47 protein-coding genes and 1 tRNA gene (2 of these 48 running past the window's edge) are annotated in these 56984 nt (G+C 60.2%); 23 read left to right on the plus strand and 25 right to left on the minus strand.

What is annotated here, in order from left to right; translation table 11 throughout:
• Window positions 1-1022, plus strand: the end of a protein-coding gene (locus FGZ14_RS19555; protein ID WP_139925834.1) for a S8 family serine peptidase. 1606 nt of this gene lie to the left of the window's left edge; the window shows 1022 of its 2628 coding nt (coding positions 1607-2628); the start codon falls outside the window, past its left edge; it ends in the stop codon at window positions 1020-1022.
• Window positions 1023-1419: 397 nt separating this feature from the next.
• On the opposite strand, the gene FGZ14_RS19560 is transcribed toward FGZ14_RS19555, so the two are convergent.
• Complete coding sequence (locus tag FGZ14_RS19560) at window positions 1420-2226, minus strand: M57 family metalloprotease (RefSeq protein ID WP_139925835.1); 807 nt, start codon at window positions 2224-2226, stop codon at window positions 1420-1422.
• A 528-nt stretch (window positions 2227-2754) separates the two neighbouring features.
• On the opposite strand from FGZ14_RS19560, the gene ricT reads away from it, so the two are divergent.
• Together ricT and FGZ14_RS19570 are read left to right on the plus strand one after the other, a co-directional pair.
• Window positions 2755-4191 carry a regulatory iron-sulfur-containing complex subunit RicT gene (gene ricT, locus FGZ14_RS19565; RefSeq protein WP_139925836.1) on the plus strand — a complete coding sequence of 479 codons (1437 nt, stop codon included), beginning with the start codon at window positions 2755-2757 and terminating at the stop codon, window positions 4189-4191.
• An 11-nt stretch (window positions 4192-4202) separates the two neighbouring features.
• Entirely contained in the window at window positions 4203-4706 is a 504-nt protein-coding gene (locus FGZ14_RS19570; RefSeq protein ID WP_139925837.1) for a gliding motility lipoprotein GldH, read from the plus strand.
• Window positions 4707-4782: 76 nt separating this feature from the next.
• On the opposite strand, the gene FGZ14_RS19575 is transcribed toward FGZ14_RS19570, so the two are convergent.
• Complete coding sequence (locus FGZ14_RS19575; protein WP_139925838.1) at window positions 4783-4974, minus strand: cold-shock protein; 192 nt, start codon at window positions 4972-4974, stop codon at window positions 4783-4785.
• Between the two features lie 141 nt (window positions 4975-5115).
• Between FGZ14_RS19575 and FGZ14_RS19580 the strand changes: the two genes are divergently transcribed.
• Window positions 5116-6060 (plus strand): hypothetical protein, encoded by a 945-nt coding sequence (locus FGZ14_RS19580; RefSeq protein WP_139925839.1) that lies wholly within the window; start codon window positions 5116-5118, stop codon window positions 6058-6060.
• Window positions 6061-6370: 310 nt separating this feature from the next.
• Here the strand turns inward: FGZ14_RS19580 and FGZ14_RS19585 are convergent, their stop codons facing one another.
• From FGZ14_RS19585 to FGZ14_RS19590, 3 genes are all read right to left on the minus strand, one after another.
• On the minus strand, window positions 6371-6853 hold the full coding sequence (locus tag FGZ14_RS19585) for a hypothetical protein (protein WP_139925840.1): 483 nt from the start codon (window positions 6851-6853) through the stop codon (window positions 6371-6373).
• A gap of 90 nt (window positions 6854-6943) precedes the next feature.
• Window positions 6944-7069, minus strand: a complete 126-nt coding sequence (locus FGZ14_RS22145) for a hypothetical protein (RefSeq protein ID WP_257883287.1) — start codon at window positions 7067-7069, stop codon at window positions 6944-6946.
• Window positions 7070-7180: 111 nt separating this feature from the next.
• Entirely contained in the window at window positions 7181-8002 is an 822-nt protein-coding gene (locus FGZ14_RS19590; RefSeq protein WP_139925841.1) for a hypothetical protein, read from the minus strand.
• 235 nt (window positions 8003-8237) lie between these two features.
• On the opposite strand from FGZ14_RS19590, the gene FGZ14_RS19595 reads away from it, so the two are divergent.
• A complete protein-coding gene (locus FGZ14_RS19595; protein ID WP_139925842.1) occupies window positions 8238-9020 on the plus strand; it encodes a phosphatase PAP2 family protein in 783 nt (260 codons plus the stop codon).
• Between the two features lie 18 nt (window positions 9021-9038).
• Here FGZ14_RS19595 and FGZ14_RS19600 read toward each other — a convergent pair whose 3' ends face one another.
• Together FGZ14_RS19600 and FGZ14_RS19605 are read right to left on the minus strand one after the other, a co-directional pair.
• A complete protein-coding gene (locus FGZ14_RS19600; RefSeq protein ID WP_139925843.1) occupies window positions 9039-10079 on the minus strand; it encodes a helix-hairpin-helix domain-containing protein in 1041 nt (346 codons plus the stop codon).
• A gap of 98 nt (window positions 10080-10177) precedes the next feature.
• Window positions 10178-11152, minus strand: coding sequence for a hypothetical protein (locus FGZ14_RS19605; protein WP_257883288.1), 975 nt, complete (start codon window positions 11150-11152; stop codon window positions 10178-10180).
• Window positions 11153-11275: 123 nt separating this feature from the next.
• Here FGZ14_RS19605 and FGZ14_RS19610 point away from each other — a divergent pair, with 123 nt between their 5' ends.
• A complete protein-coding gene (locus FGZ14_RS19610; RefSeq protein WP_139925844.1) occupies window positions 11276-11848 on the plus strand; it encodes a DinB family protein in 573 nt (190 codons plus the stop codon).
• Window positions 11849-11924: 76 nt separating this feature from the next.
• Here the strand turns inward: FGZ14_RS19610 and FGZ14_RS19615 are convergent, their stop codons facing one another.
• Window positions 11925-12671: a porin family protein gene (locus FGZ14_RS19615; RefSeq protein WP_139925845.1), complete on the minus strand. Its 747-nt coding sequence runs from the start codon at window positions 12669-12671 to the stop codon at window positions 11925-11927.
• Window positions 12672-12801: 130 nt separating this feature from the next.
• Complete coding sequence (locus FGZ14_RS19620; protein WP_139925846.1) at window positions 12802-13575, minus strand: outer membrane beta-barrel protein; 774 nt, start codon at window positions 13573-13575, stop codon at window positions 12802-12804.
• 268 nt (window positions 13576-13843) lie between these two features.
• Between FGZ14_RS19620 and FGZ14_RS19625 the strand changes: the two genes are divergently transcribed.
• Together FGZ14_RS19625 and FGZ14_RS19630 are read left to right on the plus strand one after the other, a co-directional pair.
• The gene (locus FGZ14_RS19625) at window positions 13844-20134 is read left to right on the plus strand and encodes an alpha-2-macroglobulin (RefSeq protein WP_139925847.1); all 6291 of its coding nucleotides are present in this window, start codon (window positions 13844-13846) and stop codon (window positions 20132-20134) included.
• A 135-nt stretch (window positions 20135-20269) separates the two neighbouring features.
• Window positions 20270-20731, plus strand: a complete 462-nt coding sequence (locus tag FGZ14_RS19630) for a hypothetical protein (RefSeq protein ID WP_139925848.1) — start codon at window positions 20270-20272, stop codon at window positions 20729-20731.
• Window positions 20732-20834: 103 nt separating this feature from the next.
• Here the strand turns inward: FGZ14_RS19630 and FGZ14_RS19635 are convergent, their stop codons facing one another.
• The 5 genes from FGZ14_RS19635 to FGZ14_RS19655 all read right to left on the minus strand — a co-directional run bounded on the left by FGZ14_RS19635 (window position 20835) and on the right by FGZ14_RS19655 (window position 23999).
• Window positions 20835-21161: a 2Fe-2S iron-sulfur cluster-binding protein gene (locus tag FGZ14_RS19635; RefSeq protein ID WP_139925849.1), complete on the minus strand. Its 327-nt coding sequence runs from the start codon at window positions 21159-21161 to the stop codon at window positions 20835-20837.
• Window positions 21162-21264: 103 nt separating this feature from the next.
• On the minus strand, window positions 21265-22278 hold the full coding sequence (locus FGZ14_RS19640) for an NAD(P)/FAD-dependent oxidoreductase (protein WP_139925850.1): 1014 nt from the start codon (window positions 22276-22278) through the stop codon (window positions 21265-21267).
• Window positions 22279-22426: 148 nt separating this feature from the next.
• Complete coding sequence (locus tag FGZ14_RS19645; protein ID WP_139925851.1) at window positions 22427-22834, minus strand: hypothetical protein; 408 nt, start codon at window positions 22832-22834, stop codon at window positions 22427-22429.
• 231 nt (window positions 22835-23065) lie between these two features.
• Window positions 23066-23142 (minus strand) — tRNA-Arg (locus tag FGZ14_RS19650).
• A gap of 131 nt (window positions 23143-23273) precedes the next feature.
• The gene (locus FGZ14_RS19655) at window positions 23274-23999 is read right to left on the minus strand and encodes a TVP38/TMEM64 family protein (protein WP_180754426.1); all 726 of its coding nucleotides are present in this window, start codon (window positions 23997-23999) and stop codon (window positions 23274-23276) included.
• 251 nt (window positions 24000-24250) lie between these two features.
• Between FGZ14_RS19655 and FGZ14_RS19660 the strand changes: the two genes are divergently transcribed.
• The 4 genes from FGZ14_RS19660 (at window position 24251) to FGZ14_RS19675 (ending at window position 30093) form a co-directional block, all read left to right on the plus strand.
• Window positions 24251-25390, plus strand: coding sequence for a cystathionine gamma-synthase (locus FGZ14_RS19660; RefSeq protein WP_139925853.1), 1140 nt, complete (start codon window positions 24251-24253; stop codon window positions 25388-25390).
• Window positions 25353-25907: a hypothetical protein gene (locus FGZ14_RS19665; RefSeq protein ID WP_139925854.1), complete on the plus strand. Its 555-nt coding sequence runs from the start codon at window positions 25353-25355 to the stop codon at window positions 25905-25907. Before FGZ14_RS19660 ends, FGZ14_RS19665 begins: the two co-directional genes overlap by 38 nt.
• A gap of 181 nt (window positions 25908-26088) precedes the next feature.
• Window positions 26089-26793 (plus strand): SGNH/GDSL hydrolase family protein, encoded by a 705-nt coding sequence (locus tag FGZ14_RS19670; protein WP_139925855.1) that lies wholly within the window; start codon window positions 26089-26091, stop codon window positions 26791-26793.
• Window positions 26794-27348: 555 nt separating this feature from the next.
• Window positions 27349-30093 (plus strand): TonB-dependent receptor, encoded by a 2745-nt coding sequence (locus FGZ14_RS19675; protein ID WP_139925856.1) that lies wholly within the window; start codon window positions 27349-27351, stop codon window positions 30091-30093.
• A gap of 90 nt (window positions 30094-30183) precedes the next feature.
• Here FGZ14_RS19675 and FGZ14_RS19680 read toward each other — a convergent pair whose 3' ends face one another.
• Window positions 30184-31098 carry a hypothetical protein gene (locus FGZ14_RS19680; protein WP_139925857.1) on the minus strand — a complete coding sequence of 305 codons (915 nt, stop codon included), beginning with the start codon at window positions 31096-31098 and terminating at the stop codon, window positions 30184-30186.
• Window positions 31099-31632: 534 nt separating this feature from the next.
• Window positions 31633-32643 carry an OmpA family protein gene (locus FGZ14_RS19685; protein ID WP_257883289.1) on the minus strand — a complete coding sequence of 337 codons (1011 nt, stop codon included), beginning with the start codon at window positions 32641-32643 and terminating at the stop codon, window positions 31633-31635.
• 423 nt (window positions 32644-33066) lie between these two features.
• Here FGZ14_RS19685 and accD point away from each other — a divergent pair, with 423 nt between their 5' ends.
• The 5 genes from accD (at window position 33067) to FGZ14_RS19710 (ending at window position 38006) form a co-directional block, all read left to right on the plus strand.
• Entirely contained in the window at window positions 33067-33954 is an 888-nt protein-coding gene (gene accD / locus FGZ14_RS19690; protein ID WP_139925858.1) for an acetyl-CoA carboxylase, carboxyltransferase subunit beta, read from the plus strand.
• 228 nt (window positions 33955-34182) lie between these two features.
• On the plus strand, window positions 34183-34926 hold the full coding sequence (locus FGZ14_RS19695) for an OmpA family protein (RefSeq protein ID WP_257883290.1): 744 nt from the start codon (window positions 34183-34185) through the stop codon (window positions 34924-34926).
• Between the two features lie 360 nt (window positions 34927-35286).
• The gene (locus FGZ14_RS19700) at window positions 35287-35991 is read left to right on the plus strand and encodes an OmpA family protein (protein WP_139925859.1); all 705 of its coding nucleotides are present in this window, start codon (window positions 35287-35289) and stop codon (window positions 35989-35991) included.
• 156 nt (window positions 35992-36147) lie between these two features.
• On the plus strand, window positions 36148-36909 hold the full coding sequence (gene nth / locus FGZ14_RS19705) for an endonuclease III (protein WP_139925860.1): 762 nt from the start codon (window positions 36148-36150) through the stop codon (window positions 36907-36909).
• 113 nt (window positions 36910-37022) lie between these two features.
• The gene (locus tag FGZ14_RS19710; RefSeq protein ID WP_139925861.1) at window positions 37023-38006 is read left to right on the plus strand and encodes a radical SAM protein; all 984 of its coding nucleotides are present in this window, start codon (window positions 37023-37025) and stop codon (window positions 38004-38006) included.
• Here the strand turns inward: FGZ14_RS19710 and FGZ14_RS19715 are convergent.
• Window positions 38003-38518 carry a hypothetical protein gene (locus FGZ14_RS19715; RefSeq protein WP_139925862.1) on the minus strand — a complete coding sequence of 172 codons (516 nt, stop codon included), beginning with the start codon at window positions 38516-38518 and terminating at the stop codon, window positions 38003-38005. The two genes, FGZ14_RS19710 and FGZ14_RS19715, sit on opposite strands and share 4 nt — an antisense overlap.
• A gap of 78 nt (window positions 38519-38596) precedes the next feature.
• Between FGZ14_RS19715 and FGZ14_RS19720 the strand changes: the two genes are divergently transcribed.
• Together FGZ14_RS19720 and FGZ14_RS19725 are read left to right on the plus strand one after the other, a co-directional pair.
• Window positions 38597-39115, plus strand: a complete 519-nt coding sequence (locus tag FGZ14_RS19720; protein ID WP_139925863.1) for a gamma carbonic anhydrase family protein — start codon at window positions 38597-38599, stop codon at window positions 39113-39115.
• 124 nt (window positions 39116-39239) lie between these two features.
• Window positions 39240-39515 carry a hypothetical protein gene (locus FGZ14_RS19725; protein WP_139925864.1) on the plus strand — a complete coding sequence of 92 codons (276 nt, stop codon included), beginning with the start codon at window positions 39240-39242 and terminating at the stop codon, window positions 39513-39515.
• Between the two features lie 92 nt (window positions 39516-39607).
• Here FGZ14_RS19725 and FGZ14_RS19730 read toward each other — a convergent pair whose 3' ends face one another.
• Window positions 39608-40963: a hemolysin family protein gene (locus FGZ14_RS19730; RefSeq protein WP_139925865.1), complete on the minus strand. Its 1356-nt coding sequence runs from the start codon at window positions 40961-40963 to the stop codon at window positions 39608-39610.
• A gap of 227 nt (window positions 40964-41190) precedes the next feature.
• Between FGZ14_RS19730 and FGZ14_RS19735 the strand changes: the two genes are divergently transcribed.
• The 3 genes from FGZ14_RS19735 (at window position 41191) to FGZ14_RS19745 (ending at window position 45724) form a co-directional block, all read left to right on the plus strand.
• A complete protein-coding gene (locus tag FGZ14_RS19735) occupies window positions 41191-43419 on the plus strand; it encodes a cytochrome c biogenesis protein CcdA (RefSeq protein WP_139925866.1) in 2229 nt (742 codons plus the stop codon).
• A gap of 648 nt (window positions 43420-44067) precedes the next feature.
• On the plus strand, window positions 44068-44553 hold the full coding sequence (locus tag FGZ14_RS19740; RefSeq protein WP_139925867.1) for an AsnC family transcriptional regulator: 486 nt from the start codon (window positions 44068-44070) through the stop codon (window positions 44551-44553).
• A gap of 211 nt (window positions 44554-44764) precedes the next feature.
• Window positions 44765-45724, plus strand: coding sequence for an energy transducer TonB (locus FGZ14_RS19745; RefSeq protein WP_139925868.1), 960 nt, complete (start codon window positions 44765-44767; stop codon window positions 45722-45724).
• Window positions 45725-45809: 85 nt separating this feature from the next.
• Here FGZ14_RS19745 and trxA read toward each other — a convergent pair whose 3' ends face one another.
• The 5 genes from trxA to dnaE form a co-directional block, all read right to left on the minus strand.
• A complete protein-coding gene (gene trxA, locus FGZ14_RS19750; RefSeq protein WP_044003005.1) occupies window positions 45810-46139 on the minus strand; it encodes a thioredoxin in 330 nt (109 codons plus the stop codon).
• 207 nt (window positions 46140-46346) lie between these two features.
• On the minus strand, window positions 46347-46715 hold the full coding sequence (locus FGZ14_RS19755) for a hypothetical protein (protein WP_139925869.1): 369 nt from the start codon (window positions 46713-46715) through the stop codon (window positions 46347-46349).
• Window positions 46716-46776: 61 nt separating this feature from the next.
• Complete coding sequence (locus FGZ14_RS19760) at window positions 46777-47700, minus strand: TIGR01777 family oxidoreductase (RefSeq protein ID WP_139925870.1); 924 nt, start codon at window positions 47698-47700, stop codon at window positions 46777-46779.
• Window positions 47701-47805: 105 nt separating this feature from the next.
• Complete coding sequence (locus FGZ14_RS19765; RefSeq protein ID WP_139925871.1) at window positions 47806-48330, minus strand: GbsR/MarR family transcriptional regulator; 525 nt, start codon at window positions 48328-48330, stop codon at window positions 47806-47808.
• A 571-nt stretch (window positions 48331-48901) separates the two neighbouring features.
• On the minus strand, window positions 48902-52618 hold the full coding sequence (dnaE, locus tag FGZ14_RS19770) for a DNA polymerase III subunit alpha (protein WP_139925872.1): 3717 nt from the start codon (window positions 52616-52618) through the stop codon (window positions 48902-48904).
• A gap of 273 nt (window positions 52619-52891) precedes the next feature.
• Between dnaE and FGZ14_RS19775 the strand changes: the two genes are divergently transcribed.
• Complete coding sequence (locus tag FGZ14_RS19775; protein WP_180754427.1) at window positions 52892-54058, plus strand: DUF4249 domain-containing protein; 1167 nt, start codon at window positions 52892-52894, stop codon at window positions 54056-54058.
• Window positions 54059-54190: 132 nt separating this feature from the next.
• Here FGZ14_RS19775 and FGZ14_RS19780 read toward each other — a convergent pair whose 3' ends face one another.
• Together FGZ14_RS19780 and FGZ14_RS19785 are read right to left on the minus strand one after the other, a co-directional pair.
• Window positions 54191-54934, minus strand: coding sequence for a LysM peptidoglycan-binding domain-containing protein (locus tag FGZ14_RS19780; RefSeq protein ID WP_139925874.1), 744 nt, complete (start codon window positions 54932-54934; stop codon window positions 54191-54193).
• A gap of 48 nt (window positions 54935-54982) precedes the next feature.
• On the minus strand, window positions 54983-56984 hold the 3' portion of the coding sequence (locus FGZ14_RS19785; protein ID WP_139925875.1) for a LysM peptidoglycan-binding domain-containing protein. 221 nt of this gene lie beyond the right edge of the window; only the last 2002 of its 2223 coding nucleotides appear in the window; the start codon falls outside the window, past its right edge; the stop codon is at window positions 54983-54985.

Genomic DNA, 56984 nt, shown 5'->3' on the forward strand with positions numbered 1-56984 from the left:
CCCGCACCCTGCGCACAGCCGAGGCGGCCGTGTTGCGCTGGCAATGGGCGGGTCCGGCCAGCACGGCGCAGCTGCAGTACCGCCCGGTAGGCCAAACTGCCTGGAGCACGCTTTCCGCTTCCGTTGATCTGCAGCAGCAGGCTTTCCGCTGGACGGCTCCTGCAACCTCCACGCTGGCCCAGGTGCGCCTGCTAACGGGGGGCGTTGCCGTGGAGTCAGACACGTTTCTGGTGGCCTCGCCGCTGGCAGTGCAGGTGCTGTATAGCTGCCCCGAAGAAACGCTGCTGGCCTGGAAACGGGTGCCGGAAGCCACGCAGTATCAGCTTTACCGGCTGGGTGCCACGCACCTGGAGCCCTACCGCCTGCTCACGGATACGGTGGTAACCTTGCCCCCGACCGATGCGGCGGCCCGCTATTATGCCGTAGCACCCTGGGTGGGCGGGCAAGTGCGGGAACAGGGTTTCACGGCCAATGTCGGCCCGGAGAATAATGGGTGTTATGTGCAGTCGTTTTTGCCTGCTCAGCCCGTGGCCGACAACATGCGCTTTAACCTGCTGCTGGGCACTACCTATCGGCTGCAGACCCTGACGCTGGAGCGCCGCAACGCCGATGGCAGCTTCGGGGCCGTGCAGCGCCTGGCTTCGGTGCCCGGTACCACAGTGGAGCTGGCCGATCCAGACCCCGTACCCGGCCGGGGCGAATACCGGGTCCGCCTCGACCTGAATAATGGCCGCACGTACTATAGCGCCGTAGAAGCGGCGTTTTTCGTGCGCAGCACCGCCGATGTACTTGTGTACCCGGTGCCCGCGGTGGCCGGCGAGCCACTGACCGTAGTAGGCCCCCAGGATCAGGCCTTGCACCTCCGGGTTTTTGACCTGACCGGCCGGTTGCGCCTAGAGGTTACCACCAGCAGCAGCACCCTCCAGACCCTCGATACGCGTGCACTGGGGCGGGGTACTTTTCTGCTGAGAATCAGCATTCTTGGCGGCCGGGAAGTAACGCGCCGCATCCTGATGCTATAGCTGGCTTACAGGGCGTAGCCGTCTATTTTAGAAATCAGCTGGCGGCCCTCCTGTTGCTGATCTAACGCCTGCGCCGCTCCACCGCTCTCGGTGCGGGCGGCGCGGCACAGGCAGCAGTCTAGAGTCTGCCGGAAAGGTTAAGCCAACTTTGGGGGTAGGGCGGCTGAGACGGTGCGGGTGCCAACTGCCCGCAAGCTATTAGTCTAGGTCCGGGGCTTTCGGACGGTAGCTGGGGGTAGGAGGTGAAGCAAGGCTTCCAACCCCGACCCGGTAGTGACAACGCCGCCGCCAATCACTTGGTAATCTATATGAGCCCTTGACCTTACCGCAGGCCCGCAAAAGCAAAAGCCCCGACTCGGATGAGTCGGGGCTTTTATAATAAGTGCTAAGCAGAAGCTTAGTACACGTAGTTGAGGGCAGTGCGGTCGTTGGTGTTGAATGGGCGGCTTACACCGTTGCCCACGCAAGCCAGCATCCAGGAGTTCGGGTCAGCGCCGGAAGGAGTGCCGGGGATGAGGATAGCACCCACCGTGCTGGCGCCTTCGTTCGCAGCCGAGCCACCGCAGCTATACGCGCGGTTGAAGTAGTCGGTGTGACGGAAGCCAATGCAGTGGCCTATCTCGTGCGCCATAATGGTGGCAATGTAGCCTACGTTGGAGCTGTTGATAGCCGTCGGGGACAGTTTGAAGCCGGGCGCGGGATTGCCACCCGAGGGGAAGCCGCCCGACTGACCCAGTACGCCGGAGCCCAGGTTGGCAGACGTGATGGGCAGGTTTGCCGTGCCCGAGGTGATGCGGCGGAATGTAATGCGCAGGCCTTCGGCGTTGTAGCGGCGGATAGCTTCATCAACAGCCGACACGTAAGCGGAGGGGAACGAGCCTTCCAGCTTCACGGTCAGTACGCGGGGCAGACCCGTTACCAGGTTGGTGGTGCGATACTGCTCATCTTCGCCTACGCGCAGCAACTGGCCAGCCGGAGCGTCCGCCAGCATTTCGTTGGTCAGCAGAATGTCGCCTTCTACCCGTACGCCACCCTCCACTTGCTGAGCGCCAGCGGCCGTGAAGCCCAGAGCGCGGATCTGATTGATGGTCGTCTCTGATACTTGGCCTTTTACTTCAACGTTGGCTTTTTCTTGGCAAGAGGAAAGGGACAGGCTGGTAACTGCGAACAGCGCCAGGGGGGCGAGTACTTTAAACTTCTTCATAGGGTTTGGTTGTGGTTGGATGAAAGAACGCTGTAAACATAGGTTTTCATTAGTGATATTTCAAAATAAGGCAGTGTTAATTATCAAAATTATATACAAACCATCTTTGTATTGACGAGTTGTTAATTAGGGTGAAATGTCCTAGGAATTGCATTATTTCCTTTTAGAACTATTCAAGGATAATTGATTATTTGGGGTAGAAGCTAAATTTTCTGGTTCGTGACCTATCTGAGGAATAGGACTGTTGTAGCTACATTAAATTCGGTAGTTTACCGGCTAACTATTTCCGCCGTGAAAGGAGGCGCAAGGCCCTCCGCCTCTAAATCTGTATCTTTGTCTAGAACCGATTTTCAGCGGGCCCCTCCTTTCCGCTTTACCATATAGATCTTTCAGGCCGTGGCTTGCTCATCCTGCTCCTCCTCCGGCGGGGGCTGCTCCACTACATCTGCCAAGGGCTGCGGCTCTAAAGGCAGCTGCAGTAGCGGCTGTACCCGCCTCAATGTATTCGACTGGCTCCAGGACTTGGATATGCCCAGCGACTTTAAAGAATTCGACCTTGTAGAAGTCCGGTTTAAGGGCGGACGCAAGGATTTTTACCGCAACAAAAGCCGTATTCCCCTTATCACCGGCGACGCCGTAGTGGTGGAGTCGGCGGGTAGCGGCTGGCATCTGGGCCACGTTTCGCTGAAGGGCGAACTGGTGCGTCTGCAGATGAAGAAGAAGAAAGTGCCCCAGGACTCAAAAGACATCCGCACGATTCTGCGGGTGGCGGCTGAGCAGGACGTGGAACGCTGGCAGGCCGTGCGCGACCTGGAAACCGGCACCATGTTCAAGGCCCGGGCTGTGGTAGATGAGCTGCGCCTGAAAATGAAGCTCTCCGACGTAGAGTACCAGGCCGACCGCACCCGCGCTACCTTCTTCTATTCCGCCGATGACCGGGTTGATTTCCGCGACCTGATTAAGCGCCTGGCCGATGAATTTCGGGTGCGGGTAGAAATGCGCCAGATTTCCCTGCGCCACGAAGCCGGCCGCCTCGGCGGCATCGGCTCGTGCGGCAGGGAGTTGTGCTGCTCTACCTGGCTGACGGATTTCAAGAGCGTAAGCACCACTGCCGCCCGCTACCAGAACCTGAGCCTCAACCCGGCCAAGCTCTCGGGCCAGTGCGGGCGCCTGAAGTGCTGCCTCAACTACGAGCTGGACACTTACCTCGATGCTCTCAAGGACATTCCGCAGGTGCAGCGCCCCCTCCAGACTGAGAAAGGCGACTATACCCTTCAGAAAACCGACATCTTCAAAAGAAAGATGTGGTTTGCTGTGCGCGGCGACAACAACTGGGTGGTAGTACCCACGGAGCGCGTGCGCGAAGTGCTGGAGCTGAATAAGCGCGGCGAAAAGCCCGAAAGCCTCCTGGCGCCCGCGCTGGAGGAAGAAAAGGCACCCGAAGTAACGGCCATCGTGGAAGGCTCTCTGGAGCGCCTCGACGACAAGATTAAGGCCTCCAAGCGCAGCAAACGCGGGAAAAAGAAGCGGGAAAAAGGTCCCGAGGATGCTGCCGTGGCAACCGCGCCTACCCCCCGGGTCGGCCGCAATGTCCCTAGCCGCCCGGCCGTACAGTCGGAGCCGGACCCTGAGACGGCCGCACCAGAAGCCGCACCATCAGCTGAAGAGCGGAGCCGCCCGCGGGGAGCCGCCGCGCGCCCGCTAAACCGCCGTGGCCGTGGCCGTGGTGAAGGCAAGCGCGCCGCCGACGGTACCCGCCCGGCAGATGCCACCCCAGAGGCGCCCCGCGCCCCGCGTGAAGGCCGTGCACCCCGGGCAGCTACCCCCGGCGAGACCCCCGAAGCTGGCACCGGCCGGACAGAAGGCGGCGAAGGTCGCCGGGGTGGGCGCTCGGGCCGGCGCGGTGGCCGCTCGGGTCGTCCTGGTGGCTCCGCCGAGGCTGGTTCAACTCCATCTGCTTCCTGATGTACTTCTCTATGCGCTTTCTCTCCCGGGTACTGCCCGCTTGGGTTATCGGAATGCTCCTGTTAACAGCCTGCGACTCCGATCAGGTGTTCGAGAAAAACATCGATTTGAAGTCGCCGGCCGGGGACCCTTACGTATGGGCCGTGCAGGACAAACCCACCTTTGAGTTTGATATTGCCGATACCACCCAGCGCTACAATGTGTACTTCAACATCCGCAACGCGGCCGACTACGAGTACTACAACCTGTACGTGAAGCAAACCCTGTGGGGCCCCGATGGGAAGGTGATTTCGCGGCGCCTGCACCAGATGCTGCTGCTGGACCCCAAAACCGGCGAGCCTCGGGGCAATGGTACCGGCGACATCTACGACCACCAGATTCTGGCCCTGCCTGACCAGCAGTTCCGGCAGGCGGGCCGCTACCGCATCATGCTGGAGCAGTACATGCGCCAGGATCAGCTCCGTGGTATTATGGCCGTGGGCGTGCGGGTAGCCAAACGGACGGCAGACCAGTAGCCCAACCACCCAACTAGCAAAGAAAACCCCCGATTGGCCGGCCAATCGGGGGTTTTCTTTGACGTATAGCCTGAAGTTAAATGCGCTCTACCTTCACGGCGTTCTGGCCCTTCTTGCCGTCAATGATGTCGAAGGTTACCCGGTCATTCTCCCGGATTTCGTGCACGAGGCCCGTCTGATGAACGAAAATCTCCTGACCATTTTCGTCTTGAACAATGAATCCGTAGCCTTTGGATTCATTAAAAAACTTCACTTTGCCGGTTTTCATAGCGGGGCGTAAGCGGTTGTGGGGTGAAAGAATGGCGGTAAATCTACATGGTTTTCCAACTTGGCAAAACCCGCCTGGGCGGAACGCGGGCCGAATGACTGCGTATGCAAGTGGATTCCAGCTCATCTATATTTTTTTGTCATGACTGATTCCACCTCCCCCAGTCCCGATACTTCCGCTTCCGCCGGCCAGGGCCAGCAGCCAGTAGCCGCTGCCTCCAACGCCGGCGGGGCCGCACAGCCCCACTCCGAGGCCGAACCCCACGAGTTGCAGGCCCCGGCCAACACCACCGGCCAGCAGCCCTTCGCCCACGATGCTAACCACGAGCAGAACGAAGTAGCCGGCGCCAGCCGGGGCGAGTTCGGGCGGCAGTCAGACCAGGGCATTACGCATGCCGGCTACGGGGCCGAGCTCAGCCGCGGCAACCAAACCTATGCCGGCACCTTGGATACTCCCGCCGCTACCACCGGCTACATTGGCGAGCGGGAGCAGCGCCAGTCGGGCTTTGCTGACACCAGCAACGGCAGCCACGGCACCCAACCCGTGGGAGGCACCGCGCCCGCCGGTTCTGCCGTCGGGACGCAGTTTGCCAACGATAACGCGGCTCCGCAGGGCCCCGACTCGGGCTTCGCGGAAAACTACGGCACATCGTCGGTGGGCGGCACCTGGGCCGGCAGCGGCCAGCCCGATGCTACCCAGCGCAACCAGCGGGAAGACTACCGCCCCAGCCACCCCGATGGTGGGCCGGAGGGCCAGCGCACGGGGGTAGCACCTAACAACACCAGCCAGGGTAGCGGCGAGGCCGATGCCACTCCCACCAGCGGTTCGCGCAGCGGCTACGACGCGGCCGACTCGCCCGATGCCCAGGGCAGCGAAAAAACCGGCTTTGGCTCCAAAGGCGGCTCGTACAATGATGAGTACGATGCGGCTAACAATGGCAACCAGCCTGATAGCTCGCCCTCGCGCGGCGACTATACCCGCCAGGACGCGGCCCCCAACTACGGCGGTGCCTCCGATGACCGCACTAACTCGGACCGCAACCCTGACTACGGTCCCATGCCCGGCCGCCCCGGCTCGCCGAATTAAGCTGCTTGGGCGGTAAAGAAAGAAGAATAGTCATTCTGAGCGGGTCGAAGCATCTCGCGTGCTGATGTTGTGGTAGTAATTCACACATCAGCACGCGAGATGCTTCGACCCGCTCAGAATGACCGTTTTAATCAGGTGGGTACAGGCAGAACGGCGTCTAGGTTGACTGACAGCTGCGGCGTTTTCCGTGGTTTCAGCAGGTATCGAGGAGGGCTTCGGCTACGCAAAGCCTGGCGCAGGTCATAAAGAACTTCCGTAGCCACTGAGTCTTCTGGGGCGAGGCCAGTGGGGAGCGAAGCGGGCGCCTTGGCTACGCTGTTGGAGCTAGGCGGCTTTTGAACAGAATGGCCCCGTAGTCGTGGGAGCCGCAGTAGGGCTCGTGGGTGACCAGGTCGGGCAGGATGCCGTGCATAACTACCCGCTCGTCGATGAAGGTATAATTGGCCGTCATGCGGCGGCGGTAAAGGCGCATACGCACGGGGTCATGGGCGTCGGTTTTGGCGAAGTAGCTATAAAACAACACCCACCGCTCGGGGTAGCGCTGCAGAAAAACGTCGATGGCCGCAATAACCGTGTCGATGATGCGGGCAGCGTCGCCGTTGTTGCTGCGGGCGGCGCGCGGCGACGTTTCCCGCTGGGGCTCGGAGCCGTTGTGTAGCGCCAACAGGTACACCTGCGGCACTTCGGTAGGGGTAAAGCTGATCAGCTTGTGCAGCGCGCCCTTCGGCCCTTCGCTCTCGAAGGCAAAGGCGGTGTGCTGCTCATTGGGCCGAAACGCATACGGATTGAGCATCGGGCAGGCAAAGAAAAACGGTGATGGACCAACGTAAAAGCGACCCCGCTTCCGGGGAGGCGGGGTCGCTACAGAAAACGCTGGGGCAGCTTACTTGCCCGCCACGATGGTCATTACGGTGCCGGCGAGGGTGCCGAGGGTGCCAACGGTCATGTTGGTGCCATCGGGGCGACGAATGCCCTCGAAAGAGCGCTGGGTATTGTGGCTGTTGATCATGTGGTAAGGCTGTAGATGTGAAAAATGATTGAGCTCCAAAGTACGCGCCTACACAGGGGGTGCCCAAACGGAGCTTGTACCGCATTTGGGGGTAGTGCTGGCGCAGATGTGCTAGCGGGCCGGGGCTTCTTGTTTGCGGGTGGCTGAGAACAGTTTGCCCTTCTCATTGCTGAAAATAAAGTCCTGATCGGCTGTAAAGACCAGGGCCTCGGTCTGGCCCGACCCCGGAATATCCAGGGTGCTTTTCAGGCCGTCGAAGAGGCGGCGGCCGGGCAGGCGCTCAAACAGGTACACTTTCTCGGCGCCCAGCAGGGCCACGCGCTTGCCATCGGGACTGATGTCGGCGCTGGTAACCCAGGTAGGCAGCTGCAGGCTGTCGGCGAGGCGGGCCGTGTGCCGGCCGGGGCGGGCGGGCAGCACGTACTGTTTCAGCCACCGGCCTTCCCCCCGGTTTTTGGTGAACAGGTACAGGCTGTCCTGGTAGTAGTAAAACGCCTCGCAGTCGAAATTGCGCCGGGGCTTACGGGGTGGAAACTGGCGCTGATCGGCGTACTGGAACCGGATGGTATCGGCCTGCTGCAGGGTAGGGCCGCTGAGCCGATAGATGCACAGGTTGCGCCGCTTGTTCTGGTTGTTGCCAAAGTCGCCGAGGTACAGGCGGTGCTCATCGTCCTGAGCCAGGTCTTCCCAGTCGATGTTCTGGAGCGGCTCCAGGTTCAGGGTCTGGAGCAGGTCGCCCTGCCGGGTTATTTTATACAGGCGGGCCGTGTTGCCGCCGTCGGCATGGGTCCATAGGTCGCCCTCGGGGCTGGCTATGGCCAAGCCAGAGCTTTCGGCTACCTGCTGGCGGTTGAGCCGGCCTATTTCGTTTACCTCATACAAGTCATTCACGCTGGCGAAGTCGCCCCGGCCCTGGTCAGAGGAGCAGCCCATCAGCAGAGGTGGCAGCAGGCAGAAAGCAAAGGGGGAAAGGCGCGGCAGACACATCATAAGGGCGGGCACAAAAGCGAGGCCCCGGCCAACACTGGCTGGGGAATAAAGCACAACGGCAGTGCCGGAGCCCCCGCCGGCCGAAAATTACCACTTCCGGCCGGAAGCGGCTGGCATCCCGGTCCCGGAGCCCCTATCTTGTAGGTTTCCTACCCCCTTAATCCGGTCTGGGCGTTGCGTGCGTAAACTATTGCTGTTCTTACTGCTGGGCTACGGTGCCAGCCCAATAGCCCGGGCTCAGGCACCGGTGGTTTCTCCCGATTCACTACACCCGGCCGGACCGGCTGCCAGGCAGCGGTCGGGCTGGCGGCCTCAGGTGTGGCGCGTTGGTGTTCCGCTGGCCCTGGTGGGGCTGGGGTACGTGAGCACCAATGAAAACGTGCTGGATGAGATGAAAGAGGAAGTGCACGAGGAAACCCGCGAGCATTTTCCGCACTTCGCCACGTCGCTGGACAACTACAGCCGGCATCTGCCGGCGGCGGCTGCCTACGGGCTGTTTGCCGTGGGTTTGCGGGGCGAGCGGGGGGTAGGGGCCTTCACGGTTTGCTACGGCCTTTCGCACGCGCTGAGCACGGGCGCGGTTACCCAGCTCAAGCATCTCAGCCACGCCCGCCGGCCCGATAACCCGGCTGATTTCAGCTCGTTTCCGTCGGCGCATACTGCCGAGGCCTTCCTGACGGCCACGCTGCTGTACGAGCAGTTCGGGCGGGAGTATCCGTGGCTTTCCGTAGGAGGCTACAGCGTGGCCGCGGCTACCGGGGCCATGCGCATGCTCAATAACCGGCACTGGGTAACCGATGTCCTGGCCGGGGCGGGGGTAGGCTTTCTGTCGGCCGAAGCGGTATGGCGCCTGTACCCGGCGGCCGCGCACCTGCTGCCGGGGCGACTGGGCCAGAAGCTGCTGCTACTGCCAGCCTACGCGCCCGGCGGGGCCATAGGGCTGTGCGTGGTAGTGCGGTAGCCCCCGCGTCCGGGCCTGCTATTTCAGCACCAGGTAAGGCATCAGCTTCTCGTAGGTGGCCTGGTCCAGAATGCGGATCTGACGCAGGTCGGCGGGCTGACGGAAGGGGCCGTGCTGCTGCCGGAACGCGACCAGCACGCGGGCCAGGCGCTTGCCCACGTAGGGGTGGGCCTGCAGCACCTCAAAAGAGGCATTGTTTACATCGAGGGGGGTAGGGCTGAAGCCCGGGGCCACGAAGGTGTATTTGCGCAGGCTGTCCACCAGGTCGGGCGCGTCGCGCAGCACGTAGATTTCGGCGGTCTGGTCGGCCCGCTGGAACCCCCCGAGCCGCTGCCGGTACTCCACGATACGCCGGGCGTAGCCCCGCCCGATGCCCCGGATTTGCATGAGCTGGGTGGTATCGGCCGCATTAAGGTCGAAGGCCGCCAGGCGGGCAGGCTTGCGCGGGAAGCGGCTTTTATCAGCAGTGGCCCCAAAGGGTTTGCGCTCCGGATAAGCTCCGAAGCGGCTGCCAGCATAGGTGCGCGCCTCGCGGGGCGGCAGCTGGTCGGGTAGCAGAATGTAGGGCGCCAAGCGGCTATACACAGAATCGGGTAGGCCATACGTGCGCCGGATCTGCTCTTTGGCTTTGAAGCCGCCCAGCACCGTGCGGTAGTTTACCAGGCGACGCGCCACGTAGCGGGGCAGGCCCCGGGCCTCCCAGTCGGTTTCCGTCAGCTGGTTGGGGTCGAAGGGGGCCAGAGCTACCTGGGGTACGGCCGCCCGGCGGGGGTAGCGGCTGGCGTAGGCGGGCCGGGTGGTGCGGCGTGCAGCCAGCTCGGCCGCCCAAGTATTCAGGCGCTGCTGATCGGGAGCGGGGTTGTAGGCTGGCAGGGCCGGTCGCAGCAGATAGGGCAGCCCCAGCCAAAGCAGCAGCAGGAACAGCAGAACCACAAAGCCGGAGGTTTCACGGCGGGAAAAGCCGAAGTAGCGCCGAACAGCGCGCAGCCACGGATACGAGGCCTTGGAGTGGCGCGAGGGGGTAGCAGGCTGCGAAGCGGCCGGGCGCGCAGTAGGCATAACAACGAATAGGTAACGCGGAAATAAGCTAAAACGCAACCAGTATAACAGAAAGCCGGCAGACGGCCAAGCCGCACTACCCGCAGACCGGCGGCGGCCTACTTGCGGATTTTTACGTCCACATCGTAGCGGTAGCGCGGGGGGCCGCCGAGCGGAATAGCAAAGAAGGGCAGGGCCACGTCGTACTGGTCCGTGACGTAGAACACCAGGTCATTGGTAGCCTTGGATAGGGAGGTAATCTGCAGATCTAGCGAAAGGCCGTGTTCCTTGGCCGCAATGGCATGCACGCTGCTGGCCCACTTCTGGTCCCCGCTGATGATGGCCGGGTGCCCGTTTTTAGCCACGCTGAAAATCTTGAGCGTAAAGTCATTGTCCCCGTCAAAATTGCTTTGCCGGATGCTGACTACCCGGTCGTTGATGAAGGGGTAGAGGTGGGTTTTGGCCCGGCGCTCCGGCGAAAGCCGAAACGAGTACTCGTAGGTGAAAGCGTTGCCGCCTTCCACGGCCACATTCTGGGTAGGCGTGGTGCTGAGAAAGTAGCGGTACAGGTTGCCGTCGTCGCCTTTTTTGCCCTGGGCTACCAGCTTGAACACGTACCCATCAAACTCCGGCACAAACTCGCCCTCCAGCGGGTTCAGTGGCCCAAAGGTGTACCACTGGTTATCGTAGGCGGGGTCCGCCCCAAAGGTTTTGGTTTTCAGCAGCGTGCCCGAGCGGAAGTTGCCTTTCGGCTCGGTGCTGCGGGCGTCGGGGCCGGAGTGCGCCCCGGGGCCACCGTACAGGCTGAACTCGGTGGTAGTGTTCCAGCCAAACTTACCCTCATCGTGGCGGCCACCGCAGTCGGGGTCGAAGACGCGGATGTACACGGGCTGGCGGTTATCCTTCGGCACCAGGAAAAAGAAGGTTTGGGTGAAGTCATCATCGCCCCAGCTTTTGTCGCCCTGGGCCCCAAACGTCACCAGAAAAGCAATGTTTTCGCCCGGGTTAGGCACGGCCTGCGCCGCCACGGGCAGGGGCCGCAGCAGGGCCCAGGCCCCAAGCAAGCTCAACAGACAGGAAAGAAAACGCACCATGCCCCGAAGGTACGCTACCGCCTGAATTTTAAGCGAAACGCGGCAGGGGCGTACGATGAGCGTTGCCGAAACCGTTTGAGGGCTGTATCATTACGGTAGATTCTGCCTTATTGCCCATATACTATGAGCGCCACTGCCCGCCGTACCACCGATTTTCTGGACTCCCTGGCTGCTGAACTGCAGCGGGTGCGGGAAATTACCCACCGCCGCTTCCGCCCCCTCACCGACGACCAGCTGAACCGGGGGCCGGGGCCGGGCAAGTGGAGCGTGGGCCAGTGCCTGGAGCACCTCAATATTGTGGGCGGCCTGTATCTGCCGGTAATGAACCGCAAAATCAAAGCCGCCCGGGAGCGGGGCTCCAGTCCGGCCGAAACGGTTGTGCACGGGTTTTTCGGCAAGAAGATGACCGAAGCCATGCGGGTACCGGCCAGCGAGAAAGCCATGAAAACGCCCCAGCAGTACGCGCCCAGCGGTTCGCGCCTGCCGCGCACAGTAGTAGAAGTTTTTAGCCGCCAGCTGGATGAGCTGGACAACCTGATTACCCAGGCCCGCACCATCAACGCCAACGCCGTTCGGATTCCGAACCCTATTGTGCCCCTGCTGCTGCCCCGCCTCACCGATGCCCTGGAACTGCTGGTAGAGCACATCAAACGCCACATTCAGCAGGCCGAGCGAGTGCTGGACGGGCGCAGCTAAGCCAGCAGCAAAAACAAAAGCCCCCGCACCTCAGGTTGCGGAGGCTTTTGCCGGTTTAAGGGGGTAGGAAACGGCCTTATTTCCCGCCGAAGAAGTACGCTACCGAAAGCTGCACGCCCCGGTTGTGGATCTTGTTGTCGGAGTCATCACCGTCATCAGACTTCGGAATCAGGTTGCTCAGGCCCAGACCGTAGCCCAGCTGAGCCTGAAAGGAGCCGGCCTTATAGCCCAGGCCCGCGTTCAGCCCGAAGTCGAGGCGGCGGAATTCGGGTTCGTCGCCGTCGGAGGCCTTGCCCACAAACTTGATGTCGGCATCAGCGGAGCCCGACATCGATTCAACCACCTGACCGTTGAGGCTTGCGGAATAGTTGTTTTCGGCTTTGTAGTTACCGCTGAGGCCAATTCCGAGGTAGGGCCCGGCAAATACCTGGAAGCCGCCATCGGCCCCGTTGGTGCTATACACCAGGTTTACCGGCACTTCCAGGTAGCTCAGGCGGATGGTGGCCTTCTCTTCCGACCTGATAGAGTAGGTTTCGCCGTTCGAAGTCGCGCTTCCTTCCTCAATTACTTCAATCTTGGTGCCCTTCGGTGAGAACAGAATAGAAGGCTGCAGTGCCAGGTTGCCGAACTGCGCGTTCAGGGTTACGCCCACCTGCGGTCCGAAAATATACTTGGTGTCGGGGCCGTCGTCTTCCAGGTCGAAGTTCAGTTTGGTGGCGTTGAGCCCCAGGCGAGGCCCGATGGTTACCTGGGCCTGAGCTTGGGTAGCTCCTGCCAGTAGCATAGCTACACTCAGGATAGTGATGTGTGCTTTTTTGAACATGATAAAATAAGGTTGGATAAGCGCGGCTTACTGGGCCACGGCACGAAGGTAGAGGTCGGGCGGCAGTATTCACTTGCTTGAGTATACATATATTCATGAGTGACAATGCCTGCCGGCGCGGCCGGCTGCTTTATTTGGCGGCGGGTAGGTAGTAGTTGGCCGTTAGGGAGGCGCCCCGCAGGTAGGCCTGATAGTGGAAGCTTCGCTCCAGATAGCCCGGCAGCAGCTGGCCCAGGCCCCATTCGTAGCAGGCAGCCACCTGCACGGCCTTCCGGCGGTAGCCTACCCCGCCCAGCAGCCCGGCATCAAAGGGCCGGATGTCGGCGCTGCCCCCACCGCCCAGTATCCCGAAGCCCCCACCCGAGCCCCCAAAGTACCCGAACCGCAGCCGGTAGTTGCTGCCGTAGCTTCTCGATTCCGTGGGGCGGGTTTCCGTTAGGTCATCGGCGCTACGGCCCCACACTCCCATGCTGCCGTAACCGCCCAGCAGCAGCCGCACGCCGCGGCTGAGTCCCGCCGGAGCAAATACCGCCACGGTCTGTAGCTGAGCATAGGTTAGGTGGGTGGTAGTGGTGGCCTGAAGGCGTACCTCGTCTGCAGTGCCCTGGTTGAAGACTTCATCGGAATAGGAGCGGTAGGCTTTCAGGGTAACTCCCAGCCCGTATTGCAGCGCCAGCTGGTTGCTCAGGCGAGTTTCGGCTACCATGCCAATTTGCCCGGAAGGGCGCTGCCAGGAGGAGGGCGAAGCCGCTCCCTGTTGCTGGGTCCAGCTCAGGCCAGCGCCCGCCTGCACTCCCAGCTGGGTGCGTCTTTGGGCCTGGGCAGTAGAAAGCAGCGGGAGGCTTAGCGCAAAAGTCAGGGCGCAGCGGCTAGGCATCAGAAACGAGGATATGGGTAGCAGCATGGATAACGGAAAAAAATAGAAGTATCTGAGGCTGGCCGCAAGCACGGCGGCATACCTGCGTAAGAAGGCTTAATAGTACAGAAAAAGGCAGAGTGTTCTGGTGCTGCGCTAGGCCTGGGCCTGGTTTTGGCTACTTGCCCCGGGCTGCCCAACGGGTGCGGCCTGTAGCTGAAGGCCGAGTACATTTTCTTTCGGGCGGGCTTATGGAATTGTCGGGTTCGGGGCATCTAAAGTTTACCAACTTGCCCTCCTGATTCGTTTTGCCCGTATGCGCCCTCTCCTGTTAAGCTTCCTGCTGCTCCTGCTCTTGTTTTCCGCCGGCTCCTCCCAAACGACTCCTACCCCTCCCGGCAAGGGCAACCCTGCCGCCTGGAAGAAAATTGACCAGCTCCTGGCCAAAGACCAGACGTCCTCCGCCGCCAAGCTGCTGGAGCCCCTGTACCAGCAGGCCCGGCAGCGTCAGAATACGCCCGAGTATCTGCGGGCCCTGCTCTATAAGCTGCGCCTGCTGGAAGCCAAAGAGGAAGAGGCTGACGTGCAGGCCATTGCCCTGGTAGAGGCCGACCTGAAAACCGCCCGGTTTCCGGCCCGGCCCATTTTGCACAGCCTGCTGGCTCAGCTCTACGCCAACTACTACCAGCAGCACCGCTACCAGCTCTACGACCGCACCGCCCAGGCCGCGCCCGACCCCGCCGATACCAGCCGGGCCGATATCCGGACCTGGGATGCTGCCCGCCTCGGCAGTGCCGTTATCAGCCACTACCGCGCCTCGCTGGCCGACGAGCCCGAACGCCTGCAGCAGCTGAAACTGGCGGCCATGGGCTACGCCGTAACGGGCGGCGACGCCGAAAGCCGCATCCTCGTGCCCACGCTCTACGACCTGCTGGCCCGCCGCGCCATCGAGGGGCTTGGCAACGATGAGTTCTACCTCACGAAGCCCGCCGAGCAGTTTGAGCTGAAAGAAGCCGCGCTGTTTGGGCCGGCCGCTGCGTTTGCCCGCCTGAATCTGACCGCGCCGCCGGCCGACTCGCTCAACGGGCAGCTGCAGGTATTGCGGGTGCTGCAGCAGCTTACCGTGTTCCGGCTGCGGGATGCCACCAACCCAGAAGCCTTGGCCGACGTGGACTTGGCTCGCCTGCGCTTTGTGCACCAGTACGCCGAGTTGCCCAACAAGAACGAGCTGTACCGTGCCGCGCTAAACCAGGCGGCCACTACCTACGCGGCCTTGCCCATCGTCACGCGGTTTATGTTCGTGCAGGCTTCTCTTGAGCAGGAAACCGATGCCGTGAAAGCTCGTCAGCTAGCCTTAGAAGCTGAAAAGCGCTTCCCGAAGTCACATGGAGCCTTACAGGCCAAGGCACTGCGGCAGAACCTAGAGCAGGTTGAAGTTACGTTCACGACCGAGGAAACGGTGCTGCCCGGCCAGCCGTGGCTGCTGAAGCTGCAGGTGCGCAACGTGACTCGGCTTTACGCCAAAGCGTATCGCATCAGCAACGCTTACAACGTTCGTCTTTCCGAGCCTGGCACCGCTGAGGATGCAGAAAACTACAGCTTCCAGAAGACCTTTGCCCGCGCCTTAGCCAGTAAGCCCGCCGCGACTTGGACGCTGAACGTGCCCGCTCCATCCGACTACAAAGGCCACAGCGTGCAACACGCTGGCCCGGCGTTGCCGCTCGGCCACTACCTCATCATAATAAGCACCGCTGATGAAAACCCAACCAAGGAGCGAGCCGGCGTTATCACGGCGCGTTCCTTTTTAAGTGTGAGCGAACTGAGCCAAATCCGTCGCAACTCGCCCGATGGCACCAGCCTGCTGGTGCTGCACCGACAGAGCGGGCAACCGCTGGCCGGAGTACAAGTACGTCCCCTGTTTCAGTACTACGACCAGAAAGCCCGCCAGTACAAGCAGCGCCGCGGTGACGTGCTGACCACCAATGCCGAAGGCCAGACACAAATTTCACTCGGTCTGAAAACGGGAGAAAACACGCAACTCAGCAACCTGTTCCTCACGCAGGGCCGCGACTCGCTGCTGGTTGAAAACGTGGGCGGCTACTACCCCCGCCGCCCCCGCAACTCCGAAGCCGAGCAGCCCCAGCGCCGCACGTTTCTCTTCACCGACCGCGCTATTTACCGCCCCGGCCAGACGCTCTACTTCAAAGGCATCCTGACGGAAACCCGCGCCGGCAAGTCGCAGCTTCTGACCAAGCAGGCCGTGTCGGTGCGCCTTGTGGATGTGAACGGCCAGACCGTGCAGACGCTGCCCTTCACCACTTCTGATTTTGGCTCCTTCCACAGCTCTGTCGTGCTGCCCACCGGCCTGCTCAATGGCGAAATGAGCCTGCAAACCGATGACGGCAGTATCAGCTTCGCGGTAGAAGACTACAAGCGCCCCACCTTCCAGGTGACGTTTGAACCCGTAGCCGGCACGCCCGTGCTGGGCCAGCAGGTGACTGTGCGCGGCAAAGCTACCGCCTACGCCGGCCAGCCCATTGACGGGGCCACGGTGCAGTACCGTGTGGTGCGCCGCACGTTCTGGCCCCTGTTCGGAATGAGCTACCGCAGCCTGTACGGCAGCCAGGGCCGGCCGGAAGTGGAAATCCTCAACGGTACCGCCCAAACTGATTCGGCCGGCGGCTTCGTGGTGAAATTCATAGCGAAAGGGGAGGAGGACCTGGGCGCGGCCAAGCGCGGCCCCTGGAACCCCGGCTACGTGTTTGAGGTAACGGCCGACGTGACCGACGCAGCCGGCGAAACCCGCACTGGCCAGCAGTCCGTCAGCCTTGGTACCAACGCCCTGAGCTTGCGCCTGGAAGTGCCTAAGCAGCTGAACCGCGAAAAAATACCCGCGCTGCAACTGCTCAGCACCAACGCCACCGGCGAAGCCCTGTCCGCCCAGGGCCAGCTGCGCCTCTACCGCCTCACACCGCCGGCCCGTGCCCTGCGCCCCCGCGCCTGGGAGCGGCCGGAGCTGGAAGCCCTGAGCCAGGAGGAGTTCAGGCGCCAGTTCCCGCTGGATGCCTACGCCCGCGAAGACAACGACAGCACCTGGGCCCGCACGCTGGTCGTCACCCAGGACTTCAACACCGAAAAAAGCCCGTTGCTGCCCGAAATGGCGAAGGCGCTAAGCAGCCAGCAACCCGGCCGTTACGTGCTGGAAGCCACCGCCACCGCACCAGCCTCCACGCCGCCCGTCAAAACCGAGCAGGTGTTCACGCTCTACTCGGCTGAGGCGAAGACCCTGCCCATTCCTACCCCCGATTGGTTCGTGAACCTCCAGGACAGCGTAGCACCGGGTCAGGCCGCGCGCTTTCTGGTGGGCAGTTCCGAAGCCGGGGCGCGCCTGCTGCTGGAAGTGGAAGCCAAAGGCGAAACTCTGCGCCGCGAGTGGCTGACCCTGGCCGCCGGCGAGCAGCGCGTCATCGAAGTTCCGACTACTGCCTCGCTGGACGGCGCATCGCTCTACGCCCACCTCACGCAGGTGCGCGACAACCGCCTCTACACCCACACCGCCACCGTGCAGGTAGCCACGCCGCCCGCGCCGCTGGTGCTCAGCATTGCTACCTTCCGCGACAAGCTGCAGCCCGGCCAGAAGGAAACCTGGCGCGTCACGATTCATAACACCGCCGGCCAACCCGCCAACGCCGAGCTGCTGGCTACTCTCTACGATAAGTCCCTGGACGTTTTCCGGGCGTACTCCTTTACGGAGCTGGAGTTTCCGAAGCCGTATTATCCGGCGCTGCTAGCCTGGAATGGCCGGTTTGGGACGCAGGAGTCGGATGAGCTGTTTGACGGGAATTCAGCTACCGGGTCAATCAGGGATATGCGCTATCCTCACCTGAATATGTGGGGCTACATGGGCGAGGACGAAATTCCAGATCAAGAAGAGCTTGCCGATAAAGTTGTTAAGTTCACTGCGCCAGTCGTAAAGCTAGATGAGGAAGTCCGGGTGCGCGGCAATGCTATGGCTTCGGCCGCGGCGCCGGCACCACAAATGGCCATGCGTAAGATGGCCGACTCACAGCAACTCAACGAAGTTGTAGTGGCAGGGGCGGAACCGCCCAAATCAGCTCAACCTGACCTCGCCAACGTCCAGGCCCGCAAAGACTTCCGTGAAACGGCCTTCTGGCTGCCCGAGCTACGCACCAATGCCCAGGGCGAAACCGTGCTGGAATTCCAGATGCCCGAAGCTGTGACGCGCTGGCAACTGCTGGCCCTGGCCCACGACCAGCAACTGCACTCCGGCCTGCTTCGCCGCGAGCTGGTTACCCAAAAGCAGCTGCAAGTGACGCCCAACGCCCCGCGCTTCTTCCGTGAAGGTGACCAACTCACGCTCAGCGCCAAGCTCAGCAACCTCACTGATGCACCCTTGAGCGGCAGTGCTCAGCTGTTCCTGCTCGATGCCCGCACCCAGCAGCCCCTGGAAAGCAAGCTGCTGAAAAGCCCCGGCCAGCTTAAATTCAGCCTGAAAGCCAACCAAAGCAGCGCCATAAGCTGGAGCCTACAAATTCCGGAAACCGCCGAAGGCCAGGTGCCGCTCGAAGCCATAACCTACCGCGTGGTGGCATCGGGTCAGTTGCCAGTTGTCGGTTCTCAGTTGTCAGGCAAAGACAAGAAGGAGCAGCGCAAACAGCGCCGCCAGAACAAACCGGCAACCGGCAACTCACAACTGGCAACTGTACAGGATGGCGAGGAAAACACCCTGCCTGTGCTGCCCAACCGTCTGCTCATCACCGAAAGCCTGCCACTACCCCTTGTAGGGCCCGGGGCCCGGGAATTTGAGCTAAAGAAGCTGACCAGCACTACCTCGCCCACGCGCCGCAACTACTCGCTTACGCTGGAAATGACGCCCAACCCGGCCTGGTACGCCGTGCAGGCGCTGCCCTACCTCATGGAGTACCCCTATGAGTGCTCGGAGCAGGTGTTCAGTCGTTTGTATGCCAACTTGCTGGCTGCCAAAATTCTGCAGAGTAACCCGCAGCTGCGCACCACGCTGGCCGAATGGAAGCGCGCCGCCGACGCCGGCAACAAAGCTGCCCTCACGAGCAAGCTGGAGCAGAACCAGGAGCTGAAAAACCTGCTGCTCCAGGAAACGCCCTGGGTGCGCGATGCGCAGTCGGATACGGAGCGTATGCGCCGCCTCACGGAGCTGTTCGACGAGCCCCGCCTGCGAGCCGAAACCAGCCGCGCCCTCGCCAAGCTGCTCCAGATGCAGCAGCCCAACGGGGCCTTTCCGTGGTTTGAGCGCATGCCCGACGACCGGTACATCACCCAGCTTATTGTGGCCGGGTTTGGCAAGCTGCAGAAGCTGGGCGCGCTGGATGTGCAGCAGACCCCGCAGGCCCGGCAAATCGTCAACAACGCGCTTATCTACCTCGACAGCCAGCTGCAGCGCGACTACAACGAGCTTCGCAAGCAGCCCAAGGTTGATCTGAAGCAGCAGCACGTATCCGATATTCAGGTGCAGGCGCTGTATGCCCGCAGCTTCTGGCCGGGCCTGGCGTTGGCGAAAGCCGCGCAACCGGCTCAGGCGTTCTACCAGCAGCAGGCTGCTACCTACTGGAAAGCCCAGACCCGTTACCTCCAGGGCCAGACTGCCCTGGCCCTGCACCGCCAGAAAACGCAGCCAGCCGCCGTAAAAAACATCCTGACGGCCCTCCGCGAAAACGCGCTGCACTCGCCGGAGCTGGGCATGTACTGGAAAGACGTGCGCGGTGGCTACTACTGGCGCGAGGCTCCCACCGAAACCCAGGCTACCCTCATCGAGGCCTTCGATGAAGTAGAAAACAACCAGCAGGCCGTGGATGAAATGAAGCTCTGGCTGCTCCAGCAGAAGCACACCCAGAACTGGGAAAGCACCCGCGCCACCGCCGATGCCTGCTACGCCCTGCTGCTGTGCGGCACTAACTGGCTCCAGCCTACCCAGCCCGTGCAGGTGAGGGTAGGAGGGAAGCCCGCTCCCGTTGCAGCCCAGCAAGCCGGCACCGGCTACTACAAAACCACCTGGCCCGCCGCTGAAATCAAGCCTGAGCTAGGCAAGTTAACGGTGCAGAAAACCGATGCCGGCGTGGCCTGGGGCGCCTTGTACTGGCAATATTTCGAGCAGTTGGATAAGATTACGCCCGCCGCTACCGGCCTGCAGCTGGAGCGCCAGCTCTACCGTGAGCAGCGCACGGCTACCGGACCCGTCCTGCAGCCCCTCACGGCTGCTACCCCCCTGCGCGTGGGCGACGTGCTGGTGGTGCGCCTCGTACTGCGCGCCGACCGGGACCTGGAGTACGTGCACCTCAAAGACCAGCGCGCCGCTGGCCTGGAGCTCATCGGGCAGACTTCGGGCTACCGCTACCAGAGCGGCCTGGGCTACTACGAAAGCCCCCGCGACGCGGCCACCAACTTTTTCATCAGCTACTTTCCCAAAGGCACTCACACGTTTGAGTACCGCCTGCGGGCCGCCCAGGCCGGCAACTTCTCGGGTGGCCTCTCGCAGCTGCAGTGCCTCTACGCCCCGGAGTTCACAACTCATTCGGCTGGCACGCGGGTGCAGATTGCAGCTCAACCGTAAAAGATATTATTGTAATTTGAGCCGGTGAGGCTGCACTATTAGAACAGATTATCTGGGCTTTACCTCTGCAGCTTGAGACTGCCAGCTACCCATTGTACCTTTGCGCCTCGTTTGTTTTTCAGAAGGATGAAGTTGATGCATAAACTAGTAATGGTTGCCGTGGTGCTGCTCTTGAGTGGCACTTCGGCGTGGGCTCAGGGAGACAAAAAAACGACAGCCACCGCTACCCCCACCCAACTGCCGGGTGAAGAAAAACTATCGGCCCAGGAGCGTGCCGAGCGCGACTTTCTGATGCCCGTACGCCGCAAGCAGGCCGCGGCCCTGCGCGCTGCTGCCGAGGAAGCTGGTGTACACCAGCCCGCCGTAGAAGTAACCGCCCGGAACCTGGAGGCCCCCGAGGACGATAAGCCCGCCGAGGCCCCCGAAGCAAAAGCCGCCCCCGCTGCCGTGCACCGCAGCAGCCACAGCTACCACCGACGTAGCTCATCTGGCCACCGAAGCACGGCCAGCCGCAGCCGCTCGTCGGCTTCGTCGCGCAAGAAATCCACCGCTAAAAAGTCAACGGCCAAAAAGAAAAAGACCACCCGGCGGCGTTAGTATGCTCCGGATCTGACCTAAAAAAGAGAGCCGGCCCGAGTATATCGGGCCGGCTCTCTTTTTTAGGTAATGCCTCCGTGAGCAGGTAGCTACGGCTGTTTCGTTACGCGTCCTGGGGCATGAGGCGCACTACCAGGCCGTCCACGCGTGGGGTCAGTCGGATCTGGCAGGAAAGGCGGCTGCCCTGGGTCATCACGGGCAGGCTCTCCAGCATGGCCAGCTCATCGTCGCCGGGCTCGGGTAGCTCCGGCCCGGCCAGTACCTCTACGTGGCAGGTGCCACACAGCGCCATGCCTCCGCAGGTAGCCTGAATGTCGTACCCATCTGCCTTCATGATTTCCATCAGGCTCAGGCCCATGTCGGTAGGAGCCACAATTTCGCGCCGCTGACCGGGCGCCTCCTCTACATATACGCGTACTTCGTCGGTCATATTCTCAGGTATTGGGTAATTGGTAGTAGGTAGTAGGATACCGGCGTCGGTAGTATCAAATACAGCCTGTGGTCCTATTACCTACTACTTATTACCAACTACTTTACAAAGTGGGTACCCCGTTGACGGTCGTGTACTTGAGCACGTACTTTTTATCGGGGTTGATGTATTTGAAGGCACCTTGGCACATAAGGGCGGCCTCGTGGAAGCCGCACAAAATCAGCTTCAGCTTACCAGGGTAGGTATTGATGTCGCCAATGGCGTAGATGCCGGGCTCCGAGGTGGAGTAGTCCACGGTATTCACCTTCACGGCGTCGTCTTCTAGCTCCAGACCCCACTCACCAATGGGCCCTAGCTTGGGTGTGAGGCCGAACAGCGGAATAAAGCTATCCACGTTCACGGTTTGCGCGTCGCCGCTGTTGGCCGTAATGGTCACGGCTTCGAGCTGGCCGTTGCCGTGCACGTGCGTTACGTTGGAGCTGAGCACCAGCTTTACTTTACCGGCCTCGTGCAGCTTCTGTACCTTCTCAGCCGAGTCGGCGGCGCCGCGGAAGGTAGTACCGCGGTGCACCAGGGTTACTTCCTTGGCCACGTCGGCCAGGAAAATCGTCCAGTCCAGGGCTGAGTCGCCGCCGCCGGCAATTACCAGGCGCTGGTTACGGAAGGTTTCCGGGTCGCGCACCATGTAGTACACACCTTTGCCGCTCTCAAAATCCGTGAGGCCATCAATAGCGGGTTTGCGCGGCTCGAAGGAACCCAGCCCGCCGGCAATGGCAATGGCCTTGCACAGAATTTCGGTGCCGTCGATGGTAGTTACCCGGAACGAACCATCCTCCAGCTTCTCGTAGCCCTCTACCCGCTCCCCTAGTGTAAAGGTGGGGTGGAAGGGCTCTATCTGCCGCATCAGGTTCTGAATCAGGTCGCCGGCCAGCACTTCGGGGTAGCCCGGAATATCGTAAATCGGCTTCTTCGGATAAATTTCAGAAAGCTGACCGCCTACCTGGGGTAGGGCGTCCACTACGTGGCAGCGCAGCTTCAGGAGTCCGGCTTCAAATACAGCAAACAGGCCTACCGGGCCAGCCCCAATGATGCAGATATCGGTGGAAATAGAATTCATCAGCAAAAAGTGAAAACAAAACAACGAGCGGGCGAAGCGCCGGTGTACTAACCACCAAACCCGCCAAAACGTTGGGGGATGCCTCACTTGCGGGCGCAAAGATAGGCAGGCTACGGCAGCCAGCCCACCCCCGCCCCGTTCTACTTCACTAAGCTGGGTGGGCCAGACTGTAGCCCAGCAGAAAGTATTCAGCCTCAGAGCGGTCGGTGAACCGATGCACCGGCAACGCCAGCCGCTGGCCCAGCAGGCGGCTTAACGACTGCATGGTGAGGGAAGACGGATGAACCTCGGCCATAGCCGATATCCCCGATTCCTTCAGCAGCTCGCGCAGCTGCACGTACAAGGGAACCAGGCGCACGTTGGGCCCCAGCGTCTGCGACACGTCGCAGAGCACGGTAAAGCCCGGCTGTACCCGCTGCAGAATGCGCTGCCAGTCAGCCAGGAAGTAGGGCATATTCTGCACAAGCGTTTGCTCTTCCTGGCGTTCGTAGGTAATGTGGTTGAGTAGAGAGTCTAGATAAATCCGGTATTCGGGCCGATAGGCGACGAGTTGCATGGAGGTGTGTGCTATGGAGGGCAAGAGCGTGCCTGCCTAAACGCCTCAGCAGTTGAAAAAAATCCCTGTGCGGGAAATTAGCGCCCGGAGCTTTTCCAAATTCGGGACTTTGCCATAGCCGCGCCAGGCATAGGCCGTAGTAGGCGAAGAATGTCTCAGCGGCCGGGTACTGGCACAGGCTAAAAACACAAAACCCCAGTTCTGAAGCAGAACTGGGGTTTTGATACTTAATGGTGGTCACGTAGGGAGTCGAACCCCAAACCTTCTGATTCGTAGTCAGATGCTCTATCCAATTGAGCTACGCAACCATTTTGTTACCGTTTCCGGAGCGTTCCTCCGTTTTGGTTGTGCAAAGATAGCGGGTAAATTTCCGGACCTGCAAGCAGTAAGGTAAAATTCGTGCAGAAAAAGGAAGCGAAAGATTGCAAGATGCTGAAATTCAGCTGAAATTTTTTTGCTCTTTTTCGACGCCTCGCTGAAGCACCCGCTTGAGGGCCCGGGTAAACAAGAAGTACAGGCCGAACAATGACACGGCCACCAGCACTACCACCAGCACTTTGCCGGCCGTGCCGGTATCGGGGTCCTGAATCAGCAGCAGCACATCCTGGGCCTTTGTGCCGAGCCAGTAGAAAAACAGAGTACGGGGCAGCATACCCACTACCGAAGCCGTGAGAAACTGTCGGCGCGGGACGCCCATAACGGCCAGGATAAACGTGATAAGCGCAAAAGGCAGCACCGGCGAGAGGCGCGTGAGCAGCACCAGCCGCCAGCTGTCGGCGCGCAGCTCGTGCATGATGGCGTGCGCCTTCGGAAACTTTTCCAGCAGCCCGATCAGCTTTCCTTTGTCGAGGGAGGTAGCCAGCATGTGGCCAAACAAAGCGGCCAGCATGTAGGTCAGGAGCATGCCCGCAAAGCCAGGCCAGCCAAAGTAAAACGCCGTAACCAGCACCACCACCGTGGTATGGGTGAGGGCAAACGTCATGGTAAAGGCCACCACCACAAAATACAGCAGCATCTGCAGGGCCGAGGGATGCCGTAGCCACTCGGCATTTTCGTGCAGGCCCCAGGCCAGGATACTATCCCCGACCAAGGGCAGTATCGCCAGCAGAAATAGGGAAACCAGGGTGGAAGTATTCTGGTGGAAAAGCTCTTTCAGAAAAGCCATAGGCAGCAAAAACAAGCGGCCGGCAGTGTGCGGCCGGCCCGAAGGTAAGAACGTAAGAACCGGCGCGAAGGCTGCGCTTGCCTTGCGGCCCCAGTAGGGGGTAGGCAAGCGGGCGTAAACTTTTTGGCCGGGTTGAGGTACCATGCACCGGGGGGGCGGCCCGTGGCTGGCGGTGCCAAAGCTGCCGGCGCATGGTTACCTTTGCCTTCATTACGGCAGACTATTATTCCTTTTCTTTCAGCTTTTACCGCATGAAATTCGGAACCAAGGCAATTCACGCGGGCGTACATCCCGACCCCACCACCGGGGCCATCATGACGCCCATTTACCAGACCTCGACCTATGTGCAACGCTCGCCCGGCGACCACAAAGGCTTCGAGTACTCGCGTACCCACAACCCTACCCGCTCGCAACTGCAGGACGCACTGGCGGCCCTCGATAACGGCAAGCACGGCCTGGCCTTTGCCACCGGTATGGCCGCCATCGACTGCATTGTGAAGCTGCTACAGCCCGGCGACGAGGTTATCAGCACCAACGACCTGTACGGCGGCTCTTACCGCCTGTTCACGAAGGTGTACCAGAACTACGGCATCAAGTTTCACTTTGTGCCCATGCATGACATGACGGCCGTGGAAGCCGCCGTAACCGAGCGCACCAAGCTGATTTGGGTGGAAACCCCTACTAACCCCCTGCTCAATGTCATCGATATTGCAGCGGCTTCGGCCGTAGCCAAAAAAGCCGGGGCTCTGCTGGTGGTCGATAATACGTTCAGCACCCCCTACCTGCAAACGCCGCTCGAACTCGGGGCCGATATGGTGATGTACTCACTGACCAAGTATATGGCGGGCCACTCCGATACGGTGATGGGCGCCGTAATCGTTAACGACGACGAGCTGCACCAGCGCCTAAGTTTCTACCAGAACGCCTGCGGCGGCACGCCCGGCCCCCAAGACTGCTTCCTGGTGCTGCGCGGCCTCAAGACCCTGCACGTACGGATGCAGCGCCACTGCGAAAACGGCCGCAAAGTAGCCGAGTTTCTTAAGGCTCACCCCAAAGTGGAGAAAGTGTACTGGCCCGGCTTCGAGGATCATCCCAACCATGCCATTGCCGCCAAGCAAATGCGCGACTTTGGGGGCATGATTTCCTTTGTGCTGAAGGGCGACCGGCAGGAAGATGCCGTGGCCTGCCTCGAGAAATTTCAGCTGTTTTCCCTGGCCGAAAGCCTGGGCGGCGTAGAAAGCCTCTCGGGCCACCCCGCCACTATGACCCACGCCAGCATCCCGGCCGAAGAGCGCCGCAAAGCCGGCCTCTCCGATTCGCTGATCCGCTTAAGCGTGGGCATTGAGGACGCCGATGACCTGCTGGAAGACCTGCAGCAAGCCATTGGGTAGGGCGGGCTTTGTGCTCTTGGTGGGGGGTAGCCTGCTGGCCCAGGCCGGAACGGCCGTGGCCCAGCAGGCCGACGAAGCAGCTACCCCCTTCAGTCGGGCCAACCTGGTGCTGGTCCGGACGCCGGCTAGTCCCGATTCGGTGCTGGCTCAGATGCGGCTGCACCTGGTTTCCCGCGGCTACGTTATAGACAGCGTAGATGCCACCCACGGCCTGCTGACAACCCGGGTGGTAGTGCCTGCCACGCGCCCAGCCGAACAGCTGAAGCTGCGCGCCGTGCATGTGGCTACCGGCTGGAAGATAACCGGCCTGTTTACGATGGAAGGCCCCGCGCGCGGCACTGCTACCGCTTTCCCGGCCCAGTTTTTCGGGCTGGAAACCGCTCCGGCGAAAACCGCTTTTCGGGAGGTAGAGGCTCTGGCCCGCGCCGTCCCGCGGGGTACGCTCCGTTACGGTCGGGGTAAGGTTCGCTTCGGGCCTTTTACGAAGCTGGAGGATGCCCTGAAGCTTGTGTGGTAACGCCCCACATTACGTATTTATAGCCCAAACGCCCGGCCTGCAGGCCGGGCGTTTGTTTTACCTGGGGGAGCCGCTCGGATTCCGGTCGGGCCAGGGCTACGCCGGGGAATGAATGCAGCGCAATCTGGGTTGCCTGCCCAACCCGTACATAATGGCTCTGTTCCCTGCTGTATTGATGCGTATGCGCCTCCTGGTCTTGTTTTCGCTGTTGATTGGCTTTGGCTGCACCGAGCCAACGGCTGACCCGGCCCCGCGTGCTACCCCACTGCCGCCCGCGAAGCCAGCTGTAACCCAAATCAGCTACCTGGCTCTCGGCGACTCGTACACCATTGGGGAAGGCGTACCCGCGACGGATTGGTGGGGCCTGCAGCTGGCCCGGCTCGGCCAAACCGATGGTATTCAAACCCCCGACATCATTGCCCGAACCGGCTGGACTACCGCCGAGCTGCAGGAGGCCATCAAATCGGCCAACAACCAGAATACGTATGAGCTGGTGTCGCTGATGATTGGGGTTAACAACCAGTACCGGGGCCAGCCGGTAGCCACCTACCGCACTGAGCTGCGGGAGCTGCTGCAAACGGCTATTCGCTTTGCCGGCGGCCGACCGGGGCGCGTGTTCATGCTGTCCATTCCGGACTGGGGCCGCTCGCCCTACGCCCGCAATTACGATCAGGAGCGGATTACTATGGAAATAAATCAGTTCAATGCCGCCGCCCAGCAGGAGTGCCGGCAACTGGGGGTGGCCTACGTGAACATCACCGACCTGACCCGCGCGGCCGCCGACGACGCTACCCAGTTTGCCCCCGACGGGCTGCATTATTCGGGTAAGCACATGCAGCAGTGGGCGCAGCAGGCCCTGCCGGTGGCCCGGCAGCTGCTACAGTAAGGCCCGCCCTCAACCACCGAGTCAGTGGGCTTTTTTAGCAACGGAGAGAAGCACTAGCAGGGCCCCTCAAACAAAACCGGTTGCTGGTTGTATATCTGCACAAGTAGCGCCCGCCCTGCAGTTGGGGTAGGGGCGCTTCTGCCTGGTGCCGCGTGAAAAATTACTCCTTTCTTAATCTTGCTTCTCAGGAATGCCGGTTGGTTACAGCCGCTGGTTTCCGTAGCAGCTTCCATTTGCCTACCCCCACGAAGGAGTTGGGGTGTTGTTGCTGTTGGTAGAAGGGCCGGCCGCAGACCTGCGGTAGATTGCCGCTCTGGTGCGGCCTTCCCGGTAGGAAATCAGTAAGCTGAACCCTACCAGCCCCGGAGCGCCTCCGTGCGTATGGGCAAAAAAGAGCCAGTACAATCTTGGTAAAAAGCCCGCCGCAAAGCGGCTTTCCGGTGCCTGCTGGCGGCCGGAAGCAAGGTCGGCGTGAGTTTCTGTTGTGTGTTGAGCTGGCCGCGGCCTCCTGCGTAAGGAGCGGCGGCAGTACGTGTTTTCTTTTTCTCTTTTCCTATGAATCATTTATCCGCAAGCCGAATCGGGTTGGTCACGGCCTTGTCGTTGAGCAGCTTTGCTGCCGTAGCTCAGAACATCAGCGTCACGGGGCGCGTCACGAATGCGGCCGGGCAGGGCCAGCCGGGCGTAACGGTGCTGGAGCGCGGCACCACCAACGGCACCAGCACCGACGCTGACGGCCGCTACCGCCTGGACGTTGCGCCGACGGCTACCCTCGTTTTCTCAGCCATTGGCTCTACTACCCAGCAAATTCCGCTCAACGGCCGCACCACCCTCGATGCCCGCCTCCAGGACAACGAAACAGCCCTGAATGAGGTGGTGGTAACGGGCTCCCGGGCCACCGAAGGTCGCTCCAACATCCTGACCACCTCGCCCGTCGATGTTATTTCGGCCCGCGAAATCAAGGCTTACGCCCAGACGGACGTCACCCAGATTCTGACCTACATTGCTCCGTCTTTCCAGAGCAGCCGCCAGACCGTAACCGACGGCACCGACTTTGTGGACCCCGCAACCCTGCGCGGCCTGGGCCCCGACCAGGTGCTGGTGCTCGTGAATGGCAAACGCCGCCACACCTCGGCCCTGGTCAACATCAACGGCACGCCCGGTCGTGGCTCGGTGGGTACCGACATGAACGTAATTCCGCCGGCGGCTATCAAACGCATTGAGGTGCTGCGCGAGGGCGCGGCGGCTCAGTACGGCTCCGATGCCATTGCCGGTGTTATCAATATTCAACTCAAGGACGACACGACCGGCGTATTTGCCAGCAGCACCGTGGGCCAGACCGTGGAAGGCGACGGGGAACTGGTGCAGGCCGATGCCAACGCCGGCTTTGGGCTCGGGCGTCGGGGCTTTCTGAACGTGAGCGGGCAGTTCAGCAACCGCTCCTTCGTGGACCGCAGCCGCCCCGATACGGCCCCCCTGATTTACCTGGGTAGTGGGGGCAACTACCCCAGCGGCCTCTCCGACCAGCAGAAGCGTGAGCTGAAAGCCCAGGATGATGCGCTGGTGGCTGAGCGTGGCTTTAACCGCCGCAATATTCGGGTAGGCAGCTCCGACGTGCGCACCTACGGCGGCTTTCTGAACGGAGCTTACACGGTAGCGCCGGCCCTGGATATGGAGGTGTACGTGGCCGGTGGCCTCACGCGCCGCACCGGTCGGGCGGGGGCCCTGTACCGCCTACCCAACCAGGCCACCCAAAGCGACCTGACCATCTATCCGAACGGCTACCTGCCCTTTATCAACAGCACCGTGGACGATGCCTCGCTGATTACTGGTATCCGGGGCAATGTGCTGGGCTTCGCGGCTGATCTGAGCAACACCTATGGCCGCAACAGCCTGCGCTACGACATCACGAACACGCTGAACGCCTCCCTGCCCCAGGGCACCAGCCCAACCGAGTTTTACGCCGGTACGCTCACGTTTCAGCAGAACACCGTGAACCTGGGCTTCTCGCGCAAGTTCACCAGCGTGCCCGCCCTGAGCACCCTGAACGTGGCCTTCGGCGGCGAATTCCGGACGGATATGTTTGAGATTGAGGCTGGCGAAGAAGGCTCCTACCTGGCTGGTACCCGTACCGTGAATGGGGCTCGCGCCGCCTTCGGCTCCCAGGGCTTCCCGGGCTACACCCCGCGCGACGCTACCAGCCGCACCCGCACCAACGTGGCCGGTTACCTCGATCTGGAAAGCGACATCACCGAAAAGCTGCTGGTAAGCGTGGCCGGCCGCGCCGAGCGGTATTCCGATTTCGGCTCCAACTTCAGCGGTAAGCTGGCCGCCCGCTACAGCATTCTGCCCGACCTAGCGGTGCGTGGCAACCTGGGCAACGGCTTCCGGGCGCCTTCCTTGCAGCAGCGCTACTTCACCAACTCCAGCACCCAGTTCACCAGCGGCGAGCTGCGCGAAGTGCTGACCACCAACAACGATGACCCCCTGACCCGGGCCTTCGGCATTGGCCCCCTGAAACAGGAAAAATCGAAGAACTACAGCCTGGGCCTTACGGCGCGGGTGCTCCGGACCATTACCCTGACGGTGGACGCCTACCAGATTGACATCAAGGACCGGATTGTGCTCAGCAGCCAGTTCAACCGCGGCAACGCGGCCGTAAACCAAATTCTGGGCACGCTGCCGGTGCAGGGCATCCAGTTTTTCGCCAACGCCGTGGATACCCGCACCCGCGGTATTGATATTGTGGCCAACGAGCGGCTGCAGCTAGGCGCTGATAGCCGCCTGACTCTGACGGCGGCGGCCAACTTCAACGAAACTACCGTGCGCGGCTTCAACAGCTCGGCCTTCATTGATGCCAACCCCAGCCTGCAGAACACCCTCTTCGACCGGGCCCAGCGCGCCCGCCTCGAAAACGGCCAGCCCCGCAGCAAAATCAACCTGAGCGCCGACTATGGCTACAAGATTTTCAGCGTGAACCTGCGCACGGTGCGCTTCGGGGAAATCCAGACCAAGGATGCCAACCCCGACCGTTCCTTTATCGACCAGACCTTCGCGGCCAAGTGGGTCACGGACCTGGTACTCAGCGCCCAGGTTATCAAGAACGTGGGCCTGAGCATTGGAGCCAACAACCTGTTCAACGTCTATCCTGACCGCCTGTACCAGGACCCCAACAACAACGAGCAAAGCCTGACCTACTCCACCCTGGATGCCACCAACCGGGGCCGCTTCCCCTACAGCTCCAACCAGTTTGGCTACAGCGGCGCCTTCTACTTCGGCCGCGTGAACCTGTCGTTCTAACCGCAGAACAGCCACTGCATCCAGTGCAAAACAGCAACGGCCGGCTCCCTGCATGGGGGCCGGCCGTTGCTGTTTTTGGATACCGCCAAGCTACTCGCGCAGCAGCCGGACCTGCTGCTGTCCATCGGCCGTGCGGGCCAGGTACAGGCCAGGTGCCAGGGTAGGGCCGGGCTGCCACAGCACGCTGCCATCGGGGCGGCTGGTGAGCTGGGCCACCGCGCGGCCCAGGCCATCAACTACCTGAACGATTTGGCTACCCGGCTGGCTAAGCTGAAAGCGCACCTGCTCCCGGAAGGGCATAGGGTAGGCAGCCACCTGCATGGGTAGCCGCGAAGGGGTTGCGGCCAGGATTTGGCTGGTAACGAAAACGGTAATTGTCCGGACTTCGGTGCCGTTGAGGGGGTAGCCATTGTCGGTAACAGCAACCGGAATTCGGTAGCGGCCCAGTGGCAACGTCGCGGGTACTTCCCAGGTCAGGCGAGCTTGGTTGTCGGGTAATGTTTGGAGGGAGACACCGGGTAGGGAAGTAGTCGCCTCGCTACTGAAGCGTAGCACGGAACCGGCATCCTGATCCACGGCTTCGAGTTTAAGCTCGAGCTTCTGCCCAGGATTAACCCGGATGGTCTGGTCCAGGGAGTGTGAGGTGCTACCCACAGTAAGGGTAGTAAATACCGGATTTCGGTTTGAGCTAGCCAAAACGCGGTACATCATATCCCGCATAACACTTCCTACTTTAATCCATTGCCCGCTTACGCGGCGGTATTCTTCTACCCGGGCAGCCATAATGTAATAGCCCTGTATTAGGGTAAAAGGCTGAGTGGCTAGCTCTCCGGTAGCCGGATGGATAATGAAATGGGGGCTGGGCGTAACCGGAATAGCTTGCGGGCAGGGAGCCATAGAGGTGGCTCCCTGCGGATTAATCATTCGGTACACCAAGGAGTCACCGTCCGCATCGAACGTGGAGAAGCTAAAGCGGTGGAACTGGTTGCCACTGATGTAAGGCAATACCTCGGACGTAAAAACGGGGGAGGTATTAGCTCTACCAATAGCGGGATCAAGCAGTAATTCGGCTTCTAGGTACATTCCGTAGTTGACCGAATTGGACAGGTTGAGAATGCCATTAGACCGGTTCTCCCCCGATAAGCTGAGGGTCCAGTTATCCAGTGTAGGTAGCCAGATTTCGCCAGTAAATACCTGAATTTCAGTAGAAGCACCTATTGCGGTACGGCTGATCCGGCGGAGCTTTGTTGTGAAATTAGCTGCATCGGAAGTGGTACAGGCGCTTTTGCGGCAAAAAAGCTCAACTTCATCACCGAAGTCGGCGGTAGAGTAACCTTTGTCTCGGTACAGCTTCGCCGTGACATAGTAGTGCCTCGGGTTATCAGGCGAGGGCTTATAGCTTATCTCCCCACCTACAATATGCGTAGCGCTGGCCTGTAGTGTGATAAGTAAGCAGGCAGCAAAAAGCAGTAACTGACTTAATAGACGTCTATTCATGTAAGGAAAATAAGCAGTTAGAGAGTGGTGTAAATAGCCCGTCTATTTCGCGCTGGAAGCCGAAGAATTGGAATCCAGAATCTTGAGCAGCTCGTTGAGCTTGGGCGTCAGGATAATTTCGGTGCGGCGGTTTAGGGCCTTGTTCTGGGGCGAGTCGTTCTGGGCCACGGGCACGTACTGGGAGCGGCCCGAGGCGGTGATGCGGGCCGGGGCTACCCCACCCACCGTCAGCAAGCGGGCAATTTCGGTGGCGCGCAGCACACTCAGGTCCCAGTTATCCTGCATGGCGCCGGCGGGCCGGCTGAATGGTACGTTATCGGTGTGGCCTTCCACCACCACGTTCACGTCGGGTTGCTGCTGAAGCACGGCGGCTAACTGCTTCAGAGCTTCCTGGCCCTTGGGGTCAACCTTCGTTGAGCCCGATTTGAACAGGAGCTGCTCGGAGAGGGACACGTACACCTTGCCATCCTTCATCTGTACCTGCAGATCAGTGCCCTGGAAACCACGCAGGGCGTTGCTCACGCTGGCTTTCAGGTCGTCCACGGCTTTGTCTTTCTCGGCCAGGGCCTTCTGCAGCTCTGCCAGCCGCGCCTCCCGCACTTTCAGGTCGGCGTTCAGCTTGTCAATATCGGTGCGGCTTTTCCGGAGGCTGGTTTCCAGCTCACCCAGCTCGGCTTCGCGGCGGGCCAGGTCCTTAGCTACCTTGTTATAGTCGGCCGACTTATCGGCCATGGCGCGGTCGGAGTTCTTGAGCAGCTTGTCGTACGAGTCCGTGAGCTGGGCGTTAAGCTGCTGCATGCGGCGCAGGTTGCGGCCGGTTTCGGTGGAGTCGTCCACGAGGCGGCGGGTATCCAGGCGCAGCTGGGCCAGCTCATCCGAAGCCTTTTTTAGCTCCGTTACGGCCTGGCGCTGCTGGCGCTCCAGGTCGGTCTTGGCCTGTTCGGCGGCCGCCTGGCGGGCCTTTAGGTCGTCGTATTTTTTGGAGGCCACGCAGCCGGGCAGAGTGGAGGCGGCCAGCAGGGTAGCCGCCGCGAGAAGAGAAATGTTTTTCACGAAAAAGCCTGTTTAGTGCAAGTGCAGGGCGGGAAGCCGCACGGTCGGGCTTCCCGCGGCAAGGTAAGACGCCCGGCCCGGAAGTGCTACCCCACCTCGCGGCAGAAAGCCTGTGAGGACAGGCTTGGGCCCAGCGTACCGGGCTGGGACCGTAGCTATGGCTTCGGGGCAGTAGCGGGGGTAGGAAGCCAACCGGCGAAGCTGATCAGGAAAAGCAAGGTCGCCGGCGGGACTAGGGCAGGGTAGGGCTGCGGCCAAAATCAGGAGCTTTCCGGCGTGCGTACCGGCCGGAGTGTAAACTCGTTTGCCTGGCGTCTCACTATTTCCGCATCTGGCTTAACTTGCACCGTGGAAGCCGCTGCCGCTCACCGGTAGCGCCTTTACCTGCCTTCCCCTCTCACTGATTCAAGCATCTCCCCACCTATGTCTTCCTGGTTTAAGCGTAAAGAAAAAGGCATCGTCACGCCCACGGAACAGAAGAAGGAAACGCCCGACGGCCTCTGGTACAAGTGCCCCGAGTGCAAAACCGTGGCTACCATGGCCGAGCACAAGCGCCTGCTCTCCACCTGCGGCAACTGTGGCTACCACGACCGGATTGACGCCGTTGATTACTTTGATTTCCTGTTCGATAACCACGCGTACCAGGAGCTGGATGCCGATATGCGCTCCGCCGACCCGCTGAACTTCGTGGACACCAAAGCCTACCCCCAGCGTGTGGCCGCCACCGAGAAGAACACCGGCCTGAAAGACGCCGTGCGTGCGGCCCACGGCCAGATGAACGGCCTGGGGCTGGTGGTAGCAGCCATGGACTTCAAATTCATTGGGGGCTCGATGGGCTCGGTGGTAGGCGAGAAGATTGCCCGCGCCATTGACTATGCCCGCCAGAACCGTCTGCCCTTCCTCATGATTTCGCGCTCCGGTGGGGCCCGCATGATGGAAGCCGGCTACTCCCTGATGCAGATGGCCAAAACCTCGGCCAAACTGGCCCTGCTCTCCGAAGCCGGCCTGCCCTACATTTCCCTGCTCACCGACCCCACCACGGGCGGCGTTACGGCCTCGTTTGCCATGCTCGGCGACTTCAATATTGCTGAGCCGGGCGCCCTGATTGGCTTTGCCGGCCCGCGCGTTATCCGTGAAACCATTGGCAAAGACCTGCCCAAAGGCTTCCAGAGCGCCGAGTTTGTGCTGGAGCACGGTTTCCTTGATTTTATTGTGGACCGCAAGGAGCTCAAGCACAAGCTTACGGATTTGCTGACCATGCTGAAACCAGCCGAAGTGCCTGCTACAGAGCCGGCTGTGCTGGTACGGTAAGCTCACGGGCAAGCCGACCCTGATTTTTCGGCAAGCTTTTTGGAAAATGCCCGTTGTGCGCACGAATGGTGCCTGCAGCGGGCATTTTTTATTGGCAAGCGCCTCTGCCCGGAACCTGGTACAAAGCCAATCAGGTGGCGCCACGTTTGCCGAACATTTTTTGTCCAACCCAAGTAAGTACCCCCAACAGCTCATCAAGCTCTTTCCCTTCACCCTATTTCCAAGCACATGACTTCTCGCAATTCCCTTCTTACGCTACTGATGGCCCTGGTGCTGTTCGTTAGCTCTTGCGCCAGCACCAATACCCGCAACCCCAACATCCCGGAAGCTGATACCAACGGAACGGGTCCGCGCAAAACCGGCACTAGCCGCACCGTGAAAGGCGGCGCCATTGGCGCCGGTGCCGGTGCCGTAGCTGGTGCCGTGCTGGGCCGCGTTATCGGTGGCAAATCGGGTACCGCTGCTGGTGCCATCATTGGGGCCGCTGTAGGTGGTACGGGTGGTGCACTTATCGGCCGCAAAATGGATAAGCAGGCCGAAGAACTGCAGCGCGACATGCAGAACGCCCGGGTAGAGCGCGTAGGCGAAGGCATCAAGATTACCTTCGACGCGGGCATCCTCTTCGATACCAACAAGAGCGACCTGCGCCCGGCTTCTATGACGGAAATCCAGAAGATGGCCGAGGTGCTGAAAAAGTACCCCGACACCAACGTGCTGGTAGAAGGCCACACCGATAACACCGGTTCCGATGCCATCAACCAGCCCCTCTCCGAGCGCAGGGCCCAGGCCGTGGCCAACTACACCACCTCGCAGGGGGTAGATGCCGGCCGCATCACGACCAGAGGCTACGGCTCGTCGCAGCCCCTTGCTGATAACACTACCGCCGAAGGCCGCCAGGCCAACCGCCGCGTGGAAATTGCCATTTTCGCCAATGAGAAAATGAAGAAAGCAGCCGAGAACGGTACGCTCTAAGCTCTTGCTCTTAGCATATAAAAAAGCCGCTTCCTTCGGGAGCGGCTTTTTTGTGGCCTTGCCGCACCGATCCGGGCACATAGCCAAAAAAGGATTATTACAGGTTATGACCAGGAGAGGGGGGTAGGGAAATAACTTGGTACAGAGGATTTTCAGACTTAGTTGAAAGGCCAAGAAAGCAGCCTGTCGAGCAAATAGAGTACGGTTTCCAGATAATTTTCCGGAGGCTTGTGCGTTTTTGGCAAGGTGGTTGCAATTCGGGTATTTACGGAGGAGGTATCCGAATGAAAGTTGTACCGAATACCTTTGCCGGCACTTTTACCGCACACTCAAAACCAATACACTTTAACTCCCCACGTCATGAAAAATCTTCGTTCTCTGTTTGCCCTGCTGCTGGCCGTGCTGCTGCTGGGCACCAGCGCCGCCGAGGCGCAAACCACTACTACCAAAAAGCCCTGGAGCAAAACCGCTAAAGGCGGCGTTATTGGGGGCCTGGGTGGGGCTGCGGGTGGTGCCGTGCTGGGCCGCATCATTGGCGGTAAGTCGGGTACTGCCAAAGGTGCCATCATTGGGGCTGCCGTGGGTGGTGCCGGTGGAGCCCTGATTGGCCGCCGCATGGACAAGCAGGCCGCTGAGCTGCAGAAAGAGATGGCCGGCGCCAAAGTAGAGCGCGTAGGTGAAGGCATCAAAATCACCTTCGACTCGGGCCTGCTGTTCGCCAAGAACTCGTCGTCCCTGACTTCGTCGGCTCAGGAAAACATTAAAGAGCTGGCTAAAACCCTCATTAAGTACGGCGACACCAACGTTATTGTGGAAGGCCACACCGACAACACCGGCTCCGATGCCATCAATGACCCCCTTTCGCAGCGTCGCGCCCAGGCTGTGGCTAACTACACGCAGCAGCAAGGCGTAGATGCTTCGCGCTTCACGGTGTCGGGCTACGGCTCCAAGCAGCCCATTGCCGACAACACGACGGAGGCTGGCCGCCAGGCCAACCGCCGCGTAGAAGTGGCCATCTTTGCTAACGAAAAGCTGAAGAAGGCTGCCGAGAAAGGCACCATCTAAGCCTTTCATCAGCGACGAAAAGCACCAGACCGGTGGCTCCCAGGCGGGGCCACCGGTTTTTTTGTGCCCTGTTTGCTGATGTGGGTTGAATAGGTTTGGGGCCAGCGGTGGGGGTAGGGTCGCAACCCGCCGCCCGGCTCGGCGGTACAACAAGCTATGCCTACCTCCTACACTGCCCCCGCCGCTGAGAAGGCCATGGAAAACCAGCGGGTTCTGCAGGCCTTCTACCCCCCGCTCAGTCAGGACACCACCCGCCGCTCGCCTATGCGGGAGCTGATTTCCACGGTTCTCTCGCATCGCACCACCCACGCCGACGAGGAACTAGCCTACGACCGGATGCTGGAAGCCTTTGGCGACTGGGAGGGGGTAGTAAACGCGCCTACTCAGGAGTTGGCTCACGCCATCCGGACCACCCGCTGGCCCGATACCCAGGCCCCCCGGATTCAGGAAATCCTGCGCCGCATCAAGGCCGAGCGCGGCGAGTATAACCTGGATTTTCTGGCGGAATGGCCCACGGAAAAAGGCATGCAGTGGCTGAACGATATGCCTGGCATCGGCCTGAAAACGGCTTCTCTGGTGCTGCTGTTCAACTTCCGCAAGCCCGTGCTGCCCGTAGATACGCATGTGCACCGCGTGGCCCAGCGCGTGGGCATGATCGGGCCGAAAGCCTCCGTGGAAAAAGCCCACCAGGTGTTGCTGGATCAGCTGCCTAAGGATTCGCTCCTGCTGCTCAACTTTCATAAGCACAACTACTGGCACGGCCAGAAAATTTGCTTTTTCACCAAGCCTGATTGCCCGCGCTGCCCCCTGAAGGGCTTCTGCAATTACTATCTGGAGCACTACGGCCCCGCTACACCCGAGGCCCTGGCCGCTACCCCCGCCCACTGGGATACGGCCTGGGGGGCCTTGCCGCATTAGCCAGAGATAGTAGCGCGGAAGTCTGCTCCTCATTACTAGCCCCGGGGTTCTTTTCACTGTATCCTTTCCATAGGTCGGCGGCTTGCGTTTCCGTGCTGTACCTTTACCCGCCTATGCGCCTTGTTCGTCATCCGGTTCTGTGCAACTACTACGTCACCTACCGGTGCAATGCGCGGTGTTCCTTCTGCGACATCTGGGAGAAACCCTCGCCCTATATTCAGCTGGAAGATGTGGAGCGCAACCTGCGGGACCTGAAGCGGCTGGGCGTATCGGTGGTGGATTTTACGGGCGGCGAGCCCCTGCTGCACCGCCAGATTCATGAGTTTGTGGGGCTGGCCCACGATATGGGCTTCATCACCACGCTCACCACTAACTGCCTGCTTTACCCCAAATACGCTGAGAAGCTGCGCGGCAAGGTGGACATGCTGCACTTTTCCCTCGACGCCTCCGAGAAGGAAGTGCACGACAAGGGCCGGGGGGTAGCCTGCTTTGATTTTGTGCTGGAAAGCATTCGGGTGGCCCGGGAGCTGGGCGAGCGGCCCGACGTGCTGTTCACCGTATTCCGCGAAAACCTGGCCGACCTGGAAAAGGTGTATCAGGAGATAACCCGGCCCAACAAGCTGGTACTTATCCTGAACCCTGCCTTTGAGTACAACGCCGTGAATACCGGCGAGCAGCTGACGCCCCAGGAGCTGGACTACCTCTCGGCGTTTGGCAAGCGGCCCGGCGTGTACCTCAATGAGGCCTTCATTCAGCTCCGGCGCGATGGGGGTAACCACGTAGCTGCCCCCGTGTGCCGGGCGGCCAGCACTACCCTGGTTATTTCGCCCAGCAACGAGCTGGTGCTGCCCTGCTACCACCTAGGCGAGCAGAAATTCCCGATTGACGGCCAACTCTACGAACTTTATAATTCCGGGCCGGTGCAGCAGCTGGCCGCCCTGGAAGGACGCCTACCCCAATGTGAAGGCTGTACCATCAACTGCTACATGCAGCCCAGCTTCGCGGTAGAAACCAGCAAATACTTCTGGCAGGCTCTACCCAGCACCCTCAAATACAACTGGGAGAAAGGCACCTGGAAGCGGATGCTGGCGCGCTAAATTGCTTCGGGCAAATGACCCAGGTCGGCCAGCACTTGCCGCAGGGCTTCAGGCTGCTGGGTGCCCAACAGCAACCGGCTTCCGTCAGTTAGCTCGAGTTGTAGTCCGGCGCTGCCTGCCACGTTGTAAGCCCGGTTGCGGGCAGTGCCTTTGAAGCCCCAGCCGCCATACTCCCCAATGGGGCTATATGTGCGAACCTGAGCGGTGCGTATGGCTGCCCAGGGCAGGTGGCGCCAACTACCCTGGAAGGGGCGCATCCGGTAGTTTATACCAGTGGCATCTACCTGGGTTTCGAGCCGTAGGGTAAGCAGCAGAAAAGCTATGAGGAGCGCCGTTATAGCGCCGGTCGTCGTGACCAGTCCAGTCGCCGACCCTCTGCCGGGGCCATGCACTGTCCCTAACACCGGCAGAAAAACCACCAGCAGCACGGGCAACAGTAGCAGCGGCCACCACGAGCGCAAAAAGGATTGAGTTTCGGTAAACCGCAGGGGTAGGGCAGGAGTAGGAGGCATACGCGGAAAATGAGCGGGTACCCGTTACCTTCGGGCGCCGCCTAGCTAAACTACACAGTTCTTTCAACCCAGCTTTCTATGACCGCCCTTATTCTACCTGTGCAGGATAAATACCCCCAACTTGGTGCCGACTGCTTTGTGGCTGACAACGCTACCATCGTCGGCGACGTGATGCTGGGGGCCAACTGCACCGTGTGGTTCAATGCCGTAGTGCGCGGCGACGTGAACAGCATCCGCATTGGCGACAAAACCAATATCCAGGATGGGGTAGTGATTCACTGCACCTACCATAAGGCCGCCACTACCATCGGCTCCCGCGTCAGCATTGGGCACAAGGCCATTGTGCACGGCTGCACCGTAGAGGACGATGTGCTGATTGGCATGGGCGCCATCGTAATGGACCAGGCCGTGGTGGGAGCAGGCTGCATTATTGCCGCCGGCGCCGTAGTGCTGGAAAATACCCACTGCGAGCCGGGCTACCTCTACGCCGGCATTCCGGCCCGCCGCATCAAGCCAGTAACCGAAGAGCAGCGCGCCAACATGCTGCGCACCGCCGATAATTATGTGCTGTACGCCAGCTGGTTTAAGCCCGAGTAAGGGTGTTGCCGCTGGAAAGCCGGAGCTTTTGTTTTATCATTGATCCAAACTGTCCAGGTGAAGAATTGGGCGGATCTTACCTTATTTCTTTTATGAAAAACTATTACTCTTTTGATTTAGCACCATGCTCAGCCTGACCTCTCTGTCCGGCGCCCAGGCCCAAACAATTACTCCGGTTTCGGCCGCTCCGGCCGCTACTCCGGCCCCAGTGGTGGCCCTGGCTACCGTGCCGGCTGAAGCGCCGACCATGGTATCGGCGCGGGCAGTGGCGCCCACGGCGTATTCGCAGTCTTCCTCGCCGAAAAAGGAGGTAGCAAAAAAGAAATCAAGCAAAACAGTCTGGATTCTGATTGGGGTAGGAGCTGCCCTTACCATTCTGCGCATTCTGACGGCTTCATAGCCTGGCCATTCAGAAGCACCAGATATGAGCAACAAAAAACGCCCGTAACCTTCGTTGCGGGCGTTTTTTTGCGCTCTGAAAGCCGTATTGGCTTACAGATTCAAAGCCTCCTCGGGGTCTTCCGTTTCTTCCTGGGTGGTTACGCGGAGCTGCACCAGCTCCACGGAGCGGCGCGAGCGTTGCAGCACCCGGAACTCGTAGTTATCGAGCACGGCCACGTCGCCGACCTCCGGAATGTTGCCATAAAGCACGTTAAGCAGGCCGCCCACGGTTTCGTAGTCGTCGCCCTCGGGCAGGGGGTAGGGGAGGTACTCGTTGGCATCCGGAATGGCGGTGGCGGTGTTCACGCGGTACTCAGTTTCCGAAACCTTCTCTACCACCGGCACTTCATTGTCGTACTCGTCCTGGATTTCGCCCACTAGCTCTTCCATAATGTCCTCGATGGTCACAATGCCGGACACGCCCCCGAACTCGTCGGAAACAATGGCCATGTGCATGTGCTTGCGCTGGAACTGGCGGAGCAGGCGGTTGATTTTCTTGGTTTCCGGTACGAAGTAGGCGGGCCGGATAATCTTGGCCAACTCAATGGGCTCCTGACGCCGGATAATCTGAAGCAGATCCTTCACGTAGAGCACCCCCACAATGTTGTCGATGTTGCCCTCGTACACCGGAATCCGCGAGTAGCCCTCGTTGTACACCGCTTCCAGCACCTCGTCCTGGGGCGTGCTTACATCAATGGCCGAGAGCTTGGTACGCGGCACCATAATCTGCTTTACCATCCGGTCGTTGAACTCGAACACGTTTTCCAGCAGCTCGTGCTCCGACTCCTGAATCTCGCCGCTCTGCTTGCTTTGGTCCAGCAACAAACGTAACTCCTCGGTGGTGTGTACCTCATGCTCCGAAGCGGGCTGAATCCCGACCAGGCGCAGGATGGCGTTGCTGAGCATATTCATCAGCCCGATAATGGGCGAGAGAATCTTGTAGAACACCTTCAGCGGGCCAGCCACTACCATGCTCACGGCCTCGGAGCGTTGAATAGCCAGAGACTTCGGCACCAGCTCGCCCAGCACAATGTGCATGATGGTAATCAGGGCGAAGGAAATCGGGACGGCAATCCGGTGGGCCAGGGCCTCGTTGACCACAACGCCGAAGCTTTCCAGCAGGGGCTTCAGGCCGGTGTAGGGCAGCACGTCCAGCACAATTTCGGCCATTACTTCCTCGCCTACCCAGCCCAGGGCCAGCGAAGCCAGCGTAATACCCAACTGCGTGGCCGAGAGGTAGGCATCCAGCTTGTGCACCAGGCCCAGCGTCAGCTTGGCCCAGCGGTTGCCTTCCTGCACTTTCAATTCCAGCTGCGAGACTCTGACCTTAACAAGGGCAAACTCAGCTGCCACAAAAAAGCCGTTAGCTACAACGAGCAGAATGGTAAATAAAATGTCTAAGCCCATAGATGCGGAAGCGAGGCTCGACCGGCCTGCCTTCCTTTATAAGGCAAAAGTACGACATTCGGCGCAAGCGGTTCGGAATGAATGACGCTGTAGCCGGGGAAAGGTTATACCCGAGCTCCGGCGCAAACCAGTTAGTTTGTAAAACTCGTAGCCTAGCGTGGCTGTTGCGGTTTCTACCGACCTTTGTTTTTCTATCGGCTTGTCCTTGTAGTTTCTTCCCTGAATTCATGCCTCGCAGTAAATTTCTGTTGCTTCCGCTGGTGCTGCTGCTCCTGACCTTCTGGCCGGCGGCGGCCCAAATCCTGACGCCCACCAAGCTTTCCAGCGCCGTAAGCAAGGCTTCGGCCAAGGTAGGCGAGGAGGTGGAGCTCATCGTCAATGCCCGCATCGACGACAAGTGGCACCTGTACGCCACCAACTTTGACCCCGATCTGGGCCCGACGGTGTTCACTTTCACCTTCGCCAAAAGTCCCGCCTACGAGCTGGTAGGCAAGCCACAATCCATCGGCACCAAAAAGAAATTCGACGAAGTTTTCAAGGGAGATGTCACCTACTTCGAGCGCACCGGCCTGATCAAGCAGCGCATTCGGGTGCTGCAGCCCGGCACGCTCACGATTAAGGCGGAAACCGAGTTCCAGACCTGCACCGACGTGGACGGCCGCTGCATTCCCGGCGAAGAAAGCCTGAGCTTCGGCCCCATCGAAGTTACCGGCACGGCCACCGCGCCTGCGCCTACCCCCTCCGGCTCCTCGGGGGCCAGCGTAACGCCGGCCGCTCCCGCTGCTACCACTGCGGCTGCTGCAACTACTGCTCCTGCTGATACGGCCGCGCCTGCAACGGCTTCCGCTACCCCTGCTCCTACCCCCGATTTGGCTGCAAACCCTACTGCAGTTGCCCCGGCTACCGCAGCCTCGACTACTGCCCCGGTGGTAGCTGCCACCGCTTCGGCTGCCGCAACCGATACCTCGGCCGGTGGACTCTGGAGCTTTGCTCTGGCGGCTTTTGTGTCGGGCCTGCTCGCCCTGATTACGCCCTGCGTATTCCCCCTGATTCCGATGACGGTGTCGTTCTTCACCAGCGGCTCCGGCTCCCGGCAGCAGGGCATTCTGAAGGCCGTGGTCTATGGGCTGTCCATCATCTTCGTGTACGTGGTAGTGGGGCTGCTTGTCACGGTTTTGCTTGGGGCCGATGGCCTTAACCTCATCAGCACGCACTGGCTGCCCAACCTGATTTTCTTCGTGGTGTTCGTGGTGTTTGGCCTCTCATTTCTGGGCCTGTTCGAAATCACCCTACCCCACGGCATGGTTAATAAGATTGACGCCCAGGCCGATAAAGGCGGTTGGGGCGGCGTGTTCTTTATGGCCCTGACCCTGGTGGTAGTGTCGTTTTCCTGCACCGGCCCCATTGTAGCCACCATTCTGAGCCTGGCCGCCCAGGGCGAGCGGCTGCAGCCAGTGGTGGGCATGCTGGGCTTCTCCCTGGCTTTTGCCCTGCCCTTTACTTTGTTCGCCATCTTCCCGGCCTGGCTGAAAAGCCTGCCCCGCTCCGGTGGCTGGCTGAACACGGTGAAGGTGGTACTGGGCTTCGTGGAGCTGATGCTGGCGCTCAAGTTCCTGAGCATGGCCGATCTGGCCTACCACTGGAACCTGCTCCCGCGTGATATTTATCTGGTCCTCTGGATTGCCTTGTCAGGCCTGCTGGGCTTCTACCTGCTCGGCCGCTTCAAACTCTCCCACGATTCCGACCTGACCCACCTGAGCGTAGGCCGCCTGCTGATGGCCGTGCTGGCGTTCAGCTTCATGACTTACCTGGTGCCTGGTTTGTTCGGGGCGCCGCTGCCCCTGCTGGCCGGCTACCTGCCGCCCCAGAGCCGCAACGATTTCACCCTGGCCGGTGGGGCCGAAGGGGCCACTGCTGCCGTACCCGCTGCTACTGCCTCCAATGCCCTCTGTGAGGCCCCGCGCTACGCCGAGTTTCTGGAGCTGCCCCACGGCCTGCCGGGCTACTTCGATCTGGAGCAGGCCCGCCGCTGCGCCCGCGCTCAAAACAAGCCCATTTTCATTGATTTCACAGGCCATGCCTGCGTGAACTGCCGCAAGATGGAGGCTACCGTCTGGAAGGACCCCCGGGTGCTCAAGCGCCTGCGCGAAGACTTTGTGGTAGTGGCGCTTTACGTGGACGATAAGGCCGAACTGCCCCAGAACGAGCACTACGTTTCCGCCCACGATGGAAAAACGAAAACAACTCTGGGCAAGAAGAACGCCGATATTCAGCTCACCGGCTTCAACGTAAACGCCCAACCCTACTACGTGCTCCTCGACCCCAATGCTACCCCCGATCTGGCGCACACCTTAACTCCCCCCGTCGCCTACGAGCCCGATGCCACCGCCTTCGTGCAGTTTCTGGATGCCGGCTTGGCCCGGTTCCGGCAGCAGGCTGCCCTGGCCGGCCGGTAAATTCACGGAAACATCATCTCTGAAAGCCTCCCTTTGTCTGCGGATGAAGGGAGGCTTTCCGGCTTACGGGCGGTGAGGTAACACAAGACTCACGCGGCGCAAAGCATAATTGGGAGCAACTCAGATACAACACGCTTATTCTATGTAGTTATGGCCTTTTTTGCAATAACCAGTGCTTTTACGGGGATAAACTGCCAACTTTGCGGCCCATTTGGGCCGGAAGCGCCAACAATGAAAAGAATGACAGCCTGTGCGCTCAAATGCCCGGAAAAAATAAAAGGCGGCACCCACCCAGATGCCGCCTCTCGATTCAGAACGTACCCACCCAGATACGTCCCGTTTTCCCTCCTCACAAAGTCCACCCAATACCGTTGTGCTGTAGAAGAAGGAGTCGAACCTTCACGGAGTAGTTAGCCGGCCGCCGGACCAGTTTTTCCCGAATCTCCACCCCCGAGAGAGGAGGGCATGTCTGCCGGTTTCATCATTCTACAGTGTGCAAAACAATCCGCTGCCGTTCGCGTTGGATTATGACAAATGTAGCACCTTAATCGAACTAATAAAATAATTACAGACATTTGAAGAAAAATTTACATTGTTTTTAAAACCTTCCCTCTCTCATTGTAATATAGGTAATCAACCCGCAAAAAAATGGCCCGCAATTACGAACTTGACGACACCGACCGGAAGATTCTGGCCCTGTTAATAGAAGACGCCAAAATGCCCTACACTGAAATTGCCCGCAAGGTGCACGTTTCGGGGGGTACGGTGCACGTTCGCATGGCCCGGTTAGAGGAATTGGGTATTGTACAGGGCGCAACGCTTAAGATTGACTATCAGAAGCTGGGCTACGGAGTCCGGGCCTTTCTGGGGATATACCTTCAGAAAAGCTCGGTGTATGAAAGCGTGGTAGCCGCGCTGCGCCAGATTCCGGAGGTAGTAAGCATTGATTTCACTACCGGCGCCTATGGCATCTTTGCCCGCCTGATTTGCCGCGACACCAACCACCTGCGCGAGGTGCTGCACGAGCAGATTCAGCTGATTGAAGGCATTGAGCGCACGGAAACGCTTATTTCGCTGGAGGAAGCCTTTAACCGGCCCATTCAGCTGCAGGAAGTAGAAGAAAGGGCCAGCTAGGGCAATCTGGTCGGGCTTGTTTGTCAGGTGCCGCTGCTCCGCTTTGCCGGGGTAGCGGCTGCTGCCTTTTAAGGGCGCCGTATGGCTGCGCTTATAGGCTCGTAACTAGCTGAAATAGTATTTTTTAAGTGAAGTTGGACGAGCTCTTGGGCCCTGCGGAAGTGTTCGGTATATTTCGTACTACCACTTACTGGTTCCTAACTGGTTGCCCATGAGAATACATTACGCTTTTCTCTTGTCATGTCTGCTGGCGGCCCGGTTCAGCTTTGCGCAGAGCCTGCCGGCCGTGTACCTCAATGACCGGGACGAGGCCACCGTGCCCGACAGCGCAACCCACTACCGTATCGTTGACCGGAAAAACGAGCTGCTGGGCACCTACGCCATGCGCGAGTACGCGCTTTCCGGCACCCTGCTCCTGCGCGGCACGCTCTCGTCCATTGACCCCCCGGTACGCAACGGCCTGCTGACCTGGTACCACCCTAGCGGCAGCAAGGCCGGCCAAGTTCATTACCGCGACGATGAGGCCGACGGCCTGTACGTGGGCTGGTACGAGGATGGCCGCGTCAGCCAGCGCGGCGACTACGCCGACGGGCAACGGGTTGGGCGCTGGATTTCGGTGCACCGCAACGGACAAAAGCGCTCCGAGGGCCGCTACAACGCCGGCCGGGCAGTGGGAGAGTGGCACTACTACTACGATACCGGTGAGTTAAGCGCCATTGAAATGCCCGACCGGCAGGGCAAGCCGCTAGCCCTGGCCTTTTTCAACAAGGATGGGTCGCCGTACATGGGTAAGGTACGCACCCGCGAGCTGCCCCAGTTTCCGGGTGGTGAGGCCGCCCTGCTCAGCTACGTGGCCCGCAACACTACCTACCCCCGCAACATCCGCCGCAAGGGCATTACAGGCAACGTGTACGTGAGCTACACCGTGGGCGAGGATGGGCGCGTGGGCCAAGTGCGGGTGGTGCAGGGCCTGGCCCCGGAGGCCGACCAGGAAGCACGCCGGGTAGTGGCCAGCCTGCCGGCCTTCGAGCCAGGCCGCGAGTATAACCTGCCTACGGCCATGACGTTTACCATCCCTATCTACTTCGCGCCCAACTTCTCGCTGCTTTCCGGGCTGCGGCCTTCCCAGGTGCCCCCATCCGAGGCCCGGGCCTTTGCCCCCGCCGAGTAGGGTAGCCGCATCTACCATAAACTAAACAAAAGAGCCCCGCTGCCAATGCTGGCAACGGGGCTCTTTTGTATGCGCAAGGCCGTAATTAAGCCGTTACCTGGGCATCAAGCTTTTGTGCCAGTACGTGCTTCGGAACGGCACCTACCTGCTTGTCAACAACCTGACCGTTCTTGAACACCAGCAGCGTGGGGATGCTGCGGATGCCAAATTTGGCCGAAGTCTGGGGGTTGGAATCTACGTCAACCTTGCCGATAACGGCTTTGCCTTCGTATTCACCGGCCAGCTCTTCAACAACCGGGCCTACCATGCGGCACGGACCGCACCACTCGGCCCAGAAGTCCACGAGCACCGGCTTATCGGAGTTGATGATTTGGTCGAAGTTAGCATCGGTAATTTCGATGGCTTTATGTCCCATAACAGTGAGGGGTTTGATGGAATGTGTGTGCTGTTTACGGTCAACCGGGCCGCAAGGTAGCAGATTGCGTTTCAACAAGCGGCAGGCCGGAAAGTTCACTCGGCCAGCGAAGCTGTTCAGCCGCCCAACGGCACCAGGGCCCCGGTAACGCCCGCCGCGCTCAGGCAGGGCCACCGGGGCTCAGTAACTCAGGCAAAAAACAGCGGGCTACGAGTGGTAGGCCCGGGCATATTCCTGAGCCCGGTGCCGCAGCTTATAGAACACATACAGGTTAAAAAAGTGCATGCCCCCCAGAATCAGGATGATGGTGCCCACCTTAATACTGAGCGTTTCCACGCTCTGCTGGTAGCTGGTAATAGCCTCGGCGCTGCGCAGGGTAAGTGTCGCGTACCCGATGTTGATGAGGTAGAAGCCCGTGAGCAGCAGCTTGTTTACCGAGTCGGCCAGCTGCTCATTGCCGTGGAAAATGTCAATCAGAAATAAGCGGCCGTTTTTGAAGAGCGTGCGCGCTACCCATACCGTTAGCAGGACTGTAACAGGAAGGTACACTAAGTACACTAGCAGATGATAATTCATGGCTTTCAGAAAGTTAGAAGTGAAAGAGAAACAGAAGCGCGTAAAACATCAGGCAAAATCCCTACCCCAGCCGGGGCAGTAAATCGGTCAGGGCTAGGTCGCAGGTTGGGTATTCGAACCGAAAACCCGCTTCCAGCAGCCGTTGTGGTACCACCTTGCGGCTTTTAAGAATCAGCTCAGCTTCGGTGCGCAGCACAAAGGCCCCCAGCTCCAGCAGCCACCGGGGCTGCGGCAGGTGCCAGCGTGGCCTGTAGTAGTGGGCCAGCAGGCCATTAAAAGCAGCATTGGGTAGCGGCTGCGGGGCGCAGAGGTTGAAGGCTCCTTCCAGGGTAGGGCGGCCCAGCAGGAACTCCACGGCCCGGCAAAAGTCCATTACATGCAACCAACTGACCCACTGCTGCCCATTGCCCTGGGGCGTACAGAGTCCTAGCCGGGCTAGCCGTGCCATCACAGGTAGGGCCCCGCCGTCAGGACCCAGCACAATGGCCGTGCGCAAGGCCAGCCGCCGCGTGCGAGGCACCTGCGCCAGCCAAAACTCCGCCTCCCATTGTTGGGCTACCATCTCGGAAAAGTCGCGCCCAAGGCGGCCGGTAGCTTCGGTGTTGGCCGGGGCCTCGCCTTCGGTATGCTGGTAAATAGTGGCAGTGGACAGATTCAGCCAGACCGCAGGCGGCACCGTGCAGGCGGCTATGGCCTCGCCCAACACCCGGGTACTGTCGGTGCGGCTGCGGGTAATGGCGTATTTATTGACGGCATGGTAGCGGCAGTCCACGCTCCGGCCCGCCAGATTGATAACGGCCGCCGCGCCCTCCAGCTCCGCCGCCCAAGGTCCCAGCGTGCGGCCGTTCCATTGCAGTGTGTCTGGCTGCTGGCTGCTACCCCTACTCAACACCACAACCCGGTAGCCCAGCCGCGCGAAATGCCGCGCCAAGTGCTGCCCTAAAAAGCCGTTGCCGCCCGCGAGAATTATTGTTGGCTGTGCCATAGAAGTAGAAGGTTGTGATGAGGGGGTAGGGAGGTTACTACAAGGTGTTCATGTTAATTAAACTTTCAGTAAAATTTGAAAGATAAAAGGCAAAAAAAAGCTCGCTTATTGGCCTCCAGGGCGCATCAGCTTCATGAAGGTGCTCAGAAACCAGTTTTCATCGGCTTTGATAAGGGTAGAGGCGGCACCGTCGGCAAACTCCGCGAAGCTGTGGATGCTGCCAATCATCCTGGTAAAGGCTTCTGTCTCCTCCGGGGTGGTAGTGGGGCTAGGCTCTACCTGCTTAATCTCGCTGAGCACGCGCATAATGGGCTCCAGCTCCCGGCGGCGGCGCTCTTTCAGAATCAGGGTAGCTACTTTATGAATGTCCTTTTCGGCCGAGAAAAACTCGCGCCGCTCGCCCGGGCGCAGCTCCTTGCGCACGATGCCCCAGTCGATGAGGGCGCGCACATTCATATTGGCGTTGCCCCTGGAAATCTGGAGCTGCTCCATAATGTCCTCGGTACTCAGTGCCCCCGGCGACACCAGCAACAAGGCGTGCACCTGCGCCATTGTGCGGCTCACGCCCCAGGCCGAGCCCAGGGTGCCCCAGCCTTCAATGAACTTGCTTTTGGCTTCGTCGAGTTGCATGGCTCAAATGTAGAAGAGTATTCTAAACTTTCAAGAAAAATTGAAAGAATATTTTATGGTTAATTAGAAGGACTTATTTCAGCCGCGAAGTTTTGTAGTGGCCTTTCAGAAACGTGCGTCTTGTTTTCTTAAAATCGTTAGTATCCATACGGACATATCGGATAAACCCGAAAAAAATCAGGCTGTCTTTATGGTGAGTAAGCCTCATGGGTAGCTTATATCCCAAACAGCCTTGGGTTACCGTAATAGAATCGTTACCAGGGCTAAACCGGATGGTGTGGAACCCCAAAGAATGGCTAGTTGTCATACGCAACTGCCCATTAATCTTTGTGAAGAAAATATGGTCGTTGGGCTCGCCTGATACAGAACCTTCTGAAACGTTTCGCCAAGCACCCAGCACGGCTGCTTCAGAATCAAGGTGTTGCTTACTGCAACCACATATAAGCAGCAGGCTTATCAGGCAAAAAATATTCGGAGGCATTGATGAATGACATAAATGGCAACGACGCGGACAGTGTTCTTTAAAAGAAACACTATCCGCATCGTTTGACCACATCAGTTCGCCAAAAGACTATATCAACTGACAAGCGTCAATTTCCATTTCTCGCATTTTACGGATGAACTCCTTGGGTTCGATGCGGTAGCGACGCGAGTAGGTATCTACCGTCAGGTGTTCGTGGGGCTCGGCGAACTTGATTTCAAGCTTCTTGGAGCCGGCGCAGCCTTCCACGGCCTCCATAAAGCGGTCCATGAAGGGCTCGGTGATGGTACGCAGATCCAGCTGCACACGTACCCCATTGGCCAGCTTCTCAGCCACATTGAACAGGGGCTCCATGGTCAGAATCTTGAACTCGAATTGGTCGGAGTCGCGGAAGCGCTGGGCGTACTTGCCCCGGATGTACATGGGCGGCACCTGCTCTTTGTCGTAGTTGCGGGGGTTAATCAGGGCCGAGAAGCGGCTGTAGTCGTCGCGGAACAAGGCCAGGTTCAGGCTCGACTCGTAGTCTTCCACGCTGAACGACACGAAGGGCTGGCCGGTTTTGGTGGTCTTGAACATCACATTCGAAATCAGTCCGGCTACCGTCACCTCGCGGTTCTTGTAGTTCTCCACCTTGTCGAGGGGGCAGGTGCAGTAGGAGTCAATTTCCAGCTTGAAGTCATCCAAGGGATGCCCGGAGAGGTAGAAACCTACTACCTCTTTTTCGCGGCGCAACAGCTCGGTAGCGGGCCAGGGCTCCATGTCGGCCACTTTGGGCAGGGGCATGGCTACCGCCCCGAAGGCTCCGCCCCCAAACAGGCTCTGCTGCGCCGAGTCCTGCTCCTGCTGGTACTGCTGACCCATCTTCACGGCCTTGTCGATGAGGTTCTGGTCGCCGGTTGGTGCCTCCACGAACTGCCGGCGGTGGTAACGCTCAAACGAGTCGAAAGCCCCCGACAGAGCCAGGCTTTCAAACGTTTTCTTATTCACGGCCCGCAGGTTTACCCGCTTCGAGAAGTCAAAAATGTCGGAATACGGGCCTTTTTTCTCCCGCTCGGCCACGATGCTTTCAATGGCGGCCTCGCCGGCGCCCTTCACGGCGGCCATACCGAAGCGGATCTGACCCTTTTCGTTTACGTTGAACTTCAGGATGGATTCGTTCACGTCGGGTCCCAGTACCTGCACCCCCTGGCGGCGCGCTTCCTCGATAAAGAAGGTCACCTTCTTGATATCCGACATGTTGTTGGTGAGCACGGCGGCCATGTACTCGGCAGGGTAGTTGGCCTTGAGGTAGCCCGTCTGGTAGGCTACCACCGAGTAGGCGGCGGAGTGGGAGCGGTTGAAGCCGTAGGCCGCAAACTTCTCCATTACGTCGAACACCTCGTTGGCTTTCTTCTCCTTGATGCCGTGCAGCTCCAGGGCGCCTTTACAGAATTTCTCCCGCTCCAGGGCCATCTTCTTCATGTCCTTCTTACCCATGGCCCGGCGCAGCAGGTCGGCGCCGCCCAGGGAGTAGCCGGCCAGAATCTGGGCCGTCTGCATGATCTGCTCCTGGTACACCATAATGCCCTGAGAGTAGTTCAGGATGGGTTCGAGCAGTTCGTGGGGGTAGTCAATTTCCTCGCGCCCGTGCTTGCGGTTAATGAAGTTCGGGATGAACTGCATCGGGCCCGGCCGGTACAAGGCGTTCATGGCAATCAGGTCCTCAATGTTGGTGGGCTTGAGGTCCTTGAGGTACATGCGCATGCCCTCCGATTCAAACTGGAATGTGCCAATCGTGTCGCCGCGCTGGTAGAGCTCGTAGGTTTTGGGGTCGTCGAGCGGGATATCGTCGATGTTGATATCAACCCCGTGGTTTTTCTTGATGAGCTCCAGGGCATCGACGATGATGGTCAGCGTCTTGAGCCCCAGGAAGTCCATCTTCAGCATCCCCGCACTCTCAATGACCTTGCCGTCGAACTGCGTCACGAGCAGGTCCGAGTCTTTGGAAGTCGAAACCGGAATGTACTTCGTGATGTCGTCGGGGGCGATGATGACGCCGGCGGCGTGGATGCCGGTGTTGCGCACCGAGCCTTCCAGCTTTTCCGCGAGGCGCAGAATCTGACCCCGGAGGTTGTCGGGCGCGTCGTCGCGGCGGATCATGTCCAGCTCCTGGTTTTCGGCGAAGGCGCCGGCCAGGGTAGTGCCGGGCTTTTCCGGCACCATCTTGGCCAGCTCATTGGTCAGGGGCAGGGGTAGCTCCATGGCCCGGGCTACGTCCTTGATAGAGCTTTTGGCGGCCATGGTACCAAAGGTGATGATCTGGGCCACCTGGGTTTTGCCGTACTTGTCCACCACGTAGTCAATCACCCGCTGGCGGTTCACGTCGTCAAAGTCGATGTCAATATCGGGCATCGACACGCGCTCCGGGTTCAGGAAACGCTCGAACAGCAGGGAGTACTTAATCGGGTCGATGTTGGTGATACCCACGCAGTAGGCTACGGCCGAACCAGCCGCCGAGCCCCGGCCCGGGCCCACGGCTACGCCCACACTACGGCCATGGTTGATAAAGTCCTGGGTGATAAGGAAGTAGCCGGCGAAGCCCATCGTCTCGATGATGCGCAGCTCGTAATCCAGGCGCTCCTCAATTTCGGGGGTGCGCTCGGAGTAGCGGGGCGGCTTGGTCATCGTCACGATGCCTTTGCCCGCACTCGGCCCGAAAGCCCCCACGTACGTCAGCTCGCGCAGAAACTCGTCGGCGTTGGCGAACGGCGCGGGAATGGGGAAGTTGGGCAGCAGAATATCGCGCTGCAGCTTGGGCGGCGTGATTTTATCGACGATTTCGTTGGTGTTATCCACGCTTTCCGGCACGTCCCGGAATAGGTGGTTCATCTCGTCCTGGCTCTTGAAGTAGAACTGGTCGTTGGGGAAGCCGAAGCGGGAGCGAGGCCGGGGCATCTGGGCTTCCTCATCAATGCGCATGAGCTGGCGGCGCACCTGGTCGTCGGAGGAAGCCAGGGGGCGCAGGTTGTCGAGGTGGTCATATAGCACCTTGCCCTCGCCCGACATCAGGCGGAAATACTTGGTCTGGAAATCACCGACCGGAATGCTGTGCTCCTCGCCCGTATTCACGCACAACAGCAAATCGTGGGGCGCGAAGTCCTCCTGATTTACGTAGTGCGAGTCGTTGGTGCAGATAACCTTGACGTTATATTTCTTCGCCCACTTCAGCAGAATCTGGTTTAGGTCTTCCTGGCTTTTGCCGGTATTGTCGATATTCTCGATGCCGTGGCGCTGAATTTCGATGTAGTAGTCCTCGCCAAACACATCCAGCCACCACTTCAGCAGTTTCTCTGCTTCTTCTTCCGTTTTCCAGAGCAGGGCCTGCGGAACCTCGGCCCCGATGCAGCAGGAAGTGGCAATCAGACCCTCACTGTACTGCAGCAGCAACTCCTTATCAATGCGCGGATACTTGGAGTACACGCCTTCAATGAAGCTCATGGAGCAGAGCTTGGCCAGGTTCTGGTAGCCGGCCTGGTCCTTGGCCAGCAGGAGCTGGTGGTAGCGGTTGTCCCGCTCGCCCTTCTCGCGGCTGAACTGCTTTTTGTGCCGGTCCTCTACCAGGTAAAACTCGCAGCCCACAATAGGCTTCACGTTGTATTTATTCGCCTCGGCCACAAAGTTGAAGGCCCCGAACATGTTGCCGTGGTCGGTGAGAGCTACGGCGGGCATGCCATCGGCCTGGGCCTTTTTCATCAGGGCCGAAATACTGGCCTGACCGTCGAGCAGGGAATATTGGGTGTGGCAGTGCAGGTGCGAGAATACGGGCATGGGCAAACGGGCTTCGCGCCATTAGGGCGCTAAGCGGAAAGTAAAGTTACCGCCGAGGCAGGGGAAAGGAAACGTTGCAGCGGCCGATGTTTTTGTGTATTGTCAGTCTGGCTACTTACCCCGGCAGGCCGCCGCGCCACCAACCCCTAACAATCAAACCAGCGGCTAGGGTTCGGCTGGTGCCGGGGGGTAGGGCTGGGGCAGCAATATTCTGGCTGATCTGCCCTATCTTCCCACTTCCCCGATTAGTAGTAGAATATGATATCCCGAACTATGTTGCACCGGCTGCTGGGCGCGGGCCTGGCGTTGCTGGCCGGCTGCATCGAGCCGTTTGCGCCCGATGTGGTACAGGCTTCGGCCAACTATCTGGTAGTAGATGGCAGCATCAACAGCCAGGGCGTGAGCAACATTCGTCTTTCGCGCACCCAGAGCCTGAACCAGGGCGGACCACCGCCGCCCGAAACTCAGGCGCGCATTTATATTGAGGAAGAAGGCGGGCAGCGGTACGCATTGGCAGAAGGCCTGGCCGGCACGTACACCTCGGCGGCACTGGCGCTACGCCCGGGCACCCGCGTGCGGTTGCACCTGACCACGGCCGACCAGAAAGAGTACGTGTCGGAATTCGCTGCCGCCCGAAGTACGCCCCCCATCGACTCGGTTTCCTGGCAGGCGGGCAGCTCGGGAGTGCAACTGTACGTGAATGCGCACGACGACTCCCGCCAGAGCCGCTACTACCGCTGGAGCTACGAGGAAACCTGGGAGTTTACCTCGGCGGCCAACTCCGTGCTGGAGTACCAGAACGGGCGGCTCGTGGACCGCAAGGAAGACATTTACCACTGCTGGGCTTCAGAAACCTCCACCACCATTAAGCTCGGTACTACCGCCCGCCTGAGCCAGGACGTGGTTTCGCGCCAGCCCCTGACGCTGCTGCCGCCTACCTCCGGCAAGCTCCGCTTCAAGTACAGCATTCTGGTAAAGCAGTATGCCCTGACAGCCGAGGAGTACACCTACTGGGAGCTGCTGCGCAAGAACACCGAGGACATCGGGACCCTGTTTGACCCCCTGCCCTCAGAGCTGACGGGCAACATCCGCTGCCTGACCGATGCCGGAGAAAAGGTGCTGGGGTTTGTGGGCGTTCAGTCCGTAACCGAGAAGCGCTTGTTTATCACGCCCGAGCAGCTGCCGGGCGACTGGCGCTTCCGGACGGGTTACGAGGGCTGCTATCCGCTTGATACCATTCCGCAGTTTACTACCACGCCTACCTCGGGCCCGCAGCCCTCGCCGGAACAGGTTATCGACTTTTTCCGGACCGGTATTGCCATTCCGGTCAATGTGCTCTATAAGCGGGGCAACCCCACGCCCTACTATCTGTACGAGACAGTGGAGTGCATCGACTGCCGCCGGCGCGGTACCAACGTGCGGCCCCGCTTCTGGCAGTAGGCTGCCATTCGTGCTGGCTTTTTTAAGGCCGGGTAAATAGTTGTCAGGTAAGTAACTATAAGAAGTAACAAGCAAGAAGGCAGCCCAAGCGGGCTGCCTTCTTGCTTGTTAAGACCCGGAAATAGCCTCGGCTTACTTGGCGGCTTCCACCACCAGCACTTCTCCCACCTTCACCCCGTTATCGGACTTGTCGTTCCACTCCTGCAGCTGAGTAGGCGTAACGCCATACTGCCGCGAGATGCTGAACAGGGTTTCGCCTTTCTGCACGGTGTGATGCGCCGGGTTGGCCGCCGCTTTCGGGGTAGGGGCCAAGGCTTGCGTTTTGGGAGCTGCGGCAGCCGCTACTACGGCCGGCTGGGGCTTGGACGGGGCCGCAGTAGCTGCCGGGGCGGCCGCTACGCCGGGCGCTGCCGGACTGGTAGCAGCGGTGGCTGCCCGGGAAGTGCCCAGAAAACCGGAGGCGCGGAGGCGTTCGGCCGCGAGCTTGAGGCTCGGATTTTTAGCGGCGCGGGCATCAAACCCCTTAAACTGTGGGCTCCGCAGCAGCGTGTTAAGCTCTACCTGCCAGGGCTGACGGCGCAGGCGCTGGGCCAACTGTTGCTGCTGCTCCCGCGGCAAGCTGGCGGTGTAGTGGCTCAGGCGCTGATTCAGAACCGGAATTTCTACCAATGCTTTGTCAATAAGCTCGGCGGCGCGGGCATCGTTGGGCTCGAAGTAGATGGCCCGGAGCTGCCGGACGCTGGTTTGCACCAGCCCGGACATTACTCGTATCGAGTCGTCGGAGAGAGTGGGGGTAGGAGTTGTTTGCTGGGCCCGGGCCGCAAAAGCACCGAAAGACAAGCCAGCCAGCACCAGGGTGCGGAAAACGAAACGCATGAGGTAATAAAAACGGACTCGAAAAAGGATATACGAAAGGAGCTTGGGCTATTGTGCCGGCTTAATCAGGAGTACTTCGCCGGGCTTCACGGCAAAATCGGGCTTGCTGTTCCACTCCATAATCTGCTTAATAGTGACTTTGTACTTGCGGGAGATGCTGTACATCGTCTCGCCGGGTAGCACGGTATGCTGCACGCTGGCAGCAGAAGTCGGTGCGGGTGCCGGGACCGTGGGCCGGGGAGCCGCCGGTGCGGGCCGCGAGGGGAGGGCCGGGGTGGCCGGCTCGGCGGGCGTTGCGGCATCGTCTGGGGCCGTCAGCCGCAGCACCTGCCCGATACGCAGGGAAGGATTCTGGGGCAGATTGTTCCACAGTACAATGTCAGCGGGGCGCAGGCCAAAGCGGCGAGCCACCGAATACAGGTTTTCCTTGGGCTGCACGGTATGCAGGCCATTGGCCGGAATGGCCTCTGTTGGCGCGGCAGTCGGGGCAATTATGGTCGGCGGCACCGGCCGACTGGTAGCCGGTGCAGTTGCGGCTGCGGGAGCCTGGGGCTTAGTAGCGGGGGTAGGGGTAGGCGCGGCAACGGGCGCAGAAGTAGCGACTGGCCGCGTTGCGGGGGGTAGGGGTTGTTCGGCGGGCTCGGGCGCGGCCTGGCTTGCCGCCGGCTCATCGGCCACGGGGGCGGCCGTGGGCAAAGGCTTTCTGGGCGCTACCGGGGTAGGGCGCTCCGGGCTGCTCGGGGTAACGACGGGGGTAGGGGGCAGGTTGTTGAGGTTTTCCGTGTGCTCGTCGGTGGCGCTGTCGGGCTGCACAACGGTGCTGCTTTCCTCTTCCACGGCGTCTTCCAGAATCCGGGCCGAGCCAGCAGTGCGGCCCATATAAGGCTCGGCCTCGTCGGTCTTGCGTTTCTTTTCCGGCTGCTTGGTGGGCACTGCCGGGGCAGTGGCAGCCGGAGCGGCCTGAGCGGGCGCCGTTACCGGCTTCTCGAAAGCAGCCAAGGCCGTGGCATTGTTGCCATCGGCGTACTCTACGGGCACGTTTTTGGGGCGGGTGTGCTGCAGCCACAGCACCCGGCCCGGACGCAGTTCCTCGTTGCGGGGCATGCGGTTTTTGCTCCAGATGGCCTTGGCCCGCATGCCGTATTTCTGCGATACGGTGGCCACACTTTCGCCGGGGCGGGCTACGTGGTATTCTACGGCCGCTTTGTCGCGCTTCTTCTGCACGAAGTAGGGCTGGCCGGTTACGATGTTATCGAAAGCAAACAGGTCATTGTACTGCATGAACTTCCGCATCTTCAGGCCAGCCCGCTTAGCCAGGCTTTCCTTGGTGTCGCCGGGTAGGGCTATCAGGGCCCGCAGGCCGTTAACGCGCACGAAATCGGCGTTTTCGGGGTCAGCGGTGGGCTGGTTGAGCAGCTGGCCGGCGGTAGCGTTTTTCTGCTGGGCAGCCAGGGCCGTGAGCTGCAGCGGATCGGTGATGGGCACCAGCATAGTGTACACCCGGTCGGTGGGTACGGACGGGGCAAGCAGCCAGCGGTTATGCTTAGCTAGCTCCTCGGGGTTTTGCTGCAGGGCCTGGGCCATAATCGACAAAGGCTTGCCCGCCGGAGCCGGAAACTCCTGGAACAGCAGCGGCGGCCGCGTGTTCAACCCCACGGCCGGCTCAAAAGCCACTTTATGCGCCAGGAAGGTAAGAATATAGGGGTGAGTCTGCTCCGAGATTTCCACCTCCGTAGCGTCGGCATCCGTGGGTAGGGTGTAAGGCTTGGTGCCGGTAAGGCCCAGGTTGTAGCTAAGCAGACTATTGGCCCAGTTGCGCAGCACCTTGTTGTTGCGCAGCAGGTATTGCGCCGCCGCTTTCGAGGAAGCCACAATGTGCTTGCGCTCATCCACGGCATCGTTCATGAGCAGGCCAAAATCGGCGGCCGACTCGCGTTTGAACTGCCAGTAGCCCACGGCATCATGAATGCTTTGCGCGTCGCCCTGCAGGCCGCTTTCCTGCAAGGCCAGAAAGTGAAAGTCCAGAGGTAAGCCTTCCTGCTGAAATACC

This window comes from Hymenobacter sp. DG01 (assembly GCF_006352025.1).
In the GTDB taxonomy this organism is placed as follows: domain Bacteria; phylum Bacteroidota; class Bacteroidia; order Cytophagales; family Hymenobacteraceae; genus Hymenobacter.

Excerpts from the sequence above, each read along its gene's own strand:
- trxA (WP_044003005.1), bottom strand. The coding sequence starts at position 46,139 with ATGGGACATAAAGCCATCGAAATTACCGATGCTAACTTCGACCAAATC.
- FGZ14_RS19585 (WP_139925840.1), bottom strand. The coding sequence starts at position 6,853 with ATGCTCAATCCGTATGCGTTTCGGCCCAATGAGCAGCACACCGCCTTT.
- FGZ14_RS19580 (WP_139925839.1), top strand. The coding sequence starts at position 5,116 with ATGACTGATTCCACCTCCCCCAGTCCCGATACTTCCGCTTCCGCCGGC.
- FGZ14_RS19760 (WP_139925870.1), bottom strand. The coding sequence starts at position 47,700 with ATGGCACAGCCAACAATAATTCTCGCGGGCGGCAACGGCTTTTTAGGG.
- FGZ14_RS19695 (WP_257883290.1), top strand. The coding sequence starts at position 34,183 with ATGACTTCTCGCAATTCCCTTCTTACGCTACTGATGGCCCTGGTGCTG.
- FGZ14_RS19710 (WP_139925861.1), top strand. The coding sequence starts at position 37,023 with ATGCGCCTTGTTCGTCATCCGGTTCTGTGCAACTACTACGTCACCTAC.
- nth (WP_139925860.1), top strand. The coding sequence starts at position 36,148 with ATGCCTACCTCCTACACTGCCCCCGCCGCTGAGAAGGCCATGGAAAAC.
- FGZ14_RS19570 (WP_139925837.1), top strand. The coding sequence starts at position 4,203 with ATGCGCTTTCTCTCCCGGGTACTGCCCGCTTGGGTTATCGGAATGCTC.
- FGZ14_RS19620 (WP_139925846.1), bottom strand. The coding sequence starts at position 13,575 with ATGCTGCTACCCATATCCTCGTTTCTGATGCCTAGCCGCTGCGCCCTG.
- FGZ14_RS19630 (WP_139925848.1), top strand. The coding sequence starts at position 20,270 with ATGCATAAACTAGTAATGGTTGCCGTGGTGCTGCTCTTGAGTGGCACT.
- dnaE (WP_139925872.1), bottom strand. The coding sequence starts at position 52,618 with ATGCCCGTATTCTCGCACCTGCACTGCCACACCCAATATTCCCTGCTC.
- FGZ14_RS19635 (WP_139925849.1), bottom strand. The coding sequence starts at position 21,161 with ATGACCGACGAAGTACGCGTATATGTAGAGGAGGCGCCCGGTCAGCGG.
- FGZ14_RS19675 (WP_139925856.1), top strand. The coding sequence starts at position 27,349 with ATGAATCATTTATCCGCAAGCCGAATCGGGTTGGTCACGGCCTTGTCG.
- FGZ14_RS22145 (WP_257883287.1), bottom strand. The coding sequence starts at position 7,069 with ATGATCAACAGCCACAATACCCAGCGCTCTTTCGAGGGCATTCGTCGC.
- FGZ14_RS19605 (WP_257883288.1), bottom strand. The coding sequence starts at position 11,152 with ATGGTGCGTTTTCTTTCCTGTCTGTTGAGCTTGCTTGGGGCCTGGGCC.
- FGZ14_RS19645 (WP_139925851.1), bottom strand. The coding sequence starts at position 22,834 with ATGCAACTCGTCGCCTATCGGCCCGAATACCGGATTTATCTAGACTCT.
- FGZ14_RS19755 (WP_139925869.1), bottom strand. The coding sequence starts at position 46,715 with ATGAATTATCATCTGCTAGTGTACTTAGTGTACCTTCCTGTTACAGTC.
- FGZ14_RS19610 (WP_139925844.1), top strand. The coding sequence starts at position 11,276 with ATGAGCGCCACTGCCCGCCGTACCACCGATTTTCTGGACTCCCTGGCT.
- FGZ14_RS19590 (WP_139925841.1), bottom strand. The coding sequence starts at position 8,002 with ATGGGCTGCTCCTCTGACCAGGGCCGGGGCGACTTCGCCAGCGTGAAT.
- accD (WP_139925858.1), top strand. The coding sequence starts at position 33,067 with ATGTCTTCCTGGTTTAAGCGTAAAGAAAAAGGCATCGTCACGCCCACG.
- FGZ14_RS19600 (WP_139925843.1), bottom strand. The coding sequence starts at position 10,079 with ATGCCTACTGCGCGCCCGGCCGCTTCGCAGCCTGCTACCCCCTCGCGC.
- FGZ14_RS19720 (WP_139925863.1), top strand. The coding sequence starts at position 38,597 with ATGACCGCCCTTATTCTACCTGTGCAGGATAAATACCCCCAACTTGGT.
- FGZ14_RS19670 (WP_139925855.1), top strand. The coding sequence starts at position 26,089 with ATGCGCCTCCTGGTCTTGTTTTCGCTGTTGATTGGCTTTGGCTGCACC.
- FGZ14_RS19615 (WP_139925845.1), bottom strand. The coding sequence starts at position 12,671 with ATGTTCAAAAAAGCACACATCACTATCCTGAGTGTAGCTATGCTACTG.
- ricT (WP_139925836.1), top strand. The coding sequence starts at position 2,755 with ATGCCCAGCGACTTTAAAGAATTCGACCTTGTAGAAGTCCGGTTTAAG.
- FGZ14_RS19725 (WP_139925864.1), top strand. The coding sequence starts at position 39,240 with ATGCTCAGCCTGACCTCTCTGTCCGGCGCCCAGGCCCAAACAATTACT.
- FGZ14_RS19560 (WP_139925835.1), bottom strand. The coding sequence starts at position 2,226 with ATGAAGAAGTTTAAAGTACTCGCCCCCCTGGCGCTGTTCGCAGTTACC.
- FGZ14_RS19745 (WP_139925868.1), top strand. The coding sequence starts at position 44,765 with ATGAGAATACATTACGCTTTTCTCTTGTCATGTCTGCTGGCGGCCCGG.
- FGZ14_RS19715 (WP_139925862.1), bottom strand. The coding sequence starts at position 38,518 with ATGCCTCCTACTCCTGCCCTACCCCTGCGGTTTACCGAAACTCAATCC.
- FGZ14_RS19740 (WP_139925867.1), top strand. The coding sequence starts at position 44,068 with ATGGCCCGCAATTACGAACTTGACGACACCGACCGGAAGATTCTGGCC.
- FGZ14_RS19780 (WP_139925874.1), bottom strand. The coding sequence starts at position 54,934 with ATGCGTTTCGTTTTCCGCACCCTGGTGCTGGCTGGCTTGTCTTTCGGT.
- FGZ14_RS19730 (WP_139925865.1), bottom strand. The coding sequence starts at position 40,963 with ATGGGCTTAGACATTTTATTTACCATTCTGCTCGTTGTAGCTAACGGC.
- FGZ14_RS19700 (WP_139925859.1), top strand. The coding sequence starts at position 35,287 with ATGAAAAATCTTCGTTCTCTGTTTGCCCTGCTGCTGGCCGTGCTGCTG.
- FGZ14_RS19640 (WP_139925850.1), bottom strand. The coding sequence starts at position 22,278 with ATGAATTCTATTTCCACCGATATCTGCATCATTGGGGCTGGCCCGGTA.
- FGZ14_RS19575 (WP_139925838.1), bottom strand. The coding sequence starts at position 4,974 with ATGAAAACCGGCAAAGTGAAGTTTTTTAATGAATCCAAAGGCTACGGA.
- FGZ14_RS19735 (WP_139925866.1), top strand. The coding sequence starts at position 41,191 with ATGCCTCGCAGTAAATTTCTGTTGCTTCCGCTGGTGCTGCTGCTCCTG.
- FGZ14_RS19765 (WP_139925871.1), bottom strand. The coding sequence starts at position 48,330 with ATGCAACTCGACGAAGCCAAAAGCAAGTTCATTGAAGGCTGGGGCACC.
- FGZ14_RS19625 (WP_139925847.1), top strand. The coding sequence starts at position 13,844 with ATGCGCCCTCTCCTGTTAAGCTTCCTGCTGCTCCTGCTCTTGTTTTCC.
- FGZ14_RS19660 (WP_139925853.1), top strand. The coding sequence starts at position 24,251 with ATGAAATTCGGAACCAAGGCAATTCACGCGGGCGTACATCCCGACCCC.
- FGZ14_RS19665 (WP_139925854.1), top strand. The coding sequence starts at position 25,353 with ATGACCTGCTGGAAGACCTGCAGCAAGCCATTGGGTAGGGCGGGCTTT.
- FGZ14_RS19775 (WP_180754427.1), top strand. The coding sequence starts at position 52,892 with ATGTTGCACCGGCTGCTGGGCGCGGGCCTGGCGTTGCTGGCCGGCTGC.
- FGZ14_RS19655 (WP_180754426.1), bottom strand. The coding sequence starts at position 23,999 with ATGGCTTTTCTGAAAGAGCTTTTCCACCAGAATACTTCCACCCTGGTT.